Raw genomic sequence first — 57,671 nt, 5'->3', positions numbered from 1 at the left:
CGACGCGTTTCGCCGTGGGTCGAGAGACCCGCGCGGGACGGCGGTGGGCGGTCGGCCCCGCGCTCCCGTCCGGAGCGGGATGCGATCATTGAGGATCGCGTCCCGGATTCGGTCCAAACGGGGAGGTGGTCGAGGTGGGACTCTCAAGCTTCATGAGAACGATCGGTTCTCGACCCGGGAAAACTCGCCGATATCTCCGGAATTCCGGGGGGCGGGCTTCGCGGCGAGGAAGAACGAGGTCGATCGGATCTCCAGACATCGCCGACAACGTCCAGCTATCAAGGAGGATACGCGCCGTGACGCGTCCTGGATTCACCCCGACGGCAGTACTAGCGGCCACCGTGCTGCTCGGGCTCGGAGCCTGGGCCCCGACGGCGAGCGCCGCCGCGATCAACCCCAACGGCACGACGGCGACCGCCTATTATCGGCTCACGGCCGACGCCGGACTCCCCGAGCCCGCCTCCGACATCGCCGGCCCCCAGGTCGTGGCCCTGGTCTCGCCCGCCGGCGGCGTGGTCCCCCCGATCAACGCGGCCGGCGAACAGGGGAGCCCGCTGACCATCCTCGGCGACTCCCACGGCTTCGACGCCGACCAGCTCGTCGTGGCCCTCAAGGATTCCACGAACGAGGCCGGCACGCCCGAACAGCTCCTGGGCCTGGTCTTCTTCGGCCAGGGCCTCCAGCCCGGCGGCGTCCTGCACTTCGCTCTGAGCATCGACAAGGCCCTGGCCGACAACCCGCCCAAGCTGACCTCGTCGACCCCCGGCGTGAGCATCACCGCGATCACCCAGACGGACCCGACGCCCGACCCCGGGACCGGTCCCGACCCCGTCGACCCGGCCCCGAACGTGCCGGAACCGGTGGGCCTCCTCCTCTGGTCGGCCGCCGGCGGCGCCATCGTCTTCCGCACCCGGTCGCGAGCCCGCGCCCGTCGTCTCCAGAACGCCTCGGCCTGATCGATCGGAACGCGCCCGGGCCCGGCGTCCGCGCCGGGCCTCGCCCCGCTTCGAATCAACCAACCTCCCGCGAACGCATGTTGTTTTTTCGCACGGGGCCGGGCCCGCGAACCCCCTCCGGAACCACCCGATCGAAAAAGCCTTCTGGTCGAAGCCGAACAAATCCCTCATAATGGCTCGACCTGGCGCTTGCGTTGAAGCCGACTGGCTTGCATGACCGCTTGCTCTACACCCGGGATCGAGTCAAGCCATGAACGAACCCCCACCAGACTCCCAGGCGGTCTGCCCCTTCTGCTCGACCCCACTCCGCAAGGATCCCGAATCCGCGGCCGGAATCACGGCCTGCGGTCGCTGCGGTTGGACGAACCGCCCGGCGTCGTCGTCCCCGCCTCCGACGACCGCGTCAGGTTCCGGGTCGGGCGTCTATGCGATGGTGGGGCCGTTCCGCCCGGAGGGGGCCGGACACGTCGAGGTTTCCTGCCCGGAATGCGGCGCGGGGCTCCGCGTGCGCGACAAGTACGTCGGGCGACACGTCCGCTGCGGGGGCTGTCGCGCGAAGTTCCTGGTGGAGCCCGCGACCCTGGATCTCGCCGCCGCCGCCACCACGCCCGACCCCGACGACCCGTGGCAAGGCCGCGCCGAGGTGTTGAGGCTCCTGGACGAGGTCGCCGCTCTCCGGGATCGCAACCAGCGTCTCCAGGACGAAGTCGCCAGGCTCGAACGCGAGCGCGACGCCGCGACCCGAGAACTCGGCCGGATCCGCTCCGAGGCCGAGTCCGCCCGCGCCAGGTCCGGCCGGGAACGGTTCCGTCCCGACCCTGACGACGCCGACGAGGACGATCCCGCCGCCACCTTCACGTTCCTCAACGGCGTCGTGCGATCCCCCCGCGCCTAGATCCTCCCTCGCGAACGAAAGAAACGCCGACGGCTTCCGTGACGGCCCCTTCGCATGGGAGAGGGGGGCGGGCACGAGAGGCCGTCGGCGTCTCGATCGGTCGGGCTTGAGGGTCCCCTCATCCAGCCTTCAGGGGCTTCCTCGCGGGGGGGCGGGGAAGGGGAGAGGGAAGGCCGGATGAGGGGAGGATTCGCGTCGGCTCAGTCTTCCTGAGCGTCGGGGACGGCCCAGAGGCGGACGGAGCCGTCGAGGGAGCCGGAGGCGAGGGTGCGGCCGTCCGGGGAGAAGGCGACGGAGTAGACGTTGCCGGCGTGGCCTTCGAGGACGGTGCGGCAGCGGCCGGTTTCGAGGTCCCACAGCCGGATCGTGCGGTCGTGGCTGCCGCTCGCGAGGAGGGGCTCGGTGGGCGAGAACGCCAGCGCGGCGACCCATCCGGCGTGGCCGGCGAAGTCGTTCAGGCAGACGCCCCGCTCGACGTCCCAGAGCCGGATCATGCGGTCGAAGCCGCCGGTGGCCAGCAGGGGGGCGATCGGGGAGAAGGTGGTGGCGGCGACGCCGTAGTCGTGGCCGACCAGCCGGTGGGCGCAGGTCGGCGTGGGGCTGGTGACGTCCCACAGCTTGACCTCGCCGCGGCGGTCCTCGGCGGCCGGGTCGGCCATGGCCGGGACGACGCCCGACCCGGCGGCCAGGAGGCGGCCGTCCGGCGAATAGGCGACCGACCAGACCGGCGCGGCGTGCTCGGGCAGGCTCACGCGCTCGGCGCCGTCGGAGACGTTCCAGAGCGTGACCGTGCGGTCCTCGCCGCCGGAGGTCGCCAGGGTCAGGCCGTCGGGGCTGAACGCCATCGCGTCGAGCTTGCCCGAGACCCGCAGCAGGCGGCGGCTGCGCTTGGCGTCGGCTTCCCAGAGGGTCACCGCGCCGAACGGCAGGCCGTCCCAGCCGGCGCCGAGGCCGGCGATCGTGCGACCGTCGGGGCTGAACGCGACGGCCTCGACCTCGTCCCACTTGCCGCGCACGGCTCGCATCAACTTCGGCGCGGCTTCGCCTTCGCGAAGCTCCCAGATCTTGACCAGGCCGTCCCATCCGCCGCTGACCAGCGATCGACCATCCGGCGAGAAGGCGACCGACGTTACCACGTCGCTATGCTTCGCCAACCCACCACGCATCGGCTTCGTATCCATCGATAACGTCATCTCGAACCCTCCCCCCTTGGTATGTCGCACGGCCGTCGATGCGCGGTCGGACTCGACCGGACTATCTCCATCTGCATCGTCGCGAGAGACATCTATATCAATTGCCGTGCCAAGGCGGCCGAGAGGGGGCGTGAGGGTCCGTAGACCGCTCCAGGCAGTGACGGCGCGCGATATTTCGCGCCCGTGCGGGCCTCGGTCGGCGCGGTCGTCTCGAAGGGAGGGGTGGGCGTCGGTCAACCGGCCTGGTCGTCTCCAGACCAGACCGAGCGCTCGATTCGAAGGCCCAGGGCGCGGATCTTGGTGCGGAGGCTGCCTCGGGTGATCCCCAGGATCCGCGCCGCACGCACCTGATTCCCCTCGGTCTCGCGGAGGACGCGGGTCAGGAGGGTTCGTTCCATCAGGGCGAGGGCCTCCGCGTGGAGGTCTTCCGACCCTTCGCGCAGCCTCGTCTCGATGAACCCTTCCCAGTCGACGGCCGGCTCGGCGGCCTCGCCGTCGCCGAGGCCGTCGGCGACGGCGCCCGCCTCGCCGGCCGGGGGTTCGCCGGATCGGATCGCTTCGGGCAGGAAATCGGGCAGGAGGAGGGGTCCCTGCGCCTGGAGCAGGGACCACTTGATCATGCTTTGAAGCTCGCGGATGTTCCCGGGCCAGGGGTAGCGGCGCATGAGTTCGAGGGCCTCGGGGGAGGCGTGGACCACCTCCTTGTGCAGCTCCGGGCTGAACCGGCGGAGGAAGTGGTCGACCAGCAGCGGCAGGTCCTCGATCCGATGGCGAAGCGGGGGCAGGGCGATGGTGAAGACGCTCAGGCGATAGTAGAGGTCCTCGCGGAACACGCCCGAAGCCGCCAGCTTGGGGAGGTCGCGATTGGTCGCGGCGATCACCCGGACGTTCGACCGGATCATGGCGTTGCCGCCGACGCGCTCGAAGGTGCCGTCCTGGAGCACGCGGAGGACCTTGGCCTGGGTCAGCGGGGTCATGTCGCCGATCTCGTCCAGGAACAGGGTGCCGCCGTTGCACTGCTCGAACTTGCCGATGCGGGTGCGGTCGGCGCCCGTGAAGGCGCCCCGCTCGTGGCCGAACAGCTCGCTCTCCAGGAGCGCCTCGGGGATGGCGGCGCAGTTGACGGCCAGGAACGGCTCGGCGGCGCGTCGGCTGTGCTGGTAGATGGCCCGGGCGATCAGCTCCTTGCCGGTGCCGCTCTCGCCCAGGATCAGGACGGCGAGGTCCTGGGGGGCGACGCGGCCGATCGCCTTGTAGACCTCCTGCATGGCCGGCGAGCGGCCCACGAGGACGTCGGCGCGGTCGGTCGGCGGGGCGTCCCCCGCGACCAGGGCCGGCTCTCGGCTGAGCCGGGAGATCTCCGCGGCGCGGCCGACCAGCTCGCGGACCCGGGCGAGCTGCAAGGGCTTCAGCAGGTAGTCGTACGCCCCCTCCTTCATCGCCTCGATGGCCGATTCGGTCGTGCCGTGACCGGTGATGAACAGGACCGGAATCCGCGCGTCGATCCGCCGGATCTTGCGGAAGACGTCCATCCCGCCCATGTCCGGGAGGTTCAGGTCCAGGACGATCACGTCCGGGCGGGCCAGCTCCGCCAGGGCCAGCCCCTGCGTGCCGGTGGCCGCCGCCGCGACCTCGTACTCGGGCGACTGGAAGGCCCGGCGGAAGGCGTGGAGGATCGAGGGCTCGTCGTCGATCACCAGGATGGAGGCCACGGCTAGGTTCCTTTGGTCGGTGCGCCGATCCGATCCGGCCCGGTCACGCTCGGGAGGACGGGCCGCCGAGGATCCGCGAGGGACCCGGGAGGCGGAGCACGAAACGGGCGCCCGCGCCTTCGGGTTGGTTGGAGGCCACCAGGCTGCCGCCGTGGTCGCGGGCGATCCGCTCGGAGATCGCCAGGCCCAAGCCCAGGCCGGCCTCCTTGCTGGTGAAGAACGGCTCGAAGAGGCGCGGCAGGGCGTCGGGCTGGACCCCCGGCCCGGTGTCGTCCACGGTGAGCTCGACGAAGCCGTCGGGCGCGCGCGACACGGTCGTCGTCAGCCGGCCGCCGCGAGGCATGGCGTCCAGGGCGTTCATCGTCAGGTTCATCAGGACCCGGCCGATCTGCTCGGCGTCGGCCTGGACCTGGATCGGCTCCTCCGGGCGGACCAGCTTGATCTCGACCCGATGCTTGGCCGCACGGCCCTGGAGCAGGGCCAGGGTCTCGGCGGCGACGGCGCCCAGGTCGATCCGCCGCCCTTCCGGCCGCGAGGGCCGGGCGAAGTCGATGAACGCCTTGAGACGCTCCTCCATCCGGGCGATCTCGCGCTCGATGACCTGCAAGTCCTCGGCGGGGAGGCCCTCCTCCTCGGCCTTCTCCCGCTGGAGCTGCACCAGCATGGAGATCGCGGTGAGGGGGTTGCGAAGCTCATGGGCCATGCCGGCGGCCATCCGGCCCGCGGCGGCCAGCTCCTCGGCGTGGATCATGGCCCGCTCCAGGCCGGTGGCCGCGGAGTAGCCGAAGAACAGGCCCGCGATCGTGGCCAGGCCCCCCACGCCGGCGAGCCACCAGGCCGTCCACGAGGCCGTGCGGTGCATCGCCGCCAGCGACCGCGCCGTCGCCTCGGCGATCTCGGCGTCCAGATCGCGGGCCGCCTCGCGGACGTCGGTCTCCAGGATCGTCAGCGCGGCGCGGCCGGGCGGAAGCCCCCCGGCGACTCGGTCGTCGGCCTCGGCCTCGGCGGCGACGGTCTCCCGGTAGCGCCGGAAGCCGTTCTCCAGCCGGTCCACGATCCTCACCGCCTCGGGGCGGTTCACCGTGACGTCGGATTCGACCAGGAGCTGGCGGACGTCCTCGTGCAGGGCCGCGACCCGAGCCCGGCCCCGCCCCGAGTCGTCGCCGAGCAGCCCGATCTCGATCAGCTCGCTGAGGTCCTTCAGCAGGCCGTCGACGAGCCGTCGCCCGTGCAGGTCGGCCTCCAGCGCCCGGACCGTCGCCGCCTGCCGCCAGCCCAGGTAGACCGCCGCCGCCGCGCACGACGTCAGGAAGAGGAGGCTCGCCACCAAGGAAGGCCACGCGATCCGGAACAAGAGTCTTCGCGTCAGCACGCCTCGCCCCCCTGGCTCGTTCGCCCCCGACATCCGGGTCCCAGCCTCACAGTATACCCGACCGCCGCCCCGGCGAGGCTCGAAGCGTCGGGGCGGGCCGAGCACGGCCGGAGGGATCGCCGGGCCTCCCCCTCCAGGAGATCGAGGCCGCGTCCGCGTGTCTGGCTCTTGGGCTCGTCTGCTTAAACCCTCGGCGTCCGGGATCTCCGCAAGTCCCGCCTCGGCGCCTTTCCAGAAGCGACAACCCGTTTCACGGGCGGCACTTGGAACCTGACTCACCAGACCGCGCGAAGCCTGGCACGGGAATGGCTATGGGGGGTGCTCCGGTTCCTCGCCCTGGCCCTGCTTCGGAGAGCCCCATGACTCAGCGCCCTCTCGACGTGGTCGTCGAACGACTCCTGGAACTGGAAGCCGCCACCCGCCGCCTGGAGCGCGAACGCCGACGTTGGCGAGTCGCCGGGACGACCCTGGCGCTGGGCTTCGGATTGCTCGTGACCGCCGGCGCGGCGATGCGCGAGACGCCGACGTCGATCGAGGCGGGCGAGTTCATCCTCCGGAGCCAGGACGGCAAGACCCGCGCAGCCCTGACCATCCGCCCCGACGGCACGCCGGGGCTGGCGTTCTACGACGAGAAGGAGACGATGCGGCTTTCCCTGGACCTGGGGACGGAGGACGGGAACGACGACGACACGCCGGGCGTGAACGTCTACGGGCAGGAGGGCGAGCTGCGGGCCGCCCTGACGATCCGCCCCGACGGCACGCCGGGCCTGGGCTTCTTCGACAAGGACCACAATCCCAGGCTCTCGCTCGACATGGCCGCCGACGACTCGACCGGCGTGAACATCTACGGGTCCGGGGGCGCGCTCCGCGCGGCGATGGCGATCCGCCCCGACGGCACGCCCGGACTGGGCCTGTTCGACGAGGCGGGCCGCGTCGTCCGGTCGGTCGACGCCGGCGAATCCGAGGCGCCCCGCCCGGGCGGGGTGCAGTGACCTCGGGCCTCCCGATCAGGGGCTGCTGGGAAGCCAGGGTTTGATCATGGCGATGGTCCGGCCGGTGCCGTACTCCGGGTTCCGCGAGCTGATCGGCGACCCGACAGGGGCCCGCCGAACCACCCTCGCGACGCTGGGGGCCACGATCCAGCCGGCCTGGGGGGCGTAACCTCGCCAGGACGCCGTCGGCTGGTAGGTCGTCCAGGCCGTCGCCGGAGCGTAGCCGCTCCAACCGCCGGCCGTCTCGGCCGCCTGGGCCCCGGCCTCCGGCGCGTCCGGCCCACAGACGCCGAGGATCGTCAGGATCACGGCCAGACCTGCGATGCCGCGCAAGACCTTCATAGCGACGCCTCCCTTTCCTTCGTCGCGGTGGACCCGGTCGGTTTCGAAAGAACGCCCGCCCCTCGGACCTCGTCGGCTCGCGGCGGTTGGTCCGCGGAGCGTCCTGGAATTATATACTTCGAAGTCCTGAAACGAAGCCGCAAAGGCCAGGCCGACGCCCTGGGAGAGAGGCCCTCCCAGAGTCGGAGGGGCGTGATCGTCGCGCGGCCATGACGACCGATGGGCGGCCGGGGCTCAGGCGTCGCGGAGGATGCGGCCCGCGAAGAGGCGGTGGATCTCGCGGCCGTCGTCGACCAGCAGGGCGCCCTGGGGGTCGACGCCCCGGCCGACGCCGATGAGGTTGCGGGGGCCGATCGCCGCGCGGATCGGGCGGCCCCGGAGGAGATCGAGCCGTTCCCAGGTCGCGGCGAGGGTCGGGTCGTCTGCGGCCAGCCGCCGGAGCGCGGGGGGGAAGCCCTCCAGGACGGCGGCGAGGAAGGTGGGGAGGTAGGCGACGGTCAACGGTCGGGGCTGGAGAGCGCCCAGGGAGGTCGCCATGGCGGCGACCTCGGGGGGGGCCAGGTCGAGCCGGGTCGCGACGTTGACGCCGACGCCGATCAGGATGCGGTCGCCGGCCGGGGTCTCGACGCGCTCCGGGAGGATGCCGGCGAGCTTCCGCCCGCCGACCTCCACGTCGTTCGGCCAGCGGACGCCCAGGCCGGGGTCGACCAGCCCGAGCGCGGCGACGGCTTCGACCAGGACCACGGCCGTCATCAGGGCGATCCGGGGCTCCTGGTCGACCCGGACGCCGTGCGCGTCCGGGTCGAGGACGAGGGTGAAGGTGAGCGAGCCCTCGTCGGACCACCAGGCGTTGGCGCGCTGGCCCCGCCCCCGGGTCTGCCGCCGCGCCCAGACCGCGAACGGGGGGAGACGGCCGGGGTCGACCACCATCGCCCTGGCGACGGTGCTGGTCGACTCCAGCTCGTCATGGATCAGCAGCTCGCGGACGAACGGCCAGGGGGGCATGGCGGGCTCGCGTCGCGGGGGGTCAGGCGTCGGCCAGCTTGACGAGGAGGTCGCCGGCCTTGACCTGGAGCCCGACCTTCGCGGGGAGTTCGGCGACGCGGCCGGGCCGTTCGGCGTTGATGGTGGTCTCCATCTTCATGGCCTCGATCGAGAAGAGCTTCTGGCCCTTGCGGACCGGGTCGCCCACGCTCACGGCCACGCCGACGATCAGGCCCGGCAGCGGCGAGCCGATCTGCATCGGGTCGGCCGGGTCGGCCTTGGGGGCCTCGACGACCGAGGAGGCCAGCGAGCGGTCGGGCACCTCGACCTCGCGGGGCTGGCCGTTCAGCTCGAAGAAGACCGTGCGCATGCCGTCGGCGTGGGGCTCGCCCACGGCCAGGAGCTTGACGATCAGGGTCTTTCCCGGCTCGATCTCGAAGGGGTACTCCTCGCCCGCCTCGGCCCCGTAGAAGAAGACGGGGGTGGGGAGGACGGAGGTGTCGGAGAACGCCCGCTCGTGGGCCACGAGGTCCGGGAAGACGCGGGGGTACATGAGGTAGCTGAGGACGTCGAAGTCCGAGATCGCGGCCGGGTCGTCGCCGCCCCGGATCTCGGCGACCTTGGCGCGGACGGCGTCGAGGTCGACGGGGGGGAGGTTGGCGGCGGCGCGGTCGGTCAGGGGCTTGCGGTCGCGGAGGATCCGCTTCTGGAGGGCCGGCGGGAAGCCCCCCGGGGGCTGGCCCAGGCGGCCTTCCATGAACTCGACGACGCTGTCCGGGAACGCCAGCTCGCGCTCGGGGTCCATCACGTCGTCCGCGGTCAGGTTGTTGGCGACCAGGAACAGGGCCATGTCGCCGACGACCTTCGACGACGGCGTGACCTTCACGATGTCGCCGAACATCAAGTTCACCCGGCTGTACGCCTGGCAGACCTCCAGCCAGCGCGGGGCGAGGCCCAGGGCGTCGGCCTGCTGGTACAGGTTGGTGTACTGGCCGCCGGGCATCTCCAGGTCGTAGAGGTCGGCCGCCGGCGACCGCGGGCCGGACTCGAACGGCTTGTAGAGGTCGCGGACCTCGTCCCAGTAGCGGCTGACGTCGATCAAGGACTGGTGGTCGACGCCCGTGTCGCGGTCGGTGAACCGCAGGGCCTCGACGATCGCGTTCAGGTTCGGCTGCGAGGTGAGCCCCGACATCGCCGCGACGGCCCCGTCGGCGACGTCCAGGCCGACCTCGGCGCCCAGGAGCACGCTGGCCGCCTGGGCCCCGCCGACGTCGTGGGTGTGGAAGTGGATCGGCACACCCACCTCTTCGCGGAGCGTCTTGATCAGCTTCACGGCCGCGAACGGCTTGCAGAGCCCGGCCATGTCCTTGATGGCGATCAGGTTGGCCCCGCGCTTCTCCAGGTCCTTGGCGATCGCGACGTAGTAGGCGAGGTCGTACTTGGGGCGGCCGGGGTCGAGCAGGTCGCCGGTGTAGCAGATGGCGGCCTCGCAGATCCCGCCGGCGTCGCGGACGGCCTCGATGCAGGCCCCCATGTTCGGGACCCAGTTGAGCGAGTCGAAGACGCGGAAGACGTCGATCCCGGCGTCGGTCGCCGTCTTGACGAAGGCGGCGACGACGTCGTCCGGGTAGCTCGTGTAGCCGACCGCGTTGGAGCCCCGGATCAGCATCTGGAAGAGGATGTTGGGGATCCGCTCGCGGAGCGCGGCGAGCCGCTCCCAGGGATCTTCCTTGAGGAACCGCATGGCGGTGTCGAACGTGGCGCCCCCCCACATCTCCAGCGAGAACAGGCCGGGGAGGCGGTGGGCGTAGGCGTCGGCCGCGCGGAGCATGTCGCGGGTCCGCAGCCGGGTGGCCAGGAGGCTCTGGTGGGCGTCCCGGAAGCTGGTGTCGGTCACGAGCAGGGGCTTCTGCTCGCGGACCCACTTGGCGAACCCTTCGGGGCCGAGCTGCTTGAACCGCTGGCGGGTGCCGTCGGGGATCGGGTCCAGGTGGTCGTAGGCCGGGGGGGCCGGCTCCGCCGGGATCCTGCGGCCGGGGTCGCGCTTCACGCCCGGGAAGCCGTTGACGGTCACGTCGCCGATGTAGGCGAGGAGCCTGGTGGCCCGGTCCCGGCGCTCGGCGAACTCGAAGAGCGACGGGGTCTGGTCGATGAACCGGGTGGTGCATCGGCCTCCCAGGAACGTCTCGTCGGTGACGACGTTGATGAGGAACGGGATGTTCGTCTTCACCCCCCGGATGCGGTATTCCTGCAGCGCGCGCTCCATCCGGGAGGCGGCGTCGACGAACCGGCGGCCGTAGGTGGTGACCTTGACCAGCAGCGAGTCGTAGAACGGCGTGACGATCGCGCCGGAGGTGGTGGAGCCGCCGTCGAGCCGGATCCCCGGGCCGCCGGAGGAGCGGTAGTGGGTGATCCGGCCGTAGTCCGGGGTGAAGCCGTTGGCCGGGTCCTCGGTGGTGATCCGGCACTGGATCGCGAAGCCCTCGGTGCGGACCGCGTCCTGGCCGGAGATGCCGATCGCGGGGTTGGCCAGCGGCTCTCCCTGGGCGATCAGGATCTGGCTCTTGACCAGGTCGATCCCGGTGACGACCTCGGTGACGGTGTGCTCGACCTGGAGGCGGGGGTTGACCTCGATGAACGAGAAGGTCCCGTCCGCGTCGTCGACCAGGAACTCGACCGTGCCGGCGTTCTCGTAGCCGACGGCCCGGCCGATCTCCAGGGCGGCGTCGCAGATCGACCGCCGCAGGCCCTCGTCGAGGTTGTAGGCCGGGGCGATCTCGATGACCTTCTGGTGCCGGCGCTGGATCGAGCAGTCGCGCTCGTGCAGGTGCACGAGGTTCCCGTGCTTGTCGCCCAGGAGCTGGACCTCGATGTGCTTGGCCTTGGCGATGAACTTCTCGACGAAGGCGTCGGGGCAGCCGAACGCGGCCTTGGCCTCGCTGCGGGCCTGTTCGAGGGCCCCGTCGAACTCCTCGGCCTTGTTGACGACCCGCATCCCCCGGCCGCCGCCCCCCATCGAGGCCTTGATGATGACCGGGAAGCCCATCGCCTCGGCCACCTTCCGGGCCTCGGCGCCGGGGACGACCGGCTCGCTCCCCTTCAAAACCGGCACCCCGGCCCGCTCGGCCAGGGCCCGCGCGGCCACCTTGTCCCCCAGCCTCTCCAGGATCTCGGGCGTCGGCCCCACGAAGACGATGCCGGCCGCGGCGCAGGCGCGGGCGAACTCGGCGTTCTCGGACAGGAACCCGTAGCCGGGATGGATCGCGTCCACCCCCTTCTCGACCGCCAGATCGACGATCGCCTGGATGTTCAGGTAGCTCCGGATCGGCTCGCCGGCCTGGCCGATCTGGTACGCCTCGTCGGCCTTCAGCCGGTGCAGCGCGAACCGGTCCTCGTGCGAGTAGAGGGCGACGGTGCGGATACCCAGCTCATGGGCCGAGCGGAAGATGCGGATGGCGATCTCGCCGCGGTTGGCGACCATCAATTTGCGGAACGACTTCATTCGGCTCTTCCCGGCTGGCTGAGGGGAGGGGATCGGCTGGCTCGTCGATTTCGGGCCCGCCATTATCCCAGAAACGGGGCCCGGAATTCATCCTCAGTTTCCGCGCGGACCGGATTCTCCAGCGTGCCGATCGGCGCGATCGTCGCCCGGACGACGTCTCCAGGCCTGAGGAACACGCCGGTGGCCGAGCCCACCCCCGACGGCGTCCCGGTGGCGATCACGTCGCCCGGCTCCAGGGTGACGAACCGCGAGACGAACGAGACGACGGCGGCCACCGGAAAGATCATCTCGGCGGTCGTCGCGTCCTGCTTGATCTGGCCGTTGACCGTCAGCTTGATCGGCAGGGCCTGGGGGTCCGGCACCGCCTCGGCCGAGAGGATGCACGGGCCCATCGGGCAGAACGTGTCGTGCCACTTGCCGTGCAGCCAGTCGAAGAACTTGTCGCGCTCGCGGGGCTTCCGCCCGGGGTTGGGCCGGAAGGCCCGGTCGCTCACGTCGTTGACCACCGTATACCCGGCGACGTGCTCCAGCGCCGTCGACTCCGACACGTCCCGGCACGTCCTGCCGATGACCACCCCCAGCTCGCATTCCCAGTCGATCTGGTCGGGCGAGCCCGCCGGGATGACGATCGGGTCGCCGGGGTGGGTCAGCGTGGTGCTCGGCGGCTTCATGAAGACGTAGGGGAAGGTCTCCTCGCGCTCCGTGTCGCGATAGCCGCGCTCGGCCAGATGCTTGCCGTAGTTCCCGGCCAGGAACAGCATCTTCCGAGGGCTGGGGAGGGGGACCAGGACCCGCACTTCCTCAAGCGGGATCGTCAGCTCGGAGACCGTGATGACGTCCAGTTCCTCGATCCAGTCGTAAAGCCGCTTCGCCTGCTCATAGGACTGGCCGTCCGGCGGCAGCAGATCGAGGAGGTCCTCGGTGGCGGACAGCAGCATCTCGGTCTCGGTCTCGCGGCTGTACATCTCGGCCGCCTGGTCGATCGGGATCACCACGTCGTCGTCGAGGAAGCCGGTCAGGACCAGGTCGTCGCAGAGGAATCGACAGACACGCATATTCCTGACTCCTTGATCCCCTTGTACTATCTCGACCCGGCTCGATCCGATCCCGGCCCTCGATCGCGACGGGGGGGAGATGGCACCAGTCTATCTCGATCCCGGCCCGAGTCCAGCATCCACGCCCGCCGCGAGGGGGCTTGAGGATCGGGCCGGGGGGGACCCGCTTCGATTCAGGAGATCACCTCGCCGGCGAAGGCCCGGCGGGCGAGGTTCAGCCCCCCCACGGCGGGCTCGTCGACGCGGGTGGGGATCGGTTCGTAGCCCCGGCCGCGAAGGTCTTCGAGGAGAGCGTCGGCGAGCAGGGGGGCGGAGACCAGGAACCCGCCGGCCAGGCCGAGGGGGAGGGGGCCGGCGGTCCATCCCAGGGAGCGGGCGGCGGCGGCGGCGGTCTCGCCCAGTTCCCGCGCGGCGGGCTTGATCAGGATGTCGACGAGGCTCGCGTCCCGGAGGGCGGCGTCGATCACGGCCGGGGTGAGGGCGGCGACCTTCGTCCGGTCCATGCCGGGGGCGTACACGGCCGAGACGATCTGGCCGGGGCCGTCGATCTTCAGGGCCCGGCAGAGGGCGTCGGTCAGGGCGTCGGGGCCGGTCGGCGCCGGGTCGCGGCCGTCGATCCGGCGGGCGACCAGGCGGAGCGCGGCGACGGCCAGGGCGTAGGCGCTCCCCTCGTCGCCGAAGACGGCCCCCCAGCCCCCGGCGCGGGCCTTGCGGCCGTCAGCGGCGCGGGCGACGGCGATCGAGCCGGTGCCGGCGATCAGGCCCACGCCCCAGCCTTCGGGCGTGCCGGCGGCGACCACGAGGTCGCCGTCGTTGACCAGCACCAGGCGGTCGGCCCAGTTGCCCGCGACCGCCCACTCGCCCAGCAGCGCCTTGTCCTCGGGGCGGTCGAAGCCGGCCACGCCCAGGCAGGCGACGGCGACGGCCCGGGGCCAGAGCCCGGCCTCGGCGAACGCGCCGGCGATCGCTTCCTCCAGGGCCGTCCGCGCCGCGGCCGTGCCGACCGCCTTGGCGTTCGACGGCCCGGCGGCCCCCTGGCCGAGGACCCGGCCGTCCCCCAGGCCGAGCAGGGCGACCGTCGAGGTCCCCCCGCCGTCGACCCCCAGGAACAGGGTCTCGGCGGCGTCCGTGGATTCCGCGGCCTGATCGTCGTTCGTGCTCATCAAAGGCTCGCCCCCGTCTTCGCCGCGATCGCCCGTCGCACCTGCCCGCCGTGCGCCTCCAGGAGCGCCCCGGCCTCTTCCGGCCCCACCCCCGCCAGCTGCGCCACCAGGGCGACCTTGAGCCGGCCGCCGCACGCCGCCAGCAGCTCGACCGCGCGGTCGTCGTCGACCTCGGCCAGCTCCCGGAGCATCCGACGCGCCCGGATCCGCAGCTTCTCGTTGACCGGAGTGAAATCGACCATCCGGTTGCCCAGCGTCTTGCCGATCAGGACCATCGCCCCGGTCGTGATCATGTTCAGGACCATCTTCGTGGCCGTGCCGGACTTCAGCCGGGTCGAGCCCGAGATCACCTCGGGGCCGACCAGCAGGGCGACGTCCAGGTCGACCTCCGCCCCCAGCAGGCTGGGGCGGTTGCAGGCGACCCCCACGGTGGCCGCCCCTCGGCTCCTGGCCTCGCGGACGGCGCCCAGGACGTACGGGGTCCGCCCCGAGGAGGCGATGCCCACCACGATGTCGCGGTCGCTCACGTCCATCGCGGCGATCTCGGCGGCCCCGACCCCGGCGTCGTCCTCGGCCCCCTCGATCGAGCGCGTCAGCGCCGCCGGGCCGCCGGCGATCAGGCCCACGACCATCTCCGGGGGCGTGCTGAACGTCGGCGGGCATTCGGAGGCGTCCAGCACCCCCAGGCGGCCCGAGGTCCCGGCGCCGACGTAGATCAGCCGGCCGCCGCGGCGGAACCGCTCGGCCGTCCACTCGACGGCTTGGGCGATGTTCGCCGCCTCGGCCCGGACGGCCTCGACGACCTTCAGGTCTTCCTCGTTCATGATCTCGACGATGCCCAGCGCCCCCGCGGCGTCGATGCCCGTCGTCAGCGGGTTGCGAGACTCGGTCAGCAGGTGGTCTTCCAGTGCCATGATTCGGTTTCAGCTCGTCGGTTGGAGGGACTCGGACGCGGGGACGGGCGCGGCGGCGGTCGGGAACAGACGGCCGACGGCCAGGCCGACGAGGAACGTCGTCGCCGAGCCCACCAGCGCGAACCAGGGCCAGGCCAGGGGCGTGCCGAACTTGGCGTAGGAGACCGCCGCCACCCCCGCCGCCATCCCCGCCAGCGCGGCCCCCTGGCCGACGTGACGGGTCAGGTTCCCCAGCAGGAAGAGGCCCAGCAGGATGCCCGTCGTGAACCCGGCGATCGCCAGCGCGTTGCTCACCACGCTCGACTCCAGCCCCGTCGCCCACCACGCCACCGACGCCTGCACCACGCCGAAGCCGATCGTCGCCAGCCGCGACAGCCGCATCAGCCGACGCTCGTCCTCGTCCCCCGAGATCGGCCGGTACAGGTCGTTGATCAGCGTCGACGCCGAGGCGTTCAGGGAGCCCGAAAGCACCCCCATCGCCGACGCGAAGATCGCCGCAACGACCATCCCCTTGATGCCGATCGGCAGGTAATTCACGATGAACAGCGAGAACGCCTGGTCCGACTTCTCCAGCGGCGAGGCCGGCGGGAACTGGCCGAAGAAGACGTACAACGCCACGCCGATGAACAGGAAGAGGGCGAACTGGGCCAGCACCACGAACCCGCTGGCGATCAACGCCCCCGCCGCCTGCTTCTGCGACCGCGCCGCCAGGTAGCGCTGGACCATCATCTGGTCGACGCCGTGGGTGGCCGTGTTCAGGACCATGCCGCCGAACACGCCGGCCCAGAAGGTGTAGGGCTTGGCCCAGTCGAACGAGAAGTCGAACGTCCGGAACTTGTCGCCGGCCCTGGCCGTGTCGATGAGCTGGTTCCAGCCGCCGGGGAGCTTGCCGACGAGGATGTAGAGGGCGATCAGGGCGCCGACGATGTACACCGTGAACTGGAGCACGTCGGCCCAGATGACGGCCTTCACGCCGCCGAGGTAGGTGTAAACGATCGTGGCGGACTCCACGGCGATGATCGCGTAGAGGATCGGCCAGTCGGTGACGAACGCCAGGACGGTCGCCGCCAGGAACAGCCGGAGGCCGTCGGCCAGGTTCCGCGTGACGAGGAACAGGGTGGAGGCCGTGCGCCGGGTCGCCTGGCCGAAGCGGACGCCCAGCACCTGATAGGCGGTCTCGATCTGCCCCTTGAAATACGCCGGCAGCAGGACCATCGAGACGATCACCCGGCCGACGAGGTAGCCCATCGGCAGCTGGAGGAACTCGAAGTTCCCCTTGTACGCCTCGCCGGGCACGCTCAGGAACGTCACCGTGCTGGTCTCGGTGGCGACGATCGAGATCATCACCGCCCAGGCCGGCATGTTCCGCTCGCCCAGGAAATACCCCTTGAGCCCCTGATCCCCCTTGCCGCCGATCCATCCCCCGAGCGCCGTGCACCCGAGGATGTAGATCACGATAATCGTCACGTCGATCGGATGCATCGGCCCTACCACAAGTCGTTGGGTCAGGTACCCGCCGAGGCCGGCGCCGCCTCGCGGTCGGGTGAGGTTAGGATCTTATCACAAGCCGGGGGAGCGTTGCATCCTTGGTCCCGCTCGGTCCCCGGCCGGGGTTCGCAAGAGGGATCGAAGGCCGCCAGGAGGTCGATCGGGCGGCGCCGTCGGAAGGCCCTTCGTCCGGTCGGGACGGCCGACGCGGGGGGTTGCGAGCCGTCGCCGTCCTGGAGCGATGGATCCTGGCGTGGCCGGTCGCACGGCGATACCGTCGCTGGAGAGAGCGGCCCCGAGGTCCCGCGCCGGCTTCGCTCCTCACGTCCCTCGTCGAGAAAGGCCAACGGTCATGCGCGCTCGACTCGCCTGGTCTGCGACGCTCCTGGCCCTCTCCGCGGCGACGGCCGCCCCGCCGAGGCGGACGCGCTGCGACGACGACGGCGACTTCTGCGTCCGCTACCTGACGCCGGGGACGTACTCGCTGTTCATCCACGATCCGGACGCGAGCTTCCGCCGGGTGGACGACGTGGAGGCACCGGCCGGCGTGGTCGACCTGGGCGAGCTGACGCTCACCCCGGCGCGACGGTCGAGGTCGAGATCGCCTTCGCGCGGCCCGCGCGTCCCCGTCACCGGCGCCTTCCCGATCACCCTCACGGCGGGCCGCCTGGCGCCGTGACGCGCCGGGCGGCCCCGGGGTCAGGCCCGCCGGGTGCGCAGGAACACGGCGCGTTCGGTGGCGAGGCCCAGGGCGTTGGTGATGCGCAGGGTGGCGACGCGGCCGGGCTTGCCGTCGGGGTCGGCGCCGGTGACGGCGACGCGCGGGCCGACGGCGTCGGCGCGGAAGCGGCCCTGGCCGGGGAGGCGGTCGAAGTCCCACTCGAAGTTGAGGCCGGCGTTGCGGACGTGTCGGGAGCGGCCCAGGGCGCGGGCGGAGGCCGTGGCGCCTCGCACGGCCACCCCGACGAAGGGCGCGGGGGTCAGGTCGTTCCAGATCGCGGCCTCGATCGCCCGGTGGCCCAGGGCGTTGGGGTGGAGGGTCCCCTTGGTGTCGAGCGGGCCGGTCAGCCCGACCGGGCCCTGGAACAGGCTCGACTCCCTCGCGGTCCTGAGAAACCGCAGGTTCCCCAGGCCGTCCTCGACCTTCGGGGCGTCATAGCCGTGGCCCAGGAAGGCGGAGGAGATGTTCGTCACGTAGGTCCAGCCGTTCGCCTTCGCCCCCGCCGCGACGGCCTGGTTCAGCGGGGTCAGGATCGATTGCGAGACGAAGTACGACTCCGTCGCCGAGATCTGGGCGGGCGGGATCACGTCGAAGACCGCCGGGCCCCACCAGGGGAGGGTGAACGACCGGCCGTTGTTCGGGTTCACGAACGAGCGGTAGACTCGCGTCGGGTCCGGGTACTCGAAGAGGAACGTCGCCGCCGGGGAGACGCCCACGTCGGCCAGCGCCTGGCGCACGCTCGCGTAGCCGTTCGGGAGCGACGCCGCGTTGAAATCGAACAGGTCGAGAACGAGCGACAGGGGCGTCGAGGCCGCGACCGCCGCGTCCGCCTGCCGGTAGATCCGATTGACGGCGTTGGGCGCGAACGACGAGGCGTCGCCGATCACGTCGGTCAGGTCGATGTCGCTCGCCACCAGCCCCTTCGTCAGCGTGGCGAAGCCGACGTCGTTGGCCCCCAGCGAGATGAAGAGCTGATCCACGGGCCGGCTCCCCACGATCGCCTGGAGCAGCTTCGTCTGTGCGGTCAGAAGGTAGTTCGGGTCTTCCAGGCCGTAGGCGGGCACGGCGCCGATGGCCGTCTGGGTCGTGGCCCCGCTCTGGGAGACGTGCACGAACGTGACCGACGTGTGCGGGTCGGACCGCTCCAGTTGCAGCGCGTACTGCGCCGTCGCGGCGACGGTGGAGCGGTGCGACTGGCGGTTGTCGTTGGTCATGTCCAGGCCGAAGGGGGTCGGCCCGTAGTAGCCGTCGGCCCCGTCGGCCCAGAGCGCCGCGGCCGTCTGGGTGAGGAAGGGGGATGCGAGGGTGAACGCCGTCGCCGGCGCGTCCTGGTTCAGGTCGCTGCTCTGGAGGTAGGGGATCGTCCCCGACGGGAAGTAGCCCGGCAGCGAGAGTCCCTGGACCTGCTCCGGGTTCGCCTCGCCGGAGCTGTAGCTGTCTCCCATGCCGACGACGAGGATGTCGCGCACGCTCACCGGCTTCTCGACCGAATCGACGACCACGCCGCCCACGATCTTCTGGAAGGTGGTCGCGTAGGTCCCGGCGGCCACGCTCACGGTCGGCAAGTCGCCCGAGGCGATCTGCGCGGCCGTCCGCTGCACCACGGTCCCCGCGCCCGAGCCGGGCTGCATCGACCAGCCGTAGACCGTCGACGGGTCCGGGTTCGGGTCGTCGAGCACCGAGAACGTCAGGGAAAGCGAGGTCGGCTGGGCGTAGGTCGCGGTGTTGGGCAGGTCGATGAGCCCGTTGTGATTCAGGTCGAGCCCAAACCGCTCGGCCATCGCATAATCGAAGTCCACGGCCAGCAACTGGCGGGGCTCCAGCGCCTCGACACCGAAACGCGACGCCCGACCACGCGACTTCTTCACGACGGCTCTGCTCATCGACGCGGACTCCCGTGTGGATCTGGGGGCGGCAACCCGCCTAGTCTGGCAGGCTTTCCCCATGTGACGCAAGGGGCCGCCCGGAAATCCCGCGGCCCTTTCGCCCCGACCGGCGTCGGGACGGGCGATCAGGGCGTCGGGGCCGGGCCGAGGAGGCCGGCGAGGGCTTCTTCGAGCATGTCGGCGCGGGCGAGGCCGAGGCGGAGGGGAGGGGGGATCTGGGCCTCTCCCCAGAAGGCGCCGGCGAGCTGGCCGCAGACGGCGCCGGTGGTGTCGGCGTCGTCGCCGAGGTTGACGGCGCGGAGGACGGCCTCCTCGAACGTCGAGGCACCGGCGAACGCCCAGAGGGCCGCCTCCAGGCTCTCCACCACCCAGCCGGTCCCCCGGATCTGGGGCGGCTCCTTACCCCGGAAGCTCCCCCGGGCGACCTCGCGGATCAGCGGGTGGAGCGGCTCGGCGGCGTCGATCCGCCGCAGCGGCGGCCAATCCGGCGCGAGCACCGCCTCGCGATCCTCCCCCTCGATCAGGGCCGCCGTCACGACCGCCATGTAGCGGCAGGCGGAGACGCAGTGCGGGCTGGCGTGGGTCACCACGCTCGACTCGGCCGCCAGCCGGGCCAGCTCCTCCACCCGGCCCGGGTAGAGTCCGGCGTACCGGATCGGCACCGGCGCCAGCCGCATGATCGAGCCGTTGCCGCTGGCCGACTCCGAGGGGTCGCCCGAGGTCCTCGCGTTCCTCTTCTCCTCATAACAGGCCAGCGACCGGGCCGTCGTGATCCCGACGTCGAAGCAGCGGCCGTTGACCGAGTAGGCCCCCGTGCGACGCCACTTCAAGTAGCGGTCGGCCTGGTCGTTCAGGTCCCAGCCGGCCGTCGCCAGGCTGTCCGCCAGCGCCAGCGCCATGCTGGTGTCGTCGGTCCACTCGCCGGGCTCCAGGCGGTGAGGACCACCGTCCCGATACCCGACCACCGGGGCGAACGACCCCGGCCGACGGAACTCCACCGCCGCCCCCAGCGCGTCGCCGACCGCGAGGCCGACCAGGGCCCCCCGGCGACGATCCGTCCTGGAAGCCTTCGCCCCTCGGATCTCCTCCATCGTCCACCTCCTCGTGGATCCCATGATGCACCCAGGCGCCACATCGCGCCGAGGCGGCACTTCGCCGAATCAACACCGCGTCGTCATCCGGCCTCGACGCAGCGCCTTACGAGGCGTCTCCAGGCGGGCCGCCGGCCGGGTTAGGGCGAAGGTCCCCGGCCGCCGCCGGACATCCGCATCGACGCCAGGATCGGCGACCGGGGACGCGACGCCGGAACGACTCCAGTCTCTCCATCAAGCCCAGGGCCGCTCCATAACCGTATTCTTATTCCACTTAAACGCCAATTCAAGCACGAAATCGAAACCGCCGGCCAATCGGGCCGTCGAACGCCTTACAAGGAAACCGGCGTCCACACGCGGGAGGTGAGGCGACCGGGGCTCGCTCGCCGGCCCTCAAAACCTGGGGAGGCAGAACTTCCCCAGGACGGCCGGGCGGCGGGCGCCGGTGACGGAGGGGAGCGAGGTCGGCAGGCCGAACAGGGCCTCATGGGCCAGGACGGCGAAGGCCATGGCCTCGCGGGCGTCGCCGGGGACGCCGCGATCGTCTCCCAGGAGGAGCCGGGCGGGGGCCAAAAGCTGGGCCAGGCGGCCGAACAGGGCGGGGTTCTTCACGCCGCCGCCCGCCCCGATCACCTCGACGACCGGCGGGACGAAGCGGGCGAAGGCGTCGGCCACGGTCCTCGCGGTGTACTCGGTCAGGGTGGCCATCAGGTCGGCGTCGAACCTCCCCAGGAGCGTCCCCGCGCGGTCGACGAAGGGGTCGCCGTACATCTCGAAGCCGGTCGACTTGGGGGGCCGGCGCGCGAGGTAGGCGTCCTCGGCGAGCAGCGTCTCGACGAGGGCCTCGTCGACCCTCCCGGCGCGGGCGAGGGCGCCGTCCCGGTCGCAGTCGAGCGTCCCCCCGGAGATCCGCCGGGCCAGGCGGTCGAGCAGGGTGTTGGCCGGGCCGGTGTCGAAGCCGAAGACCCGGGCCGGGTCGGGGTCGAGCACGGTGACGTTGGCGATGCCTCCCAGGTTGAGCACGGCGCGGCGCTCGGGAGGAGCCTGGGGGTCGCGGGGGGCGTAGAGGATGACGTCGGCGAATGGGGAGATCGGCGCCCCTTCGCCGCCGGCGGCGACGTCGCGGGCGCGGAAGTCGGCGATCACCAGCGCGCCGGTGCGCTCGGCGATCACGTCGCCGTCGCCGATTTGCAGCGTCGCCCCGATCGCGCCCGGGACCGAGCTGTGGTGGTAGACCGTCTGGCCGTGCGAGCCGATGAGGTCGACCTCCTCGGGCTTCAGGCCGGCCCCGGCGAGGGTCTCCAGGCAGGCGTCGGCGAAGGCCTCGGCGACCAGGACGTTCAGCTCGGCGACGTCGCGGACCCGCCAGGCGGCCAGGTCGAGGATGCGGGCCTTGATCGCGGCGGGGTAGGGGGTCTCCGCGTAGTGGAGCAGTTCCACGCGCGCGCCGGGGCCGTGGGCCGAGGGGAGGCCGAAGCCTTCGATGCGGCAGACGGCCGCGTCGATCGAGTCGGCGCTGGTGCCGGAGATCATCCCCACCACGACCCGCGACGGCTTGGCCGTCCGGGCGGTCAACAGGTCGGCCGCCGCGTTCATGAGCATGTGGTCCTCGAAGGGGCTCCGGGCTCGATCCGGGGCATCATAGCAGGTCCGGCGGCCCCCCGGAGCGCCGGGGCGGCGGTTGCGGATCGGGGCGGATTGGGATAAGATCCCGGGCCGATCGCATCGGAAAGGACCGCGACGAACACCACGGAAGGAGCCCCTCGGAATGCGCCCGAACCCCCCGGCCGACCTCGACGGTCCCCCCGCCGCCGACGCGACGGCCCCGGCCCCGGCGCGATCCGGGCTGGGCGGCGTGGACGTCGGCTGCATCCTCGGGCTGGCGTGGTGGGTCGTCGCCAGCCGGTTCCCGTACCTCGACACGTTCCAGCTGATGGGCAAGGACGGCCCGCTCTACGTCAACGCCCTGAAGCTGGACGCGACGTTCGACGTGCCGATGCCGGGGAACCTCGGCTACGTCCTCCTGGGGAAGCTCGCCAATCAGGTCTGGGCCAACCCGGTGACGGCGTACCTGGCGGTGAACGTCGGGCTGACGATCCTCGGCGCGGCGTTCAGTTACCTGTACGCGGCGCGGTTCGTCTCGCGGCCCCTGGCGGCGGCGACGGCCTGGGCGATGACCTGCAACCCGATGGTCTGGTGGCACGGCGGGGCGATCGCGAGCTACCCGGTCTGGCTGGCGGTCCTGCCGGCCGTCGGCTGGTTCGGGGCACGGTATCAGCAGAGCCGGGGCCTGGGCGACCTCCTGGGCGCGAGCGCGGCGCTGGGGCTGGGGATGATCCTCCGTCCCGACCTGCTGTTCTTCGGCACGCCGTTGTGGGCCGGGTCGCTGCTGCTGGGCCGGGCGCCGCTGCGGCACTGGCTGATCGGCGCGGCGATCCTGGCGGCGGCCTGCTGCGCCTGGTTCTTCGGCACGGCCTGGGTGCTGGGGGGCGTCGACGTCTACCTCGGCCGCGTGCAGGCCAAGCACGAGGGGGACAAGGCCGGGTTCTCGCTGTTCGTCCGCGGGCTGTTCGAGGGCCTCGTCCGCAACGTGGTGAAGTACGCCCTGTTCCTGGCCTGGGGCTCGCTCCTGATCGTGCCGCCGTTCCTGGTCGGCCTGGCGCACGTTTTCCGTCGCGAGAACTGGCGGGCGCTGACCCTGGCGGCGCTCTGGGTGGGGCCGTCGTGGGCCTTCTCGTTCCTGATCTTCGCGGGCAACGCGGGCCTGATCTTCCCGTTCCTGCCGCTCCTCTACCTGGGCGCGGCGATCGGCCTGAAGGCCCTCTCCGGCGAGCGCCGGGCGGTCGTCGTGATGGGATGCCTGGCCGTCCTGAGCATCATGCAATTCACCCAGACCCGGCTCCGCCCGCAATACAACCAGCGCGACGTGATCCTCAACGTGACCTTCCTGCGGTACAGCGGCGCCGGCCTCGCCCATCGCTACAACTTCAACCTCGACGACTTCGGCGTCTCGCCCGCCCTGGCCGACGTCCGCCGCCAGATGAAGAATCCCGAGCCCGTCCCCGCCCTCCCCGGACTCCTCCCCGGCCAGGTCCTGCCGCACTGACCGGGCGGCCGCGATTGGCTTCGTTCGCGCCGACCGACAACGAACCCATTTGACGCAAAACCAATCACGTAGTCCTTTTAAGCCACAATCCCCGTGCGTGAAATTGGGTTCGTTCGGCGTTTTCGTCGATCGCGCCGACTCGCACCGACGCCTCCTGCGGCGTCGAAGGTACGCCAGGACCCGCGATCGCGCACGCCGTCGGGAGACGCGTCCGGAACCATACCGTCCTTCCCCCCTCGCGGGGGAAGGTGGCCCGCAGGGCCGGATGAGGGGGAAGACCAGCACGAAAACCGTCGGCGTTTCGGTCCGTCCACAGTAACGGAGGCCTTCGACGTCATGCCTTCTCCCCTCGCGGTGCTCCGTCGAAAACAACAACGAGCGGGCATGCGTCCTCCCTGTCCCCACCAGGGGGGAAGGATGTTTGTCGCCACCCTTCTTCGAGTCCGGCACGACGGCGGTCTCCCTCATCCGACCCCTCCGAAGTCTGCCTTCCCGCCAGGGGCGAAGGCGGTTCCCGGCCGGCCCTTCGTGCGAGTCCGACGACTTCTCGGCGGGGCCTCGTCCGTCCGGGGTTCGCGCGACGAACGGTCCCCAAATTGGGTTCGCTCGCGTCGCCTCGAAATCGAACCCGATCGCCGCATGATGCATGATGAAAAGCTTTTGGGGCGAAAATTGCGAACCAGGAAATGGGTTTGTTCGGCGCGCTTCGCCTCATCGTCTCCGAGTCCGGCGAGTCTCCCGCGCCGGACCTTCGGCCGGCTGCGGGCGCAGCATCGCTTACCCAGAGGATGCGCCCGGATCGGCGATTGCAAACGAGCCGGGCGGTTTCTCAGTCGGGCAGCTTGAATCGCAAGAACTTGCCGACAGCCGCGAGGATCCGGAGCAGTCGGCGGGGAGGGTCGACGGAGATGATCTCGCGGGGGTGGTCCGAGAACAGCATGGCGACGAGGAGGACCGACCTCAGGTCCCTGGGCGGGAGTTTCATTCCGCTGTGGCAGACCAGGGCGTGGAGCCGCCGGAAGAACCTCTCGAAGTCCATCGCGGGGCTGTGGACGTTGCGCAGGCGGACCTCCGCCCCGCTCGTGTTCCGCAGGGTGTGGGGCGTCCCCGCCTTGACGGTCACCGCCTCGCCCGGGCCCAGACGCCGCCACTCGCGACCGACGCAGACGTCGAGCGTCCCGGACAGGACCTCGTAGCTCTCCTCCGCCTCGGGGTGGATGTGCAGCGGCGGGCCGCCGAAGTCCGGAGCGAGCACGTTGACGGCCTCGAACGACTCGCCGTCCGTTTCGACGGTGCGCTTCGTCACCTCCCAGAACATCCCGATCGGGGCGAAATCCAGGATTCGGTGCGCTTCGGTCGATTCCATGGCGGTTCCTTCGACGAGTCCGAGGTTTCCGGCGACGCGCCACAGGCTACCCGTTTCGCCTGCCCACGCCTCCCCCGGTCTCGAGCCGGTAAATGGCTCTGCGTCGCGAACCCGATCGATATCCCCCATGTTGCTCCCGCACCAGGAGGCCATCGTCCGCGCTTTCCCGCCGTCGAATACGGACGTGGTCGCGTTCCTCGCATCCTTCGACGCGCCCGTGAACGCCTACCCGGCCCGTGAACGGTTGCGTTGACTGTACTTCGTGCCGCAGAGTCGAAACAGCTCGAAGTGTACGACAAGATCGTTAACGGACCGTCTCCCTCCCTTGTTGCGATTGTAACGACATGCAGGAATCGGCGGCGGCCTCGCAATGGCCGTCGCCGATTCGTCGCATCCAGGTCTCGCCGGCGGGGCGCCGCCGAACACCGGGTCGCAGATCGGCTCAGACCGAGACCGGGAACGGGTTGCGCTCGGGGAAGGCGGCTTTCTGGTGCCAGTAGGGGTAGGCGAGGGGCCGGGCGCTGGCGGCGTCGAGCTTGGCGACCTGATCGGCGGTCAGGTTCCAGCCGACGGCGCCGAGGTTCTGGCGGAGCTGCTCCTCGTTGCGGGCGCCGATGACGACGGTGGCGACCGTCGGGCGCTGGAGGAGCCAGTTGAGGGCGACTTGCGGGATGGTCTTGCCGACCTCGGCCGCGACCTCGTCGAGCGCGTCGACGACCTTGTAGAGGTACTCGTCGTCGACCTGCGGTCCGGCGTCGACGGCGACCTTGGTGTTGAGTCGGCTGACCTCCGGCTTCGGCTGGCCGCGCCGGAGCTTGCCGGTGAGGCGTCCCCAGCCTAGCGGGCTCCAGACCACCGCGCCGACCCCCTGGTCGAGCCCCAGCGGCATCAGCTCCCACTCGTAGTCGCGGCCGACCAGCGAGTAATACGCCTGGTTCGCGACGTACCTCGGCCAGCCGTGGCGGTCGGCGATCGACAGGGCCTTCATCAGGTGCCAGCCCGAGAAGTTCGAGCAGCCGACGTAGCGGATCTTCCCGTCGCGGACGAGCTGGTCGAGCGTGCTCAACACCTCCTCGTGGGGCGTCTGGGCGTCGTAGCCGTGGAGCTGGAACAGGTCGATGTGGTCGGTGTTCAGCCGCCTGAGGGAGTTGTGGACGGACTCGATCAGGTGGAACCGCGAGGAGCCGACGTCGTTGGGGCCGTCCCCCCGGCGGAACGTGGCCTTGGTCGAGATCAGGACCTTGTCGCGACGCCCCTCGATCGCCTTGCCGAGGATCTCCTCGGCCGCGCCCTTGGAGTAGACGTCGGCCGTGTCGAACATCGTGACGCCGGCTTCGAGGCAGATGTCGACGAGCCGGGTCGCCTCGGCGACGTCGGTCTGGCCCCAGGCCTTGAACATCTCCGTGTTGCCGCCGAACGTCCCCGTCCCGAAGGTCAGGGCCGGCACCTTGAATCCCGACCCGCCCAGTCGTCGATATTCCATCGCGTGCTTGTCCTCTTTCGTGAATCGGCCCGGCTCCGACGGCGGGGAGCCGCTCGACGCGCCGGGGTACGACTCCCTATCGTACGGGACGAGGCAACGCGCGCCTCGCCGATCCGGCCGTCTTCCACGAGATGGCCCGGTTCGGCCGGGCCTCGATCAATCGCGGGGCTTCTCGTCGGGACGGAGGAAGCCGAGGTGGTGGGCGCAGTGGATGAGCTGGAGGCGCATCCATTCGTCGCGGTCCAGGCGGCCGAACAGGTGGGAGGGCTGGTACGGGCCGGTGGAGGCTTCGAAACGCTCGACGGCCCGACGCAGCCGATCGATCGCCTGGGCCTCGTCGCCGCCCGGATCGGGGACGGTCTCCTTCATGGTCGGGGCGCCGGCCGGCATCTCGCCCTTCGCGAGCACCCGACGCGCCGCGAGCGGGCCGACGGTGTGCCTCGCCACGAACAGGAACGGCCGCAGGAGGGTCGGAGGCGCGGGGAATCCGTCCATCGGGAACGTGATCCAGTCGGCCAGGTGGCCGCAGGCCTGGGCCAGGCCCCACCGGCCGAGGCGGGTGTACCCCCGCTCGCGGAGCGACTCGGCGTCGCGGACGGCCTCGTCCAGGCTCGAGAACTTCAGCTCGCGGCGCTTCGGCTCGGTGGACACGTCGATTCCTCCATCGTCTCTCGGATCGGGGCGGGTCGGGGTGCGAAACCGAAGGGCAAACGACGCGCCGCGGTGGACGGCCTCGGCCGTCGAGCCCTACAATCCGACGACCGAGCCGGAGGACGACATGCCGACGAGTTCCGCCCCGACGCCGACGCCGACGTTCCAGCCCGCCGCCGCTTCCGCGCCCGCGCCCGCCTGGGCGGCGACCCTGCACCGGATCGCCGACCACCTGGCGTGCGACCTGGGGGGCGGGCCTCGGCCCTGGAGGTTCGCCTGGGTGATCAACTTCCAGAAGGGGGGGACGTTCCCGTTCCTCGGCCTCCTCATGGCCTGGTATCAGAATACCAGCCCCGCCGCCTGGATCTACCTGGCGATGCACGGCGGCTACGGCCTGGCCTGGCTCATCAAGGACCTGGCCTTCCCCGACCCGGCCTGGCGGCGTCGGATCACGATCGGCGGCGGCCTGTTCGTCTTCTTCGGCGTGCTGGCCTGGTACTGGTCGTTCGGCTGGCTGCTGATCTCGGGCGCGTCGCGGCCGACCTACCCGCTGCCGGACCACGCCTGGTTCAGCCTCTGCATCAGCCTCTGCCTGGTCGGCACGGCGATCATGATCGCGGCCGACGCCCAGAAGTTTTTCACGCTCCGGCTGAAGCCCGGCCTCATCACCGACGGGATGTTTCGCCATATCCGGCACCCGAACTACCTCGGCGAGATGATGATCTACGGCAGCTTCGCGATGATGGTCTGGCACTGGCTGCCGTTCGTGGTGCTGGCCTGCGTCTGGGTCGGGGTGTTCGCGGTCAACATGACCGTGAAGGAGGCCCGGCTGTCGCGCCATCCGGGCTGGGCGGAGTATCGTCGCCGCACCTGGTGGCTGCTGCCGCCGATCCTGTGACGGCGGTCGAGCGGCCTCGCATCGAGATGAGGAGATCGCCGTCATGAAGAGCCTCTTGATCGTTCTCTGCATCCTCCTTTCGGCCCCCGCGCTGTTCATCGGTGCCGTCGGGAGCGGGTCGGACCGGCCGTTCCTGATCGCCGGGGCGATCCTGCTGGGATCGGCGACGATCGCGACGGCGATCCCCAAGGACGAGACGCCGCGAGGACGCCCCAAAGAGGTCGATTGAAGGGGCTTGCGGCGGGCCCGGTTTCGCCGGCGATCACGCTTGACGGGGTTGCATCGATCGGGGATACTCCGCTCTCTCACGAGAGTCTCCAAACTCGGGATGGAATCCTGGGGATGGAAATTGCACCTGCACGAGTCAAGGAAGACGAGACCTACCGTGCTTGGCTACACCCTGTCTTTCCATCGACGCACGACGGGCCGCGCGGGTCGAAGACCTCGACTTCGCGGGCGGTCCTCAGCCGTCCCCCCGACGCTCGCCGCCCTCGCCTCGCTGGCGGCGGACGCGATTTCCCGACTCCTCGACGGATGCCTCGTCGCGGATCGGCCTCCGATTCCGATCGGTCTACCGAACCGGACGACGACGACCGGCGCTTCAAGGAAGCGGCGCGGGGAGGGCCTGGGCTGATGATGATGATCTCGAACGGATACCTGATGATCTTCGCGTTCGCGATGATGGGGTGCGTGCTGGCCACGCCCCTGGTCACGCAGATCGCGGGGTGGGTGGGCGCGATCGACAAGCCGGACAACTTCCGGCGGATCCACACCACGGCGGTCCCCCGGCTGGGGGGCCTCGGCCTGGCCCTGGGCGTGGCCGTGGGGGTCTTCCTGCCGCACGCCTCGGCGTGGTCGGCGAACATCAACATCAACTTGCCCGACCTGGGCCGCGAGTGGCCGATCTTCATCGCGGCCCTGATCATCCTGGTCGTCGGCTTCGTCGACGACACCCGGTCGCTGGGCCCTCGGGTCAAGCTGCTGGGGCAGGCCGCGGCGGTCATGGCCCTGTACCTGGGGGGCATCCGGATCGACCGGATCGAGGCCCTGGGGCTGAACCTGGACCTGGGGAGCCCGGCGTTGCACCTCGCGGTGCTGGGCCAGACGTTCGACGTCGCGGCGCCGAGCCTGGTCATCACCATGTTCTGGTTCCTGGGCTGCATGAACGTCTGGAACCTGATCGACGGCATGGACGGCCTGGCGTCGGGTGTGGGCCTGCTGGTGAGCGGCACCCTGACCCTGGTGGCCCTGCACAACCAGAACGTCGAGGTCGCCATCCTGGCGACGGCCCTGGCCGGCTCGCTGGCCGGGTTCCTGCTCTACAACTGGCATCCCGCCTGCATCTTCCTGGGAGACAGCGGGGCGCTCCTGATCGGGCTGTTGATCGGGGTGATCGGCGTGCAAGGGTCGCTGAAGGGCCCGTCGGCGATCTCGATCCTGTTCCCGATCCTGGCGATGGGGCTGCCGATCTCGGACACGGCGATGGCCATCTTCCGGCGCTGGGTGCGGAACCTGCCGATGAGCGCGGCCGACCGTCGGCACGTCCACCACATCCTGATCGGCCTGGGGCTCAACCCGAGGCAGGCGGCGCTCTTGCTGTACTGCTTCTCCGGCTTCCTGTGCGGGGTGGTGCTGCTGGGGGTCTCGCTGCGGAGCGAGTTCCTGGCGCTGGTGCTGGGGATGTCGGGCTGCCTGGCGTTCCTGGTGGTGGTGACCAGCCGTCGCGACGAGCTGAACAACCTGCTGGACGACTTCCAGGCCCGGATGCTCCGGGGCCGCCAGGAGCGGCAGGCCGCGAAGCTGACGTGGGAGGCCATCCAGCGGGTCGAGCTGTGCACCTCGCCGATGGCCGCGTACGAGATCCTGGAGCGGACGGCCGAGGCCCTGGGCTGCGCCGGGATCCACGTCGCCTGCGCCGACGCGACGTTCCCGCCCGAGGACGCCGTCCACACGCTCGACGCCATCGACAACGGGGCCTCCTCGTCGCCGGGGGCGATCTTCCGAACGGTGAGCGACGACCTGCGGATCACGGCCGTCATGCGGCTGTCGCCCGAAGGGGGCCTGGCGGCCGACATCGTCTTCCGCTACCTCCAGCGCCTGACGCAGAGCCTGGGCGAACGCCTGCGGGCCTTCGCCGCCGACGAGGCCGCGGGTGCCGAGGCGATCGAAGCCGCCGCGACCGACGTCGACGCGGACGCCGCGCCGCGGCCCGCCTTCCCGATCGCGATGGCCCGAGGCCTGGGCCGTCGGCTGCGATTCCAGGAGCCGGCCGTCGACGCCGGCCAGCCGCCCGAGGCGATCCGGGGCGTCCCGCCCGCCGCCGGGCTGGCCCGCCGCTGACGCCCGAGCCGCGCCGACCCCGGTCGATCGAGCCCAGCCGGGCCTGACGGGAAGAGGCGCGGACGCCGACGACGAACCCCAGGGATTGGACACGGAGCCCATCATGGACGACATCTCGCCCTATCGCGGACCCTCCGCCCCGATCGCCCCGGCCGCGCGCGGCGGGCCGCGCCGCCGAGCCCCTATCGCCACGCTCCCGCCGCCGGCGCCCCCTACGGCCCGGACCTCGCCGCGGTGAAGACGCCGGGGCATTACCTGGGGGCGCTGCGGCGGCGGTTCTGGCTGGCCCTGATCGTCGCCGTGCCGATGGGGACGCTGACCTCGATCTGGGCGCTCCGCCAGCCCAAGATCTACCAGGCCGTGGCCCAGATCCGGATCGAGCAGCCGCACTACGACGCGGCGCTCTCCACGCTGGTCTCGCGCGACATCGGCCCGGTCGACTCGGCGACCCAGACGAGCTACGCGACCGACCTGGTCACCGACCTCCAGGGGCGGGGGCTGGCCGACAAGGTCCTCTCGAACACCCGGCTCGGCCCCGAGCTGGCCCAGCTCGACGACCCGGCGATGGAGCTGATCGTCAGCAACATCACGGTCAAGCAGCTCATGAAGTCCAACACCTACAACGTCGCGCTGACGGGCCGCGACCCGGCCCTGACCAAGCGGCTGCTGGAGGCCGAGCTGGAAGAGCTGGTCAAGCACGCCGACGGCGACCGCCGCAATCAGGTCGACCAGACGGTCCAGCACACCGAGTCGGCCCTGAACAAGCTCCGGCAGGAATCGGCCGCGCTGGAGAAGCAGATGCTCGGCCAGATCGCCAGCCTGGGGACGATCGGCCCCGGCGGCCGGAACATCCTGGAGGAGCAGTACGCCCACCTCGGCCAGTCGATCGCCCACAAGCAGGCGCGCGTCGTCGAGTTCCAGCAGAAGACGATGTTCGCCCCGCTCTTCCCCAGGGAAGGTCAGGGCGACCCCGTCGCCGCCATGAAGCAGCAGCAGATGGCCCAGCTCCAGGACGCCAAGGACCAGCTCACCAAGCGGCTCCTGGACCTGAAGCGCAAGGCCCGCCACTTCAACTCCGACCCGGCCGTCCAGAACGTCTCCAACCACCTGAACGACGTGCTCGACGAGATCGATCAGCTCGGCGCCTCGTTCCAGAAGACGAAGATGGCCGCCGACCCGACCGAGATGATCATCGAGTCGCAGCACCGCGACATCGAGGCCGACGAGAGCCGCCTGGCCGACCTGCTGGAACGGATGCGGAAGGCCATGCCCGACCACCAGAAGTTCCTCGGCCTGATGAGCGATCGCGACACGCTGCGGAAGCGGATCGCCGACATGGAGCACGACCTGGCCTCGTTCGAGATCCTGGCGAAGTCGCAGACCGCGCCGGTGAAGATCCTGACGCGGATCGAGGAGCCGACCGTGCCGATCAAGCCGAACCGCGTGGTCTCGATCGCGATGGGGCTGATCGTCAGCATCGGCCTGGGCCTGGGCCTGGTCTTCCTGCTGGAGCACCTGGACCACTCGGTGCGCGAGCCGGAGCACGTCAGCCACGGCCTGTCGCTGCCGCTGCTGGGGATCGTGCCGCGGATCCCGCGCACGGCGCTGACCCATCGAGGGGGGGGGCACCTGTGGACCCCGGCCGTCCCGGACTCGGCGGCGGCCGACGCCTTCCGCAACATCCGGGCGAGCCTCCTGGGGGCGGCCGACCGCAACGGCCCGATCGTCAGCCTGCTGGTCACCAGCGCCAAGGCGGGCGATGGCAAGAGCACCGCGGCGCTCAACCTGGCCGCCGCCTGCGCCCGCGCCGGCGAGCGGACGCTGCTGATGGACGTCGACCTCCGCCGGCCGACGCTCGCCGACGCCTTCCCGGCCGACCCCGACGACGAGGACTCCGGGCTCGGCCTGGTCGACGTCCTCAAGGGGTCCGTCCCCTGGCAGGCGACCCTGCGGCACACCGACCTGCACAACCTGGATTTCATCGCCACCGGCGACCCGAGCGGGGTCCCGATCGAGATCCTGGGCACGCTGGAGCTTCGCCAGCTCCTGGCGGCGCTGACGCACCACTACGACCGGGTGATCCTGGACGGCCCGGCGATCCTGGGCATGGCCGACTGCCGCGTGCTGGGCCGGATGGTCGACGCGGCGGTGCTGGTCGTCCGGGCGGGCGTCCACCCGACGATGACGCTGCAGCGGGCGAAGGCCGTGCTGGAGCAGTCGCACGTCGAGATCGCCGGGGTGATCGTCAACGGGCTCAGCGAAGGGGTGGAGAACTGGTCGAGCTACGGCTACGGCCCGGCCCCGATCGCGGCGTCGTCGTACCGCCGCGACCGGGCGCTGCCGGCCTCGCCGACGGCGGCCCCCGCCCGCGAGGACGCCCTGGCGGGCGCCCCGGCCGACGCCTGACGACCCCTCGACCCGGGCCCCGGGCGGAATCGGAGCAACTTCGTGAACAGCCTTCGCATGCGATTCCTGGCGACGTTCGACCGCACCTTCGGGTGGCTGGTGGCGGGCCTCGTCCTGGCCGCGATCCTCGGCTTCGGGGGGACGGCCTGGTGGTCGCGCCCGGCCCTGGCCGTCGCCGCGACCGGGCTGGCGCTGCTCCTGCTCGTCCGGAATCTGGCCGCGGGCCGCTCGCCGATCCTCAAGAGCCCGCTCGGCCTCCTGGGCCTGGCGGTCCTGGGGCTGGGCGTCGCCCAGACGGTCCCCCTGCCGGCGAGCCTGGCGGCGCGGCTGTCGCCCACGGCCCGCGAGGCCTACACGCGGGGCGTGCTCCCCGACCTGGCCCGCGCCGACGACCCGAACGCGAAGCTGGGCGAACCGGCGACGATCCGCACGCCGGTCAGCCTGGACCGGGCGGCGACCGTCCGCCGGCTGGCCCTGGCGGCCGCCTGCCTGGCGATCTTCTGGTGCGCCTCGCACGCCGTCGATCGGCTCCAGCGGCTGTACCTGGTCTGGGGGGCGGTGATCGCCGGGTTCCTGCTGAATTCGACCCTCGCGATGGTGCAGATCAGCACCCGGACCGACGGCCTCTACGGCTTCTGCGTCCCCGGCGCGGGAGCGCCCTGGTGGGCTCCCGACCTGAACGACCTGCTCGACGCCCCGGCCGTCGCGGCGCTCCGAGAGCTTCCCGCGTCGACGGCCCCGGGCTCGGCCCCGGCCGCGCAGCTGGAGGTCGTCCGACCGTTCACGTTCGGCACCCTCCCCGGCGGGGTCGGCGGGTTCCTGGCGCTGGGCGCGCTGGCCCTGCCGCTGACGCTGGCGCTGGTCCTGCACCTCTGCTCGCCGAGGGGGAGCCGCGAAGGCTGGTCGGACCGCCTGGGACGCTCGGGGCAGGGGAGCCTGGCGATCCTCCTGATCCTGCTGTCGATCCCGGGGGCCGTGCTGGTCGGGATGGCGTCCGGCCCCTGGTTCTGCCTGCCGTTCGCGGTCGGCCTGGCGATGGTCGGGCTGCCGGCCCTGTTCACGCCCGGCGCCCGCGTCCTGGGCTTCGGCCTGGCCGCCTCGCTGCTCGTCGCGCTGGCTTCGGGGGTGGCCTTGCAGGTCCGCTGGGACGACCTGACCGGCGTCCAGCCTCCCTGGCAGGCGCCCGACTGGCGCGAGAACCGCGAGACCTGGCGCGACGCCGCGCGGATCTTCCGCGAGTTCCCCGTGGCGGGGGTCGGCCTGGGAGGCTTCGGCGCGGTGCACCCGTACTTCAAGGACCGCGACCTGGCCTCCAACACCGCCATGAGCAGCCTGTTGCAATGGGCGGTCGAGACGGGCGTGGTCGGCCTGGGGATCCTGGGGCTCGGGGCGCTCTGGTGCCTGGTCCGCATCCCCGGCGGTCTGAAACGGCTCGGGTCGATGGATCGTTTCCTGGCGCATGGGTTGATCGGGGCGGCTTTGGGGCTTAGTCTATTGGCCGCCGTCCACTGGACGGTCGAGTTGACCGCCGTCGCCGTCTCCGCCAGCGCCCTGGGTGGAACCTGGAATCGCTGGCTCGCCGGCGGCACGGACCTGTTCGTCGAACGCGGTTGATCGCGAGGACGCGACGCAACGAAACGACCGGGACATCGCTCAGGGAGGAGTCGATTCCACGATGGCCGAATCCACCTGTCTCCATATTCAGGACCACGACGCCGGGCCGATCCGCATCGTGGAAGTTCCCTGGATATCGGTGCGCATCGGCAGGGCGGCCTTCTGCGAGGTTCGGCTCACCGACCCGTCGCTCCCCGAGGAAGCCTGCCGACTCCATCGTCGCGGGAGGACCTGGCACCTGACCCCGTTGGGGGGCTCGGACGTCTCCCTCGACGGCCGTCCGATCGACGGCCCGCGACCCCTGCCGTTCGACGTCGCCTTCCAGGTCGGCGGCTTCCGGCTGGCCCTGAAGCGGAACAAGTTCGCCGAGCCCGACTGGCGTCCCCCGCGCGACGAGCCTCGTGGCCGCGCCGGCCGCGAGCCGCTCGCCGAAGCCTTCCCCGAGCATGCCGCGCCCCCGACGACGACCGAGCCCACGGCCGCCGCCCCGGCGCCCGACCTGGGGAATCCCTGGGAGGCCCGCTGGCAGGCCGCCGGCGACCGCCTCAAAGCGGCCCGCGCCGTCGAAGCCCGCCCCGCGCCGACGCCCTCGCCGGCCCCCGCCGCCGCCGCTCCCGCGACGCCCCCCCGGCCCGCGCCGTCGAGCCCACGGACCGCCGCCCGACGCCCGAACCCCCTCGCGCCGCCGCGTCCCGCGTCGAGCCGCTCGCCCGGCCGAGAGCGACGGTCGTCCCGAAGCCTCCGGTCTCGCCCCGGTTCGAGCCGGCCGCCTACACCCGGCCCGTCGCTCCCGCCGCGCGACCGCCTCGCCCCAGTCCCAGCCCCAGCCGAAGCCCCGGCCGGTCCGCCCGCCCGAGCCCCGCCGCGTCGAGCCCCCCACGCCCGAAGCCTGGACGAGCCCGATCCCCGAGCCGTTCCGCGGCGCGATCCCCGAAGCCCGTTGCGTCGAGACGCCCTCGCCCGCAGCCTGGACGAGCCCGATCCCCGAGCCCGCCCCGCCGCCGACGATCGTCGAGCACCCGGATTTCGATCGTCTCGCCCGTCTCGAAAACCTGGACGTCGCCGAGCTGGATCGCGACTTCGCCGCCGCTGAAACGGCCCAGGCCGACGCGGTCGAGCCGGAGGTGGTCGAGCCGGAGGTGGTCGAGCCGATCCTCACGGTCGAGCCCAGGCCAGCCGAGCCGGAAGTCGTCGAGCCGATCCTCACGGTCGAGCCGGATGCGGCTCCCTCCGAGGCCGAAGTCCCACAGGCCGAGGAACCGGAGCCGATCGCGTCCCCGACGACGATCGAGGCCCTGGAACCGCCGATCGCCGAGTTCGCCCCGGAAGCCCCGCCTGAACCGCAGCAGGCGATCGAGCCCGAGCCGGAACTCGAACCCGTGCAAGCGGTCGAGCCGGAGCCGGAGCCCGAGCCGTCCTGGACGTACGCGCCGGTCGTGGAATCGACGACGACGCATTCGCGGTTCGTCGCGGACACCAGCGGCTATGGTCAGGCGCAGGCTCCGATCGGCGAGGGCGCCCGGTCGCGTCGGGCGGTCGCCCCGGCGCCGAGGAGCGTCGAGCACGACGAGGACGGGGCCGAGCCGTTCGACCCGACGCGGTCGCGGCGATCGCGGCCCAGCGGCGAGTGGGTCCTCCCTTCGGTGCAGGACGTCCTGAATAACGGCCTCCGGCGCGGGCTCGACGAGGGGGATGCGATCCCCAGGCCGCCGTCGCGGCCGGCGAGGATTTCGGCCGGTGCGCCGACGGTCGCGCGGGAGCCCTCCCAGTGGAACCCGCCGGCCTGGCTGACGGCGCCCCCGGCCTTCGCGATGACGCTGGCGGTGGGCGGCCTCCTGGCGTTCGGCTCGTGGCGGCAGTCGGTCGTCTCGCACGGCGCGTCGACCGCGATCCAGAACTCGGCGGCCGTCCGCCGAGGGCTCGCCAAGGACCGGCCGCTGGCCAAGTCGATCGTCCCGCCCCGGCCTTCGTGGTGGGGCGCGGCGCCGGCGCACCTGGCCGAGTGGGGCGTCTACCTGGACGGCACGCGAGTCGAGCACGGCTGGGACGCGACCGCCCCCGAGATGCTGGAGGCCGCCGCGCTCGCCGGCCCGCTCGACCCCCTGGCGCGGTTCGTCCTCGCCCGCAAGACCGGCGACCGGCCCGACGGCGCGATCGACCCCAGGGGGTCCCTGGGCCTGAGCCGCGACGCCGTGAGCCTCGCCTGGACCGGCCGCTCGCTGCACAAGGCGGGCAAGGACGCCGAGGCGGTCGGGGCCTATCGCCGGGCGCTGGAGATCGCCGCCAGGTCGGTCCCGACGCCCCGCGACGCGCTCGCGTTCAGCGAGGACCCGAACATCCCCCGCTACCTCCTGCCGGGCGAGGAGCTCGCCGCCGCGATCATCCGCGAGCTGATCGCCGACGCCTCCTGGCGGTACGCGGACTGGGCCGAGGCCGTCCCCGAGTCGGGCGTGTCGGCCCTGGCCGCCGCCCGCGTCCTGAAGAAGGAGGGGAGGTCCGAGGCCGACGCCATCCTCAAGCGGATCCTCGACCGGGCCGAGGCCGAGGCCAAGGCCCGCGCGGGAGCCCCCGACGAACCGGCCGAGGACGAGGCCGCCGAGGCCGTCGCGCTCGCCGTCGCGGCCGAGGCGATGGCGCTTCGGGCCGACTGGAAGGACTCCGAACGACGCTACCGCGCGGCCATCGACCGGATGGCCGACCCCCGCATCCGACGCTCCTGGTGGTTCAACCTCGCCGACGTCGCGATGCGGCTCAACGACGACGACCAGCGCCGGGCCGCACTCGACGAGGCCCTGGCGGTGGTCGACTCCGACGACGTCAGCCGCCGCGCCATGGATCTGCAGCGCGGCAATTCAGGGACGATGGATCGCCTCCGCCCCACGGGGCCCAAGGCGAATTAACGGATTGACACCCGGGCGCGACCCCTCCCCTCGCTCCGAAGGATGACCATCATGGCGGCGACCCCCGACCTCCCCACTCCCCACCCCGCACCCGCGACCGTCCCGGAGGCCCCCGCGAGCCTCTTCGACGCCGCGAGGCGCTGGGCCGGCGACCCGGACAACCGGCCGACGGTCCTCGGCGTCGTCGCCTGCCTCGCCATCTTCGCGCTGCTGTTCCAGGAGAGCCTGGGGCACTTCTACTATGCGTGGACGACCGACGACAACTACAGCCACGGGTTCCTCGTGCCGCTGTTGAGCCTCTATTTCGCCTCGCAGGTCTACCGCCGCGAGGGCTGGCCGGCCGCCCCCGAGGGCCGCTCGGGGGTCTGGCTCGGGGGGGTCCTGCTGGGGGGTGCCTTGCTCGTCCACCTGCTGACGATCCCGCTGCCGATCCCGTTCCTGGGCGACCTGGCGCTGCTGGCCGGGCTGGCCGGGGGGTTCACGATCTTGGCCGGCGCGGCGGCGCTTCGGCGGTTCTGGTTCGTCTTCTCGTTCCTGATCTTCATGGTCCCGCTGCCGATCGCCCTGTACTCGCGGATCGCCTCGCCCTTGCAGCTCATGGCGAGCCGGGTGGCGTCGTCGTTCATGAACGCGACCGGGGTGCCCGTGCTCTGCGAGGGGAACCGGATGACGCTGCCGGGGGGCGTCCAGATGTTCGTGGCCGAGGCTTGCAGCGGGATGCGGCAGCTCACCGGGTTCCTGGCCCTGGCGGCGGCGGTGGCGTACCTCACGCGGCGTCCCAGGTGGTACAAGGCGGTCGTGGTCCTCTCGGCCTTGCCGATCGCCCTGTTCGCGAACACGACCCGCGTCGTGGTCACCGGCTACATCATGCACTACGTCAACCCCGCGTACGCCGAGGGGGCCTATCACACGCTGGAGGGGATCCTCCTGATGAGCCTGGGGCTCTTGCTGCTCAACTCCGTCTGCGTGCTGATGGACCTGTTCTGCGTGGGAGCCGACGGGGCTTCGCCGACGGCGACTTCGACCGAACCCGAACCCGAGGCTGAGCCCGATCCTCCCGCCGGCGGGCGGCCGCGGTCGGGGGGCTGGTCGAGCCGTCGCGTCGCCGGGCCGCTTTCGCTGAGGACCGCAACCGAGGAGCTGTCATGACGACCGTGAAGCGCTGCGGCCTGTGCGCCGCGTTGTTGACCCTCGGCCTGGCGGCGCAGGCGGGCCTGGAGCGGCTGGACGCGCACGAGCGGCCGCCGCTGAGGCAGTCGTTGAAGACGATCCCGATGGAGCTCGACGGCTGGGTCGGCCGCGACGTGCCGGTCTCGGCCGACATCATCGAGCGGGCGCAGACGACCGAGTACCTCAACCGGAGCTACGAGAGCCGTCGCCGCCCCGGCGTGAAGTTCACGCTCTGGATCAACTATTCGGAGTACGGCACCAACCTCCGGCACACGCCGGAGATCTGCCTCCCCTCCGGCGGCTGGACCAAGATCGAGTCCCAGACCCGCGAGCTGGCGCTGCCGGCGGCCGCCGACGGCGGTCGGCCCGTCGTCGCCACCCGCCTGGGCTACGCGCAGGGCGACCTTGTGAAGCATGTGGGATTCTGGTACTACATTTTCGGGGAGGGGAAGCTGGAGAACTTCGTCCGGCGGCTCCCCGTCACCAGTCGCAGCAGCCACGGACGGACCACTCGCGGCTCGTCGATGACGGTCGAAGTCTTCTACCCCGGCGACGTCGACCCCGACGCGGTCGCCCTGGGGGAGTTCGCCCACGAGCTGCTCGCCGCCCTGGAGCCCATCCTCCCGCGCGAGCGGGCCGAATATCACGTGCCCTGACGGATCGGGGCGACCCCGCAAGACCAGACGCCGGCGCACGCCGCCGCGGACCCGAGGCGACCGACACGATGAAACGCGCCCTCCTCACCGGCATCACCGGACAAGACGGCTCCTACCTCGCGGAGTTCCTGCTCGGCAAGCCGGAATACGAGGTCCACGGGCTGGTCCGCCGGTCCAGCAGCCTGAACCGCCAGCGGATCGACCACCTGTCGCGCTCCAACCCCGTCGCCGCCGAGCGCCTGCACCTCCACTACGCCGACCTGGCCGACGCGTCGTGCCTGTCGGCGATTTTGGAGGAGGTGCAGCCCGACGAGGTCTACAACCTCGGCGCCCAGAGCCACGTCCGGGTCTCGTTCGACCAGCCCCTCTACACCGCCGACGTCGTCGGCCTGGGGACGCTCCGGCTGCTGGAAGCCGTCCGCGTCCTGAACCGCAGGCGGCCGGTGAAGTTCTACCAGGCCTCAAGCTCCGAGATGTTCGGCTCGGCCCCCGCCCCCCAGGGGCCCGACACCCCGTTCCACCCCCGCAGCCCCTACGCCTGCGCCAAGGTCTACGCCCACTGGCAGACGATCAACTACCGCGAGGCCTACGGCCTGTTCGCCTGCTCCGGCATCCTCTTCAACCACGAGAGCCCCCGGCGAGGCGAGTCGTTCGTGACCCGCAAGGTCACCCTGGGCGCCGCCCGGATCAAGGAAGGGCTCCAGAAGCGGCTGGTGATGGGCAACCTGGAAGCCAAGCGCGACTGGGGCTTCGCCGGCGACTACGTCCGCGCCATGTGGCTGATGCTCCAGCAGGAGAAGCCCGACGACTACATCGTCGCCACCGGCGAGACCTACTCCATCCACGAGCTGCTGGAGAAGGCCTTCACCCTCGTGGACCTCGACTACCGCGACTACGTCGACTTCGACGAGCGCTACGTCCGCCCTTCCGAGGTCGACGTCCTCCAGGGAGACGCCAGCAAGGCCCGCAAGGTCCTCGGCTGGAAGCCCGAGGTCGACTTCCACGGCCTCATCACCATGATGGTCGAACACGACCTGGAACTCGCCCGCCGCGAGAAGCACGCCCAGGCCTTCCCGGGGCGGTGACGCGGACCCGAAGCGAACGGCCTTCGTTCCCGCGGTCCGGTCGGCCCGCCCGGACCGCCTCGTCGACCCGCCTTGACTCGTCCTGGAAGAACCCGGCGATCGAGAGTTCCGCCCCCGGCCGGGTCGGTCTTGCCCTCCGGCCCGACTTCTGATTAACTTCGACGTGACGACCAGGACGCTGCACCAAGGAAGGTCGACACCATCATGGACGTACAAGCGCGCACATACCGGGATTCCGTGGTCGTGGCCTGCCCGGACGCCCGGCCGCCCGCCTACCAGGCCGTCGTCGGCCTGGGCCGCGCGGGGATGCTCAAGCGGTTCGTCACGTCGTACTACCACGACCCCGACGGCATGGGCGCGAACCTCGCCCGCAAGCTGGCCCCCGCCGCCTACGACCGCTTCCGGCGGGTCCTGGCGCGTCGCCACGACGAGGAAATCCCGGCCGACCGCGTCGCCTCGGTCCCGATGGTGGACGTGGCGCTCCGGGTCGAATCGCGATTCGCCGGTCGTCGGCCCGCCCTGAAACGGGCGGCGGCCCGGGCGCGGACCGAGTGGTTCGACCGCCGCCTCGCCCGCGAGCTGGCCTCCGCGAGGCCCGAGGCGCTGCTGGTCTTCAGCGACGTCGGCTCGGGCGTGGCGATGCCGTCCTGCCGCGGCCGGGGGATCGCCACCGTGCTGAGCATGGTCCACGGCGACGTTCGCGAGGAGGCCCGGGTCCTGGAAGCCGAGCAGGCCCATTCGCCCGACTTCTTCCCGCTCTACCTGGGCGACGCGTCGCTCGACCGCGAGGAGATGGCCTGGCTCCACGCCCGCCGACTGCGAGACCTGGAGCTGGCCGACCTGATCCTCGTCCCCTCCGAGCACATCGCCGGCGCCCTCCAGCGCGAGGGGGTGGCCCGCGAGCGACTCCGGGTGATCCCCTACGCGGCCGACTGCCGCCGCTTCCGGCCGCTCTCGACCAGGCGGGCGAAAGCCGACGACGCCTGCACGTTCCTGTTCGCCGGCGGGGTGAGCCAGCGGAAGGGGATCAAGTACCTGCTGGAAGCCTGGGCGAAGGTCCGCCGGCCGGGCTGGAAGCTCCAGCTCCTGGGCCCCATGCCGCGCCGGCCGGGGCCGCTGGAAGGGCTGCTGGAAGGGGTCGAGCCGCTGGGGAGGGTGGGCCATCCCGAGGTCCCCTCGCACATGGCCGCGGCCGACGTCTTCGTCTTCCCGTCGCTGTTCGAGGGCTCGGCCGTCGTGACCTACGAGGCGCTCGCGTGCGGGCTGCCGGCCGTCGTCACCCATGAGGCCGGGTCGGTCGTCCGCGACGGCGTCGAGGGCCTGATCGTCCCGCCGCGCGACGTCGACGCCCTGGCTTCCGCGATGGCCCGGCTCGGGGAAGACCCCGCGCTCCGGGCGCGGATGTCGGCCGCGGCGCGGGGGCGGGCGATGGACTTCGACTGGCCCCGCTACCACGTCGCCGTGGTCGAGGCCGTCGCCGGGCTCGTCGAGGAGCGGCGACGGCTCCGCCTCACGGCCCGAGAACGGGAGCGTGAGCGAGAACGGGTCCGGCCCCTCGCGGCCCGGCCCGGCGGCTGAACCCGGAGGGATCGGCCGCGGAGCTTCGGATCGCGCACCAGGGAGGGGGCGGCGCCAGGGGCGCCGGAGAATCATGGACGATCTGCAATACGTCTACGCGACCGCCGGCGTGATGGCGCTCTACTTCGCGTGGCAGGTGGCCACGAAGCGGTTCGACCCGTTCGCCCCGGTCTGGATGTTCTTCGTCGGCTACGTCCAGGTCTACGTCATCCAGCCGATCTCCTATCGCGAGTGGGCGGTCGCCACGCGCGGCGAGGAGCTGGTGCAGTGGGCGAACCTCCGCGCCCTGCTGGCCCTGATCTGGTTCCTGATGGTGTACCACGCGGGGTTCGGCCGCCTCCTCGCCCGCCGGCTGCCAGCCTCGCCGCGCGGGTGGTCGGTCGGGACCGTCACGGCCCTCAGCCCGATCCTGGTCGTCTGGGGCCTGTACTGCGCCGGGATCTTCGGCGGGGGGTCCGCGCAGGAGGAGATGTCGCCCGAGGGGGCGCTCCTGCGGTCGTTCCCGTTCGTGATGATGGTGGCGGCGGTCCTCCTGATGACGACCGGACGCCGGCTCGACGCGCCCCGGCCCGCCTACTTCCACGCCGGGCTCGCCCTGGGCGGGCTCTACGTGCTCATCTGGATGTTCAACGGCAAGCGCTCGCATTCGTTGATCGGCGTGCTGTCGACCATCGCCTCGATCTACATCACGCGGCTGAAGCGGCCGTCCTGGGGCGTGCTGGGGACGACGGCGTTCCTGGGCGCGCTGGTGGTCGCCCTGGCGATCGGCTGGCGGAACAACCAGAACTACGAACGCTCGTTCTCCGGCTTCGCGGAGTACGCCAGCGAGTTCGACCTGGCGCAGATCCTGGTCAGCATGGACATCGCCGAGGAGGAGCCCGACCAGGGCGCCTCGTATGAGACCAAGGAATACGGCGGCTACCTGCTGATGCTGGACACCGTGCCGGAGAAGTCGGACTACGACTACGGCGCGAGCTACCTGCGGATCTTCTCGACGTACATCCCCCGCATCATCTGGCCGTCCAAGCCGCTCTACGGCCGTCAGCAGTGGATCGACGCCTGGGTCGCCGGCTCCGAGTTCCCCCGCGAGGACGACTTCACCGGGCCCGCGATCGGCATCCTGGGCGCGGCGCAGCTCAACGGCGGGCTGATCGGGACGATCATCGTGCTGGCGGGGGCGGCGATCTTCCTCCGCACGCTCTACGACTACTTCCTCCTCTACGCCGACACGCCCTGGGCGCAGTTCTTCTGGTCCATCTTCTTCTTCAACGCCTGGTTCATGGTGGTCACCGACGACCCCCTGATCTGGTTCTACTACAACTGGGCGTTCTCGGTCTTCCCGATCGTCGTCCTGACCTGGTCGGTCTCGAAGTTCTTCGCCCGGCCGGAGGCCGAGGCGGGCTCGAACGAGCCGCACGACCCGAGTGAGCCGTACGAGCCCCACGCCGAATTCGAGGCCCACGTCCGGGCCGCCCGAGGCCCCCGATTCGCCACGGAGAGGATCCCATCATGAGCCCGCCGCCCCGGACCGCCGCCGCGCGGCCGCCCTACTCGTTGAATGAGAAGATCGACGTCTGTCGAGGCGTCTTCGCGTTGCTGGTCGTCGTCGCGCACGCGTTCGAGCTGGCGGTCACGCTCGACCCGCACTGGGCCTCGGGCCTCCCCCGGCCGCTGGTCGACGTGCTGAGCTACGCGACCGGCACGGGCATCTACTACGTCATGGGCTTCTTCATCCTCAGCGGCTACTGCATCCAGGCGTCGGTCCAGCGCCTGGCCCGCGAGGGGACCTTCCCGCTGCGGACCTATCTGGTCGCGCGGGCGACTCGCATCCTGCCGCTGTACTACGCGGCCCTGGCGTTCGCCGTGGCGGTCGAGGCCGGAGCCCGCGCTTCGGGCTGGCGGCCCTCGGTCTGGATGAACGGGCTCAACCGGCCGACGCTCGCCTTCCAGGGGCTGCTGGTCCAGAACTTCACCGAGACGTTCGGCTCGTTCGCGCCGTCGTGGAGCATCACGAACGAGGCGGCGTATTACCTCCTGTTCGGGCTGATCGCGGCCGTGACGATCCCGCTGGGTCGACGGCCGGCGGTGGCGGGGATGGGGCTCTGCGTCGCGCTAGGCCTGGCGTTGCAGGTGGGCTATCGGCTGGGTGCGCGGCACCCATTGGTGCTCTGGACGGGCCTGCTGTTCGGGCTGGGCGCCGTCTGGCACCTGGGGGCGTTGGTCTCGGTCTACACGCCCCGGCTGGCCGATTCGCGCCGGCTCGGCCTGCTCGCGCGGGCGTGGCCGGCGGCCGTGCTCCTGAGCATGGCGATGTGGACGAGTCGGCGGGTGCATCAGGAGTTCGTGTACGTCGCCGCCGGCGTGGCGTTCGCGCTGATGCTGGTCCGCTTCATCAACCAGGACCGCGAAGCCCGCGCGTCCGGGTCGCCGCCGCCGTCGGGGACGCGGCGGCTCCCGGAGGAGCTGGGGCTCATCAGCTATCCGACCTATCTGTTCCACGGGCCGCTGCTGCTGGCCTTCGGGACGGCGATCCGGGCCGGGGGCGTGACGGCCCCGTGGTGGGCGATCTGGCCCGCCGCGGCGCTCTTCGCGATCGGCTGCTGCCTGCCGCTGGGACGGCTGCTGGAGGCCCCGATCATGGCCTGGCGCGTCGACGTCATGCGTCGCCTCCGGAGCCGCCCCGTCGCGCCCGCCGCCGCCGCACCCGCACCCGCACCCGCACTGGGGATTCAGCGATGATCGAGACGCCCCGCCCCCCGGCCGCGGGCCGGGCCGGGCCGACCGGAGCCCCCGCCATGATTTACGCCGTCTGCTTCACCAACTTCGGCCCCTATCACCTGGCCCGTCTCCGCGCCCTGGCGGCGCGGCTGGCGGCGCGGGGCGACCGCCTGATCGCCTATGAGACCGCCGGCGGCGAGCGCCTCTACCCCTGGGCCCGGAGCGAGGATCGTGAGCCGTTCGAGCGCGTCGTCCTGTTCCCCGACCGGGCGCTCGAGGAGATCCCCGCCGGCGCGTGCGCCGAGGCGATGACCGAGGCCCTCGACCGCGACCGTCCCGACGCCGTCGCCGCCGTGGGCTACGTCCGGCCCGAGTCGCTGGCGCTGGCGAAGTGGGGGCGTCGCCACCGCGCGGCGACGATCCTGATGTCGGAGAGCCAGGCCGTCGACCGTCCCCGCGTCTGGTACAAGGAGCTGCTCAAGGCTCGTCGGCTGCGGCTGTTCGACGCGGCGCTCTGCGGCGGGCCCTCGCACCGCGAGTACCTCGTCGACCTGGGCATGCCCGCCGACCGGATCGCGCTGGGGTACAACGCCGTCGACCACGACTTCTTCGCCGAACGCGCCGACGCCTGCCGGGAACGCCCCGGCTCGCGCGAGGGGACGCCGGACGCCCCGTTCTTCCTGTCGGTCTGCCGCTTCGCCCCGGAGAAGAACCTGATCCGGCTGATCGAGGCGTTCGGGCGCTATCGAGGGCAGGGGGGCTCGTGGGACCTGGTCCTCTGCGGCGACGGCCCGCAGGCCGCCGAGGTGGCCGGGGCGATCGAGAAGTCGGGCTGCGCCGGGGCGATCCACCGGCCGGGCTTCCTCCAGGCCGACGGCCTGTCGCGATGGTACGCCCACGCCGCCGCCTTCGTGCTGGCGAGCGTCTCCGAGCCCTGGGGCCTGGTCGCCAACGAGGCCGCCGCCGCCGGCCTGCCGCTGCTGCTCTCCGCGCGGGCCGGCTGCGCCCGGACGCTCGTCCCCGAGCCCGAAGGGACCACCGGCGCTCGGTTCGACCCGCTCGACGTCCGCGACATCGCCGCCAAGCTCAACTGGACCGCCGCCCTCTCCGACGACGACCGCCGCGCCATCGGCCGTCGCGCCCGCGAGGTCGCCGCCGAGTGGGGTCCCGACCGCTTCGCCTCGGGGGCGATCGAGGCCTGGGAGACGGCCCGCCAGCCCCGACGCTCGCGCCCCCTGGTCGGTCCGATCCGGATGAAGGGCTGACCCGCAGGAACGCCACGAAGGATCTCGCGACTCGAACGACACACGGAGGTGACACCGATGACGACCCTGACGACCAGGTCGAAGCGAACCGAGACGAGCGCCGCCCCCGCCCGCTGGCTCCACCTGTGCAACGGCCTGGACCCGGTCCGCGACGGCGGCATGGTGCCGAGCATCCTGGGAATGACCGGCGCGCTGAAGCGGGCGGGGGGGGACGTTCGGATCGTGACGCCGACCCCCTCGCGGCTCGACGAACTGGCCGCGCCCGAGGGCCTGGCGATCGACGGACCCGACGTCGACCTTGACGCCGCCGTGCGCTCGGCCGACGTCGTCCACATGCACGGCCTCTGGCAGTTCCACTCCCGGCGCGGGGCGGCCGTCGCGCGGTCGGCGAAGGTGCCTTACGTGATGGCCGCGCACGGCATGGCCGAGCCCTGGGCGCTGCGGCACAAGCGCTGGAAGAAGAAGCTCTACCTGGCCCTGGTCGAGTCGCGGAATCTCCGGCGGGCGTCCTGCCTGCACGCGCTGTCGCGGCCCGAGATCGGCCACCTCCGCGACCTCGCGCCGTGGACCCCGGTCTGCTTCGTCCCCAACGGCGTCGACCTGGCGGCGCTCGACGACCTGCCGCCCCGCGAGGCGCTCGAGGCCGAGCACCCGGAGCTGAAGGACAAGTTCGTGCTCCTGTTCTACGGCCGGGTCCACGCCAAGAAGGGCCTGGACCTGCTGGCCGACGCCCTGGGCGCGCTGGCCCGCGACTTCCCCCAGCTCCACCTGCTGATCGCCGGCAAGGACGATGGGGCCCTCACGCCGTTCTCCCACCGCATCAGCGAGCTGGGCCTGAACGACCGGGCGACGTACGTCGGCCACGTCTCCGGCGCGAAGTCGCGGCGGGTCTGGGCGGCGGCCGACGCCTTCACGCTCCCCAGCTACAGCGAGGGGTTCAGCATGGCGATCCTGGAAGCCCTCGCCTGCTCGCTCCCCGCCGTCTTCACCACCGCCTGCTACTTCCCCGAGGCCGCCAAAGCCGATGCCGCCGTGGTCGTCGAGCCCGAGGCCGAGGCGCTGACGCGGGCCCTCCGCGAGCTGCTGGAACGCTCCCCCGAGGAGCGCCGGACGCTCGGCGCCAACGGCCGACGACTCGTCGAATCGGAGTACACCTGGGAGCAGCAGGCCGCCAAGCTCGCCGACGTTTACCGCTGGCTCGCCGGCGGCGGCGCCCCGCCCGAATGCGTCATCGCCTGACCGGACGACCGTCCCCGGCCCAAGGCCCGCCCCACACTCCCGGAGTCGAGACCCCATGCCCGTCCTGGACGAAGCCCGAACCCAAGTTCAAGCCCAGGCTCCCGAGCGATCCGCCGACGCCCCGCGCACGGGTCGGGCGCCGGTCAGCGTGATCGTGCCGGTCAAGAACGAGTCCGCCAACCTGCGCCGCTGCCTGCCGGCCCTCGACTGGGCCGACGAGGTCTTCGTCGTCGACAGCCAGAGCAACGACGACACCTGCGACGTGGCCGTCGAGCACGGCGCGAGCGTCGTCCAGTTCGCGTTCAACGGCGTCTTCCCCAAGAAGAAGAACTGGGCGCTCGAGAACCTGCCGTTCCGCAACGAGTGGGTCCTCATCGTCGACGCCGACGAGGTCGTCGTCCCCGAGCTGGCCGAGGAGATCCGGGCGCGGATCGCCGCCGACGAGGCCGAGGGCTTCTACCTCAACTCCAAGTATTACTTCCTGGGTCGACGCATCAAGCATTGCGGATATTCCGAGTGCTGGAACCTCCGCCTGTTCAAGCACAAGCTCGGCCGCTACGAACGTATGCCCGACCACACCGGCGGCCGTTCGGGAGACAACGAGGCTCACGAACACGTCGAGCTGCAAGGCCGCGTCGGCCGCCTGCGACACGAGCTGGACCACCACGCCTATCCGACCATCGCCGCCTGGGTCGAGAAACACAACCGCTACGCCGTCTGGGAAGCCGCCCAGTACGAACGGTTCCTCAGCGAGCCGATCCCGAAGTCCATCGGCCGGGGCAAGCGGTTCAAGCGGATGCTCAAGAAAATCTATCTCCGCCTGCCGATGCGTCCCGCCGTCCGCTTCCTCTACTCCTACGTCCTCCGCCTCGGCTTCCTCGACGGCAAGCCGGGCCTGGTCTTCTGCACCCTGCTGTCGTTCTACGACTTCCTGTCGTGGGCGAACGTGTATGAGAATCGGGTGACCGAGCGCGACGCCTGACCGCGCCCGGCGGTCAGTACGCCGAGGCGTCCACGACCTCGCCCCCCGCGCGGGTGGCGAGGGCTCGGAGGACGGCCGGGGCGATCGTCGCCTTGATGAACCGGACCGAGCCGTCGGCCATCGCGAAATTTCCGACCCCGTCGTGGTCGCTGCTGAACCCGTCCGGGCCGGCGTTCGGGTCGCGGGAGATCCTCTCCGACGTGTCGTCGAGCCTCCAGAAGCCCTCGGACGGGCCGGTCCGACCGAGGGCGAGGAACAACGACGAGGTGCAGCCCTGCAGCTTCCAGCCGTCCTTCGTGCAAAGGTTGCCCGAGGGGAAGGCCACGCCGACCCAGGTCGCATCGGCGATGCGCCGGGAACGCTCGCCGACGAGGAGGGTGGACGACGAGCCGTCGCGCAGGTCCCGCAGGCCGACCCGGCTGTCGCCGAAGAAGACGCCGTCCCCCGAGCGAACCGACCACGCTCCCCGGCCGAATCCCGGGGTGTCGAGCCGCCCGGCCGACCCGACGTACTGACCGGGCGCGAGCCAGTCGAAGCCGTGAATGGGCGTCGGCATCATGAAGCCGTGGTCTACGGGACCGCCGCCGGCCGAGCTGGGGCAGTGGAACGTCGCGATCGGCGCGGAGCCCGCAGTCCGGTTGTCGTGGACCCTCTCGAAGAACGACGGGGCGAAGTTGAACGCGTCGAAGAGCGACCTCTGTTCGAGCCAGCCCAGGATCGCGCAGCCCCAGCCTCCCCCCGGAGGATGGGGGACCGCCGGGTCGGCGGGCCATCCCCGCAGGACGACGCCCGGCGGGAACGCCCCGGCGGCGTCGTGGTAGGCGTGGAGCGCCAGCCCCACTTGCTTGAGGTTGTTCGTGCACTGGAGCCGCCGGGCGGCCTCGCGAGCCGACTGGACCGCCGGCAGAATCAGCCCGACGAGCAGGCCGATGATCGCGATCACGACCAGCAGTTCGATCAACGTGAAGCCCCGTCGCAGTCCGACCGGATCGATCGATCGCATCCCTCTCCCTCCTGAATCGAGATCCCGAAGCCGCAACGGGCAGGATTGGCCAGGCACCAGATCAGGGAAGATTGAGGACTATACAGTGCCTCAATCTCCACCCATACTGCCTTGCCCCCCCCTCCTTCGCTGGTTAACCAACTGTTCGTTTGCCCCCCATCCAGTCCCATCCGAGCGACTCCTGCATCACAGGCCGCCCAAACTCTCCCTGATGAATGCCTGGCCGATGACCGATGTCCCCATTGCTTTGCTAGGCGGCGTAAAACAGTCTCTGCTGGCATAGAACCTAAGGGGGACGTCGATGGTCCGCCGAAAGATGCGTCGACAACACTCCTTGCGATACCTCGCCCAGCTCGGTCTCTCGCAAATATCGAACCGCGAATGAACGCGAGACGGAAACCGTCTCGAAGCGCTAGGCCAGCTTGACAAGACTTCGATTCGAGCAGATCCTCTTTGTTGCACTAGCCTCGGAGTATAAACAATGGCTCGCGCCTACTCAATGTTCAGGTACGCAGTCGGCATGGGCTTGATAATCTTTCATGCCTGGGTTCCGTGCGGACATAGCCAAAGCATCAAGACAAACCCGACCCCCGTGACTTTCGGCTCAGGGTGCGAATTTTCGATCGATGGTCGCCCGTGGAATGTGTCCGGCTACCTTTGGGAAAGCCGCTTGATTTCGCCCGTCGTAACTTCTTGGGGAACACCGACGGGCGCCACCAACACCACCTCAGCGACTCTTCTTTCTTACTTGCCCCTTCCGGGAACCTATGAATTTCGATGCACCATGACGCTGTTTCCTTACCCCGGAAACCCCTACGTTGTCCCAATTGTCGTCACCAAGTCCCTGATCATCCCAAAGCCAGACGAACTTGAAATCATTTCTGGAACCAACGTATCGACGCCTATTGGATCGGACCGCAACATTGTCTTTCGGGTCAAGCAAGGCGACGCCGGAGCCGCGTACATATCAGGTTTTGCTCAATAAAGCATAACAAATCTCACGGTCTACACAAACACGGGAGCTGTGTTTAGCGTCGAGCCGCCTTCTGGATGGGTCCCCGGGAGTTCGTCCGACCCACTAGCTTCGCGCTTCACCATCCAAGGCGGCACTATTGTTGATATGAAACAAGTGAACGACGATCCGACATACTACGCGACGCGGCCCCTCGAGAACATCGTCGTCTCGCTTGACCAGGAGATCAGAATCAAATTCACATATCCTGGAGGATTTATCGACTATGCGGAGTTCCTGCCTATGAGCTTCCGCTTCAAGAAGGATGGACCCGGTACTTACATTATCGAGGCTGACTAACCAGCCACCAACGAGGAGGCGTTTTCGATGACTCGAGCTGCAGCGTGCCCCCAGTTCCGCCGCGGTGCCTTCGTGAGGTCGATCGTGGCGACATCGTTCGTCGGTCTGGCAGGGGTGGGACTTGCCGGTCGGTCGAACGCCCAGGGACCGATCGTGTCGACCCTCGCCGCGTTCGCGAACGCCCCTGACTCGCCGGACGCCCCCGAGGATGCTTTTCTGGAAGAGGTGCCGGCGCGTTGGCTTCTCACCATCTCGCCCGGCCCCAACGCCCAAGGTCCTGACCTGGAACGACAGCAGGCGGTGGCCCAAAGGATCACCTTGCAGACGGAGATCGCCCGATTCGTCCCCCAGGAACGGGCCCTCCGTTGCTCCTGGATCGACTTCGACGAGGCACCGGCGATCGTGGCCTGGAGCGGGATCATCCAGGAGATGGCGACGACCCCGCTGGGGCTCTGCGTCCGAATCCGCGTCACTCCCGTGTTCGAGTCGGGAATGTTCTCGGCGTCCGTCTCGACCGAGGAGACCTATCTCGTCTCGGACGATGGGATTCGGCTGATATTCATGGCTCCCGAGCCGGCCTTCGCTCCTCGCGTCACCGTGTTCCACTGAGGCTGGGGGGCTGAGGTCTTCTGACCCATCCCGGGTCGCGGGACATTCGACGTTCGAGGGAATCTCGCGCCCTCCGAACGCACGCCGCCCGGCGGTTCCCGCCGTCGCCACCCTTGCTGCGGCCCCGGGAAAAGTGCTAAGATCGGGAAATTTTCCGGGCCGCGCCGCCTCGTTGAGGAAGTCCGAGGGCGAGCGCGGCCCGAGGCGTGTTTCGCGCGGCAAGGGGCGGCCCGCGAAGGGGTTGCGCGCGACGCGACCCGGCTCGACGCCCACCGGCCCACCCCATCCTTCCTCATCTATAAGACGCGAGAACGACCTGCCGTGCCCAAGCGTACCGACATCAAAAAGATCCTGATCCTCGGCGCGGGGCCGATCGTCATCGGCCAGGCCTGCGAGTTCGACTATTCGGGCACCCAGGCGTGCAAGGCCCTTCGCGAGGAGGGGTACGAGGTCGTCCTGGTCAACTCGAACCCGGCCACGATCATGACCGACCCCGAGATGGCGGATCGGACGTACATCGAGCCGGTGATCCCGGAGATCGTCGAGCGGATCATCGCCGTGGAGCGGCCCGACGCCGTCCTGCCCACGCTCGGCGGCCAGACCGGGCTGAACGTCGGCATGGCCCTGTACGAGTCGGGCGTGCTGGCGAAGTACGGCTGCATCCTCATCGGCGCGAGCGCCGAGGCCATCCGCAAGGCCGAGGACCGCAACCTGTTCAAGAAGTGCATGGACGAGATCGGCCTGGAGAGCGCCAGGAGCGGCCTGGCCGAGAGCCTGGAAGACGCCCGCCGGATCCGCGACGAGGTGGTGGGCCTGCCTTGCGTGCTCCGCCCCAGCTTCACCCTGGGGGGCTCGGGCGGCGGCATCGCCTATAACCGCGAAGAGTTCGACCGCATGGTCAACTACGCGCTGGAGATCAGCCCCACGCACTCCTGCCTGATCGAGGAAAGCCTCATCGGGTGGAAGGAGTACGAGATGGAGGTGATGCGGGACTGCGCCGACAACGCCGTCATCGTCTGCTCCATCGAGAACCTCGACCCGATGGGGGTCCACACCGGCGACAGCGTGACCGTCGCCCCGGCGCAGACGCTCACGGACAAGGAATACCAGCGGATGCGGGACGCGTCGCTGGCCGTCCTCCGCAAGATCGGCGTGGACACCGGGGGCTCGAACGTGCAGTTCGCCGTCAACCCCCGCGACGGCCGGATGATCGTCATCGAGATGAACCCCCGCGTCAGCCGCTCGAGCGCGCTGGCGAGCAAGGCGACCGGCTTCCCGATCGCCAAGATCGCCGCCAAGCTGGCCGTCGGCTTCCGGCTCGACGAGATCCGCAACGACATCACCCGCGAGACCCCCGCCTGCTTCGAGCCGACGATCGACTACGTCGTCACCAAGGTCCCGCGCTGGGCGTTCGAGAAGTTCCCCGAGGCCGACGCCGTCCTGACGACCCAGATGAAGTCGGTCGGCGAGGTGATGGCGATCGGCCGGACGTTCAAGGAGTCGCTCCAGAAGGCGCTCCGCGGCCTGGAAGTCGGCCGGTTCGGCATCGGCTGCGACCCGAAGGACCGCTGGGGCACGCCGGATCAGCCTTCCGAGGACGAGATCATCGCCAAGCTGGCCACGCCGAACATCGAGCGGCTGTGGTACCTGCGGTACGCCCTGCTGGCCGGGATGGGCGTCGAGCGCGTCCACAAGCTGACCGGCGTCGACCCCTGGTTCCTGGCCAACATCCAGGAGCTGTGCGAGATCGAGGGTCGGCTCCGCCAGGTCCGATCGCTGGAGGAGGCGTCCGACGAACTGATCCGCGAGGCCAAGCGGACCGGGTTCGCCGACCGCCAGCTCGCCCACCTCTGGGGCGCGAGCGAGAACGAGGTCCGCCGCGAGCGCCGTCGCCGGGGGATCGCCGCGGTCTACAAGCTGGTGGACACCTGCGCCGCCGAGTTCGAGGCCGTCACGCCGTATTACTATTCGACCTATGAGACCGAGGACGAGGCCCGGGTGGGCGACCGGCCCCGGATCATGATCCTGGGGGGCGGGCCGAACCGGATCGGCCAGGGGATCGAGTTCGACTACTGCTGCTGCCAGGCGGCGTTCGCCCTGCGGGCCGACGGCTACGAGGTCGTCATGGTCAACTCCAACCCCGAGACCGTCAGCACCGACTACGACACGTCGGATCGGCTCTTCTTCGAGCCCCTGACCGTCGAGGACGTGCTGGACATCTGCGAGCGCGTGCAGCCCACGGGGGTCATCGTCCAGTTCGGCGGCCAGACCCCGCTGAACCTGGCGAAGGCGCTGGAGGCCGCCGGCGTGCCGATCATCGGCACCAGCCCGGAGAACATCGACGTCGCCGAGGACCGCGAGCGGTTCCGCATGGTCATCGAGCGGCTGGGCCTGCGGCAGCCCCCCAACGCCTCGGCCACGCGGTTCGACCAGGCGCGGCGGATCGCCGACCGGATCGGCTACCCCGTCGTCGTCCGCCCCAGCTTCGTGCTGGGGGGCCGGGCGATGGAGATCGTCTACGACGAGACGAGCCTGGACCGCTACATGACCGAGGCCGTGGACGCCAGCCCGGACCGGCCGATCCTGATCGACAAGTTCCTGGAAGACGCCGTCGAGGTCGACGTCGACGCCGTCTCCGACGGCGAGCGGACGATCGTCGGCGGCGTGATGCAGCACATCGAAGAGGCCGGGATCCACTCCGGCGACAGCGCCTGCGCCATCCCGCCGTACTCGCTCCCCGACGAGATCGTCGCTCGCCTCAAGCAGCAGACCTACGCCCTGGCCGAAGCCCTGGGCGTGCGCGGACTCATGAACATCCAGTTCGCGGTCAAGGACGGCGAGATCTACGTCCTGGAGGTCAACCCCCGGGCCTCGCGGACGGTCCCGTTCGTCTCCAAGGCGACCGGCCTGAACCTGGCGCAGGTCGCCGCGCGGGTGATGGTGGGCAAGACGCTGGCCGAGCTGGGCGTGGCCGACGAGCCGTCGCCGTCGTACACCTCGGTGAAGGAGGCGGTCTTCCCGTTCGCCAAGTTCCCGGGCGTCGACATCGTGCTCGGCCCCGAGATGCGGTCGACGGGCGAGGTGATGGGCATCGCGCCGGACTTCCCCACCGCCTTCGCCAAGAGCCAGCTCGGCGCCAGCAGCCGGCTCCCCTCCGAGGGGACCGTCTTCGTCAGCGTCGCGTCCCGCGACCGCAAGGGGATCGTGCCGATCGCCAAGAAGCTGGCCGAGCTGGGCTTCAAGATCATGAGCACGGCCGGCACCAGCGCCGCGCTCGCCGAGGAGGGGCTCCAGGTCGACGTCGTCCGCAAGATCCAGGAGGGCCGGCCGAACCTGCTGGACTACCTGGCCAACGGCGACATCGCCCTGATCGTCAACACCCCCAGCGGCAAGGGCGCCCGCACCGACGAGGGCCGCATCCGCGCCAGCGCCGTCAGCCACGGCGTCCCCTGCATCACCACCCTCGCCGGCGCCCGCGCCGCCGTCGCCGCCATGGAACGCCTCCGCGAAGGCCCCTTCGAGGTCTACGCCCTGCAAGACCTGCTCAAGAAAAGCTGAGCGGCCTCCCGCGGTCCGGGGCATAACATCCTTCCCCCGCCGGGGGGGAAGGACGTTATGTTCAAGCTCGCCCCGTCGACGCCGAGGTCATCGCATGAAGGTGGAGACGCATGACGATTCGATGCGTATGGTCCTGGCCCGCGTGAGGCGGCGGTGGGGGCCGTTGCTGACGTTCTCGGCGGCGTTCTCGCTGCTGGAGGCGGCGGTGCTGGCGCCGACGGCGGCGGGGGTGCTGCGGCTGGCCTTGCAGTCGTGGGGGCGTTGCTCGGTCGGCAACTTCGAGATCGTCGCGTTCTTCCTGTCGCCGGTCGGGCTGGCCGGGCTGGCTGTCCTGACGGCGCTGCAGCTCACGACGCTGAGCCTGCGGCTGGCGGGGGTGATGGGGGTCCTCTCGGGCGACGGCCCCGGCGTCTGGCACGCGTTCGACTCCGTCAAGCGGCTGCCGGCGTTGCTCAAGGTGGACCTGCTCCAGGCCGTGCTGCTCCTGCTGCTGGCCGCGCCGTTCGGGGCGGCGGGGGCGTTCGCTTATGCGAAGCTCTGGGGGCCCCACGACCTCAACCGGCTGGTGGTCGAGCGCCCGGCCGCGTTCTGGGAGGGGGTCGCGGCGGTCGGCGCGATCGGGGTTCTGTACGCGGCGGCGGCGGGCTGGCTCTACCTGCGCTGGATGTTCGCCGTCCCGGCCGTGCTGTTCGAGGACGTCCGCGCCCCGTGGACGGCCCTCCGCTCCAGCGGCCGGCGGACCTCGGGGCGGATCGGCCGACTGGCGGTCGTCGTGCTGGGGGCCGGGGCCGGCTTCCTCGCGGCGTCGGCCGCGCTGACGTGGCTGCTGCACACGATCAACGGCCTGGTGCTGGACCAGGTCGGCCCCTCGCCGAAGCTCGCGGTGGCGGCGACGGCCGCGCTCCTGGCGGTCGACGGCGCCCTGCTGGCGGGGTTCTCGGCGGCGGCCGCGGCGATTTTCGCGGCGCTGATCATGGCCAGCTACAAGCAGGCCGGGGGGGTGATCCGCGAGACGGTGGTCGACGAGCCCCGCGCCCGATGGTGGACGACGGCCGCCGTGGCCCTCTCGGCCGGCTCGCTCGCGCTCTCCGCGCTGGCCGCGAAGGAGCTGATCGGCGACGCCCGGGTCTCCGAGCGCGTCGAGGTCACGGCCCACCGCGCGGGGGCCTTCGACGGCCCCGAGAACACCGTGGCCGCCCTCCGCATCGCCGCCCGGCAAGGTGCCGAATGGGCCGAGATCGACGTCCAGTCCACGGCCGACGATCAACTCGTGATCGTCCACGACGACGACCTGCTGCGGATCGCGGGCTCGCCGCTGCGGATCGTCGACTCGACCCTCGAACAGCTCCGCGCAATCGACCTGGGGACGCCGTTCGACCCAGGCTTCGCCGGCGAGCGGATCGCGACGCTCGACGAATTCCTCCAGGCCGCCGCCTCGGCTTCGATCGGCCTCAACATCGAGCTGAAGGCCAAGAACGACGCCGGGGCCGTCGCGCTCGTCGCCCCCGTCCTCGAAGCCGTCCGCAAGGCCGACGCGCTGGGGCGGGTCCGGATCTGCGGGCAGTCGTACCCGGCGCTCCAGGCCGTGCGTCGGCTGGAACCCGGCCTGGAACTCGGCTTCATCACGGGCGCCGTGATCGGCGACCCGACGCGGCTGGACGTGGACTTCCTGATGGTGGAGACCCGGCTCGCCACGCGGGATCTCGTCGATCGCGCCCGGTCGCGCGACATGCCCGTCCAGGCCTGGACCGTCAACGTCGTCGACCGCGTCGCCTCGCTGGTCGACGACGGCGTCGCCGGGATCATCACCGACGACGTCCGGGGCGTCCTCGCCCGCCTGGCCGAGATCAACGCCCTCGACCCGCTCGAACGCCTCCTGCTGCGCGTCCGCCACGGGCTGACCCGCCGCTAGGGGAGGGCGGGGGGCTCAGGCGCCGAGCTTGGATTCCAGGTCGGCGAGGATCTCGACCACGCTGTCGAAGCCGGGGAGGAGCGGGCTGCGGGCGTCGTCCTTGAGCCAGCCGACGACCTTCTTCTCGGCCGACATCACGGTCGAGTGGTTCCGCCCGCCGAAGTAGCGGCCGATCTCGCTGTAGCTGGCCCCGGCGTGCTTGCGGGCCAGGTACATGGCCAGCATCCGGGGGTAGGCCAGCGTGCGGACCCGGCTGCCGGACTTGAGGTCGTCGGCCTCGACCTGGAAGAAGAGGCAGATCGACTTCTCGACGTCGCGGAGGGCCACCGACTGCGACGTGTTGCGGATCGTCTCGCGGAGGGCCGTCTTCGCGACCACCATGCCGACCGGCCGGTTCGACAGCGAGGCGTGGGCCAGCACGCTCTGCAAGGCCCCCTCCAGCTCCCGGACGCTCGTCTTCACGTGCTCGGCGATGAAGTCGACCACCGCCGACGGGACCTCGACCCCCTTGGCCTTCGCCTTGGCCCGGACGATCGCCTTGCGGGTCTCCAGGTCGGGGGCGTCGAGCTTGACGACCATCCCGCCCAGGAACCGCGTGGCCAGCTCGTCGGTCAGCTTGGCGATCCGCCTGGGATGCTGGTCCGAAGACAAAACGATCGGCACGCCGCGTTCGATGAGGGCGTTGAACGTGTGGAGGAACTCCTCCTGCGTCGCCCGCTTCGAGGCCAGGAAGTGGACGTCGTCGATCACCAGGACGTTGACGCCCCGATACCGGCTCCGGAAGCTCGACAGCGAGGAGGTCCGCATCGCCTCCAGAAACCCGTTCGTGAACGCCTCGGCCGTGACGTGCACGACGTTGAGGCCGGGGTGGGCCTGCCGCATGCCCTGGGCGATCCCTTCGAGCATGTGGGTCTTGCCCAGGCCGACGCCCCCGTGGATGAACAGAGGGTTGAACGACCGCCCCCCCGAGCGGACCATCTCGCGGGCCGCCGCGCAGCCGAGCTGGGTCGCCGGGCCGACCACGAAGTCGTCGAGGCTGCGGAGGACTCGCGAGGAGCCCGGAGGGGCGGCGAAGCGGTGGGGGAGGTCGGTCGAGGGCCGCTCGACCGGCGAGGCCGACGGCCTCGGCCCGCCCGGGACCGGCACCGTCACCTTGGTCCGACGGTCGTCGCCCGTCGTCGGCCGCTCGGGGACCGCCTCGACGTCGTGACGGGGCTCGGCCTCGTCCTGCACGGAGTAAGAGACGGGCAAGGACCGGCCGACCACCTGCCGCACCGCGTCGGCCACGCTCGCCGCGAACCCGCTCTTGATGCGGTCGCGGAAGTAGGCGTTCGGCGCCACGACCTCGACCGAATCCCCCTGGCCCTCGCCGACGACCCCCAGGCGGACCCCCTCGCCGAACCACAGCCCGAACCGCGTCTCCCCGACGCGCTCCGCGACCGCCTCCCGAAGCGCCCCCTCCAGCTCGTGGGAGACCAGCGAACGATCCGTCTCGGGCGCCTTCGCCTGCCGCTCGCGTCCCTTCGTCTTCCCGGTCGCCCCGACCATGATCAC

Annotated in this window: 42 protein-coding genes; 24 read left to right on the top strand and 18 right to left on the bottom strand. The window is 70.9% G+C overall.

Annotated features, from left to right (window positions below):
- The first annotated feature begins 296 nt into the window (after positions 1-296).
- Positions 297-956, top strand: a complete 660-nt coding sequence (locus VT85_RS00215) for a hypothetical protein (RefSeq protein WP_156512585.1) — start codon at positions 297-299, stop codon at positions 954-956.
- 250 nt (positions 957-1,206) lie between these two features.
- A complete protein-coding gene (locus VT85_RS00210) occupies positions 1,207-1,851 on the top strand; it encodes an FtsB family cell division protein (protein WP_156512584.1) in 645 nt (214 codons plus the stop codon).
- 200 nt (positions 1,852-2,051) lie between these two features.
- On the opposite strand, the gene VT85_RS00205 is transcribed toward VT85_RS00210, so the two are convergent.
- The 3 genes from VT85_RS00205 to VT85_RS00195 form a co-directional block, all read right to left on the bottom strand.
- Entirely contained in the window at positions 2,052-3,044 is a 993-nt protein-coding gene (locus VT85_RS00205) for a WD40 repeat domain-containing protein (protein ID WP_082858241.1), read from the bottom strand.
- Positions 3,045-3,277: 233 nt separating this feature from the next.
- Complete coding sequence (locus VT85_RS00200) at positions 3,278-4,756, bottom strand: sigma-54-dependent transcriptional regulator (protein ID WP_068409090.1); 1,479 nt, start codon at positions 4,754-4,756, stop codon at positions 3,278-3,280.
- A gap of 43 nt (positions 4,757-4,799) precedes the next feature.
- A complete protein-coding gene (locus VT85_RS00195) occupies positions 4,800-6,128 on the bottom strand; it encodes an ATP-binding protein (protein WP_197491007.1) in 1,329 nt (442 codons plus the stop codon).
- A 359-nt stretch (positions 6,129-6,487) separates the two neighbouring features.
- Here VT85_RS00195 and VT85_RS00190 point away from each other — a divergent pair, with 359 nt between their 5' ends.
- On the top strand, positions 6,488-7,120 hold the full coding sequence (locus VT85_RS00190) for a hypothetical protein (protein WP_068409089.1): 633 nt from the start codon (positions 6,488-6,490) through the stop codon (positions 7,118-7,120).
- A 15-nt stretch (positions 7,121-7,135) separates the two neighbouring features.
- On the opposite strand, the gene VT85_RS00185 is transcribed toward VT85_RS00190, so the two are convergent.
- The 7 genes from VT85_RS00185 to VT85_RS00155 form a co-directional block, all read right to left on the bottom strand.
- Positions 7,136-7,462 (bottom strand): hypothetical protein, encoded by a 327-nt coding sequence (locus VT85_RS00185; protein WP_068409087.1) that lies wholly within the window; start codon positions 7,460-7,462, stop codon positions 7,136-7,138.
- A gap of 234 nt (positions 7,463-7,696) precedes the next feature.
- The gene (locus tag VT85_RS00180; RefSeq protein ID WP_068409086.1) at positions 7,697-8,467 is read right to left on the bottom strand and encodes a biotin--[acetyl-CoA-carboxylase] ligase; all 771 of its coding nucleotides are present in this window, start codon (positions 8,465-8,467) and stop codon (positions 7,697-7,699) included.
- A 22-nt stretch (positions 8,468-8,489) separates the two neighbouring features.
- Positions 8,490-11,948 (bottom strand): pyruvate carboxylase, encoded by a 3,459-nt coding sequence (locus VT85_RS00175; RefSeq protein WP_068421128.1) that lies wholly within the window; start codon positions 11,946-11,948, stop codon positions 8,490-8,492.
- Between the two features lie 62 nt (positions 11,949-12,010).
- Complete coding sequence (locus VT85_RS00170; RefSeq protein ID WP_068409083.1) at positions 12,011-13,003, bottom strand: fumarylacetoacetate hydrolase family protein; 993 nt, start codon at positions 13,001-13,003, stop codon at positions 12,011-12,013.
- A 173-nt stretch (positions 13,004-13,176) separates the two neighbouring features.
- Positions 13,177-14,166 (bottom strand): N-acetylglucosamine kinase, encoded by a 990-nt coding sequence (locus VT85_RS00165; protein WP_068409081.1) that lies wholly within the window; start codon positions 14,164-14,166, stop codon positions 13,177-13,179.
- Positions 14,166-15,080: an N-acetylmuramic acid 6-phosphate etherase gene (gene murQ / locus VT85_RS00160; protein ID WP_068409079.1), complete on the bottom strand. Its 915-nt coding sequence runs from the start codon at positions 15,078-15,080 to the stop codon at positions 14,166-14,168. The genes VT85_RS00165 and murQ overlap by 1 nt, the downstream gene beginning before the upstream one ends.
- 9 nt (positions 15,081-15,089) lie before the next feature.
- Positions 15,090-16,562, bottom strand: a complete 1,473-nt coding sequence (locus VT85_RS00155; RefSeq protein ID WP_068409078.1) for a sodium:solute symporter — start codon at positions 16,560-16,562, stop codon at positions 15,090-15,092.
- A 358-nt stretch (positions 16,563-16,920) separates the two neighbouring features.
- Here VT85_RS00155 and VT85_RS00150 point away from each other — a divergent pair, with 358 nt between their 5' ends.
- Positions 16,921-17,247: a hypothetical protein gene (locus VT85_RS00150; protein ID WP_068409077.1), complete on the top strand. Its 327-nt coding sequence runs from the start codon at positions 16,921-16,923 to the stop codon at positions 17,245-17,247.
- A 20-nt stretch (positions 17,248-17,267) separates the two neighbouring features.
- On the opposite strand, the gene VT85_RS00145 is transcribed toward VT85_RS00150, so the two are convergent.
- The 3 genes from VT85_RS00145 to VT85_RS00135 all read right to left on the bottom strand — a co-directional run bounded on the left by VT85_RS00145 (position 17,268) and on the right by VT85_RS00135 (position 21,868).
- Entirely contained in the window at positions 17,268-19,172 is a 1,905-nt protein-coding gene (locus VT85_RS00145) for a hypothetical protein (RefSeq protein ID WP_156512583.1), read from the bottom strand.
- Positions 19,173-19,300: 128 nt separating this feature from the next.
- On the bottom strand, positions 19,301-20,266 hold the full coding sequence (locus VT85_RS00140) for an ADP-ribosylglycohydrolase family protein (protein ID WP_068409072.1): 966 nt from the start codon (positions 20,264-20,266) through the stop codon (positions 19,301-19,303).
- 393 nt (positions 20,267-20,659) lie between these two features.
- Positions 20,660-21,868 (bottom strand): anhydro-N-acetylmuramic acid kinase, encoded by a 1,209-nt coding sequence (locus tag VT85_RS00135; protein ID WP_197491006.1) that lies wholly within the window; start codon positions 21,866-21,868, stop codon positions 20,660-20,662.
- A gap of 166 nt (positions 21,869-22,034) precedes the next feature.
- Between VT85_RS00135 and VT85_RS00130 the strand changes: the two genes are divergently transcribed.
- On the top strand, positions 22,035-23,372 hold the full coding sequence (locus tag VT85_RS00130) for a hypothetical protein (RefSeq protein ID WP_156512582.1): 1,338 nt from the start codon (positions 22,035-22,037) through the stop codon (positions 23,370-23,372).
- 829 nt (positions 23,373-24,201) lie between these two features.
- On the opposite strand, the gene VT85_RS00125 is transcribed toward VT85_RS00130, so the two are convergent.
- From VT85_RS00125 to VT85_RS00115, 3 genes are all read right to left on the bottom strand, one after another.
- Positions 24,202-24,738: a cupin domain-containing protein gene (locus VT85_RS00125; protein WP_068409069.1), complete on the bottom strand. Its 537-nt coding sequence runs from the start codon at positions 24,736-24,738 to the stop codon at positions 24,202-24,204.
- 442 nt (positions 24,739-25,180) lie between these two features.
- Entirely contained in the window at positions 25,181-26,221 is a 1,041-nt protein-coding gene (locus VT85_RS00120; RefSeq protein WP_068409067.1) for an aldo/keto reductase, read from the bottom strand.
- Positions 26,222-26,377: 156 nt separating this feature from the next.
- Positions 26,378-26,872, bottom strand: coding sequence for a DUF1569 domain-containing protein (locus VT85_RS00115; protein WP_068409066.1), 495 nt, complete (start codon positions 26,870-26,872; stop codon positions 26,378-26,380).
- Positions 26,873-26,999: 127 nt separating this feature from the next.
- Between VT85_RS00115 and VT85_RS00110 the strand changes: the two genes are divergently transcribed.
- The 16 genes from VT85_RS00110 (at position 27,000) to VT85_RS00035 (ending at position 47,723) form a co-directional block, all read left to right on the top strand.
- On the top strand, positions 27,000-27,770 hold the full coding sequence (locus tag VT85_RS00110; RefSeq protein ID WP_156512581.1) for a methyltransferase family protein: 771 nt from the start codon (positions 27,000-27,002) through the stop codon (positions 27,768-27,770).
- A gap of 43 nt (positions 27,771-27,813) precedes the next feature.
- The gene (locus VT85_RS00105; protein WP_068409064.1) at positions 27,814-27,999 is read left to right on the top strand and encodes a hypothetical protein; all 186 of its coding nucleotides are present in this window, start codon (positions 27,814-27,816) and stop codon (positions 27,997-27,999) included.
- 404 nt (positions 28,000-28,403) lie between these two features.
- Positions 28,404-30,110, top strand: a complete 1,707-nt coding sequence (locus VT85_RS00100; RefSeq protein ID WP_197491005.1) for an MraY family glycosyltransferase — start codon at positions 28,404-28,406, stop codon at positions 30,108-30,110.
- Positions 30,111-30,344: 234 nt separating this feature from the next.
- The gene (locus VT85_RS00095) at positions 30,345-32,516 is read left to right on the top strand and encodes a GumC family protein (protein ID WP_068409057.1); all 2,172 of its coding nucleotides are present in this window, start codon (positions 30,345-30,347) and stop codon (positions 32,514-32,516) included.
- Between the two features lie 42 nt (positions 32,517-32,558).
- Complete coding sequence (locus tag VT85_RS00090; RefSeq protein WP_156512580.1) at positions 32,559-34,130, top strand: O-antigen ligase family protein; 1,572 nt, start codon at positions 32,559-32,561, stop codon at positions 34,128-34,130.
- A gap of 61 nt (positions 34,131-34,191) precedes the next feature.
- Positions 34,192-35,223 carry an FHA domain-containing protein gene (locus VT85_RS00085; protein ID WP_068409053.1) on the top strand — a complete coding sequence of 344 codons (1,032 nt, stop codon included), beginning with the start codon at positions 34,192-34,194 and terminating at the stop codon, positions 35,221-35,223.
- A 31-nt stretch (positions 35,224-35,254) separates the two neighbouring features.
- Entirely contained in the window at positions 35,255-37,030 is a 1,776-nt protein-coding gene (locus VT85_RS00080) for a hypothetical protein (protein WP_068409050.1), read from the top strand.
- Between the two features lie 51 nt (positions 37,031-37,081).
- Complete coding sequence (locus tag VT85_RS00075; protein ID WP_082858236.1) at positions 37,082-38,179, top strand: exosortase/archaeosortase family protein; 1,098 nt, start codon at positions 37,082-37,084, stop codon at positions 38,177-38,179.
- Complete coding sequence (locus VT85_RS00070; RefSeq protein WP_068409047.1) at positions 38,176-38,856, top strand: EpsI family protein; 681 nt, start codon at positions 38,176-38,178, stop codon at positions 38,854-38,856. The genes VT85_RS00075 and VT85_RS00070 overlap by 4 nt, the downstream gene beginning before the upstream one ends.
- A gap of 68 nt (positions 38,857-38,924) precedes the next feature.
- A complete protein-coding gene (gmd, locus tag VT85_RS00065; protein WP_068409045.1) occupies positions 38,925-39,941 on the top strand; it encodes a GDP-mannose 4,6-dehydratase in 1,017 nt (338 codons plus the stop codon).
- Positions 39,942-40,145: 204 nt separating this feature from the next.
- Positions 40,146-41,519 (top strand): glycosyltransferase, encoded by a 1,374-nt coding sequence (locus tag VT85_RS00060; protein WP_082858235.1) that lies wholly within the window; start codon positions 40,146-40,148, stop codon positions 41,517-41,519.
- Positions 41,520-41,592: 73 nt separating this feature from the next.
- A complete protein-coding gene (locus VT85_RS00055; RefSeq protein WP_156512579.1) occupies positions 41,593-43,032 on the top strand; it encodes an O-antigen polysaccharide polymerase Wzy in 1,440 nt (479 codons plus the stop codon).
- Positions 43,029-44,258, top strand: coding sequence for an acyltransferase family protein (locus VT85_RS00050; RefSeq protein WP_068409043.1), 1,230 nt, complete (start codon positions 43,029-43,031; stop codon positions 44,256-44,258). The genes VT85_RS00055 and VT85_RS00050 overlap by 4 nt, the downstream gene beginning before the upstream one ends.
- Positions 44,255-45,502 carry a glycosyltransferase gene (locus VT85_RS00045; protein WP_068409040.1) on the top strand — a complete coding sequence of 416 codons (1,248 nt, stop codon included), beginning with the start codon at positions 44,255-44,257 and terminating at the stop codon, positions 45,500-45,502. Before VT85_RS00050 ends, VT85_RS00045 begins: the two co-directional genes overlap by 4 nt.
- A 57-nt stretch (positions 45,503-45,559) precedes the next feature.
- Positions 45,560-46,741, top strand: coding sequence for a glycosyltransferase (locus VT85_RS00040; RefSeq protein WP_068409038.1), 1,182 nt, complete (start codon positions 45,560-45,562; stop codon positions 46,739-46,741).
- Between the two features lie 55 nt (positions 46,742-46,796).
- Positions 46,797-47,723, top strand: a complete 927-nt coding sequence (locus tag VT85_RS00035) for a glycosyltransferase family 2 protein (RefSeq protein ID WP_068409035.1) — start codon at positions 46,797-46,799, stop codon at positions 47,721-47,723.
- A 13-nt stretch (positions 47,724-47,736) separates the two neighbouring features.
- Here the strand turns inward: VT85_RS00035 and VT85_RS00030 are convergent, their stop codons facing one another.
- Positions 47,737-48,726 carry a DUF1559 domain-containing protein gene (locus VT85_RS00030; RefSeq protein WP_068409033.1) on the bottom strand — a complete coding sequence of 330 codons (990 nt, stop codon included), beginning with the start codon at positions 48,724-48,726 and terminating at the stop codon, positions 47,737-47,739.
- Positions 48,727-50,191: 1,465 nt separating this feature from the next.
- Between VT85_RS00030 and VT85_RS00020 the strand changes: the two genes are divergently transcribed.
- From VT85_RS00020 to VT85_RS00010, 3 genes are all read left to right on the top strand, one after another.
- Entirely contained in the window at positions 50,192-50,647 is a 456-nt protein-coding gene (locus VT85_RS00020; RefSeq protein ID WP_068409029.1) for a hypothetical protein, read from the top strand.
- A gap of 321 nt (positions 50,648-50,968) precedes the next feature.
- Positions 50,969-54,205: a carbamoyl-phosphate synthase large subunit gene (carB, locus tag VT85_RS00015; RefSeq protein WP_068409026.1), complete on the top strand. Its 3,237-nt coding sequence runs from the start codon at positions 50,969-50,971 to the stop codon at positions 54,203-54,205.
- Positions 54,206-54,299: 94 nt separating this feature from the next.
- On the top strand, positions 54,300-56,117 hold the full coding sequence (locus VT85_RS00010; protein ID WP_068409025.1) for a glycerophosphodiester phosphodiesterase: 1,818 nt from the start codon (positions 54,300-54,302) through the stop codon (positions 56,115-56,117).
- A 15-nt stretch (positions 56,118-56,132) separates the two neighbouring features.
- Here the strand turns inward: VT85_RS00010 and dnaA are convergent, their stop codons facing one another.
- Entirely contained in the window at positions 56,133-57,665 is a 1,533-nt protein-coding gene (gene dnaA, locus VT85_RS00005) for a chromosomal replication initiator protein DnaA (protein WP_082859052.1), read from the bottom strand.
- Between the last annotated feature and the right edge of the window lie 6 nt (positions 57,666-57,671).

This window comes from Planctomyces sp. SH-PL62, assembly GCF_001610895.1.
Lineage (GTDB): Bacteria > Planctomycetota > Planctomycetia > Isosphaerales > Isosphaeraceae > Paludisphaera.
This window is presented reverse-complemented; position numbering and strand designations above follow the sequence as displayed.

Excerpts from the sequence above, each read along its gene's own strand:
- VT85_RS00055 (WP_156512579.1), top strand. The coding sequence starts at position 41,593 with ATGGACGATCTGCAATACGTCTACGCGACCGCCGGCGTGATGGCGCTC.
- VT85_RS00120 (WP_068409067.1), bottom strand. The coding sequence starts at position 26,221 with ATGGAATATCGACGACTGGGCGGGTCGGGATTCAAGGTGCCGGCCCTG.
- VT85_RS00190 (WP_068409089.1), top strand. The coding sequence starts at position 6,488 with ATGACTCAGCGCCCTCTCGACGTGGTCGTCGAACGACTCCTGGAACTG.
- murQ (WP_068409079.1), bottom strand. The coding sequence starts at position 15,080 with ATGGCACTGGAAGACCACCTGCTGACCGAGTCTCGCAACCCGCTGACG.
- VT85_RS00155 (WP_068409078.1), bottom strand. The coding sequence starts at position 16,562 with ATGCATCCGATCGACGTGACGATTATCGTGATCTACATCCTCGGGTGC.
- VT85_RS00125 (WP_068409069.1), bottom strand. The coding sequence starts at position 24,738 with ATGGAATCGACCGAAGCGCACCGAATCCTGGATTTCGCCCCGATCGGG.
- VT85_RS00030 (WP_068409033.1), bottom strand. The coding sequence starts at position 48,726 with ATGCGATCGATCGATCCGGTCGGACTGCGACGGGGCTTCACGTTGATC.
- VT85_RS00035 (WP_068409035.1), top strand. The coding sequence starts at position 46,797 with ATGCCCGTCCTGGACGAAGCCCGAACCCAAGTTCAAGCCCAGGCTCCC.
- VT85_RS00060 (WP_082858235.1), top strand. The coding sequence starts at position 40,146 with ATGGACGTACAAGCGCGCACATACCGGGATTCCGTGGTCGTGGCCTGC.
- gmd (WP_068409045.1), top strand. The coding sequence starts at position 38,925 with ATGAAACGCGCCCTCCTCACCGGCATCACCGGACAAGACGGCTCCTAC.
- VT85_RS00085 (WP_068409053.1), top strand. The coding sequence starts at position 34,192 with ATGGCCGAATCCACCTGTCTCCATATTCAGGACCACGACGCCGGGCCG.
- VT85_RS00165 (WP_068409081.1), bottom strand. The coding sequence starts at position 14,166 with ATGAGCACGAACGACGATCAGGCCGCGGAATCCACGGACGCCGCCGAG.
- VT85_RS00210 (WP_156512584.1), top strand. The coding sequence starts at position 1,207 with ATGAACGAACCCCCACCAGACTCCCAGGCGGTCTGCCCCTTCTGCTCG.
- VT85_RS00130 (WP_156512582.1), top strand. The coding sequence starts at position 22,035 with ATGCGCCCGAACCCCCCGGCCGACCTCGACGGTCCCCCCGCCGCCGAC.
- VT85_RS00150 (WP_068409077.1), top strand. The coding sequence starts at position 16,921 with ATGCGCGCTCGACTCGCCTGGTCTGCGACGCTCCTGGCCCTCTCCGCG.
- VT85_RS00185 (WP_068409087.1), bottom strand. The coding sequence starts at position 7,462 with ATGAAGGTCTTGCGCGGCATCGCAGGTCTGGCCGTGATCCTGACGATC.
- VT85_RS00050 (WP_068409043.1), top strand. The coding sequence starts at position 43,029 with ATGAGCCCGCCGCCCCGGACCGCCGCCGCGCGGCCGCCCTACTCGTTG.
- VT85_RS00170 (WP_068409083.1), bottom strand. The coding sequence starts at position 13,003 with ATGCGTGTCTGTCGATTCCTCTGCGACGACCTGGTCCTGACCGGCTTC.
- VT85_RS00205 (WP_082858241.1), bottom strand. The coding sequence starts at position 3,044 with ATGACGTTATCGATGGATACGAAGCCGATGCGTGGTGGGTTGGCGAAG.
- VT85_RS00135 (WP_197491006.1), bottom strand. The coding sequence starts at position 21,868 with ATGCTCATGAACGCGGCGGCCGACCTGTTGACCGCCCGGACGGCCAAG.
- VT85_RS00040 (WP_068409038.1), top strand. The coding sequence starts at position 45,560 with ATGACGACCCTGACGACCAGGTCGAAGCGAACCGAGACGAGCGCCGCC.
- VT85_RS00010 (WP_068409025.1), top strand. The coding sequence starts at position 54,300 with ATGAAGGTGGAGACGCATGACGATTCGATGCGTATGGTCCTGGCCCGC.
- VT85_RS00105 (WP_068409064.1), top strand. The coding sequence starts at position 27,814 with ATGAAGAGCCTCTTGATCGTTCTCTGCATCCTCCTTTCGGCCCCCGCG.
- VT85_RS00140 (WP_068409072.1), bottom strand. The coding sequence starts at position 20,266 with ATGGAGGAGATCCGAGGGGCGAAGGCTTCCAGGACGGATCGTCGCCGG.
- VT85_RS00100 (WP_197491005.1), top strand. The coding sequence starts at position 28,404 with ATGATGATGATCTCGAACGGATACCTGATGATCTTCGCGTTCGCGATG.
- VT85_RS00180 (WP_068409086.1), bottom strand. The coding sequence starts at position 8,467 with ATGCCCCCCTGGCCGTTCGTCCGCGAGCTGCTGATCCATGACGAGCTG.
- VT85_RS00110 (WP_156512581.1), top strand. The coding sequence starts at position 27,000 with ATGCCGACGAGTTCCGCCCCGACGCCGACGCCGACGTTCCAGCCCGCC.
- VT85_RS00175 (WP_068421128.1), bottom strand. The coding sequence starts at position 11,948 with ATGAAGTCGTTCCGCAAATTGATGGTCGCCAACCGCGGCGAGATCGCC.
- VT85_RS00070 (WP_068409047.1), top strand. The coding sequence starts at position 38,176 with ATGACGACCGTGAAGCGCTGCGGCCTGTGCGCCGCGTTGTTGACCCTC.
- dnaA (WP_082859052.1), bottom strand. The coding sequence starts at position 57,665 with ATGGTCGGGGCGACCGGGAAGACGAAGGGACGCGAGCGGCAGGCGAAG.
- VT85_RS00145 (WP_156512583.1), bottom strand. The coding sequence starts at position 19,172 with ATGAGCAGAGCCGTCGTGAAGAAGTCGCGTGGTCGGGCGTCGCGTTTC.
- VT85_RS00075 (WP_082858236.1), top strand. The coding sequence starts at position 37,082 with ATGGCGGCGACCCCCGACCTCCCCACTCCCCACCCCGCACCCGCGACC.
- VT85_RS00045 (WP_068409040.1), top strand. The coding sequence starts at position 44,255 with ATGATCGAGACGCCCCGCCCCCCGGCCGCGGGCCGGGCCGGGCCGACC.